Below are 56,342 nucleotides of genomic sequence, written 5' to 3'. Positions count from 1 at the left end.
TTCGACCTTTCGCTGGACCGCGTCACGGGGCTTCTCGAGCGCCTCGGCAATCCGCAGGATCGGCTGCCGCCGGTCATCCACATCGCCGGCACCAACGGCAAGGGCTCCTGCGCCGCCTTCGCGCGCGCGCTGCTGGAGGCCGCCGGCCACCTTGTCCACGTCCACACCTCGCCGCATCTGGTGAACTGGCATGAGCGCTACCGGCTGGCGGCCGAAGGCGGCGGCAAGCTCGTCGAGGACGATATTTTCGCCGAGGCCATCGCGCGTGTCGCCGAGGCCAATGGCGGCCAGAAGATCACCGTCTTCGAGATCCTCACCGCCGTCACTTTCATCCTGTTTTCGGAGCATCCGGCGGAGGCGGCGATCATCGAGGTCGGCCTCGGCGGCCGCTTCGACGCCACCAATGTGATCAAGCAGCCGGCGGTTTCGGTGATCATGCCGATATCGATGGACCACGAAGCCTATCTCGGCGACCGCGTCGAGCTGATCGCCGCCGAGAAGGCCGGCATCATGAAGCGCGGCTGCCCGGTGGTGATCGGCGCCCAGGAAAGCGACACCGCGCTTCAGGTGCTGATCGAGTCGGCCGAGCGGCTGGATTGCCCGACCGTGATCTATGGCCAGGATTTCCTCGCCTTCGAGGAAAACGGCCGCATGGTCTATCAGGACGGGGACGGGCTGATGGACCTGCCTTCGCCGCGCCTGCCGGGGCGCCATCAATACGCCAATGCCGCGGCTGCGATCGCCGCCGTCAAGGCGGCCGGCTTCGAGATCGGCCACCGCGCCGCCGAGCGGGCGATGACCCATGTCGCCTGGCCGGCACGTATGCAGAAGCTGACCCAAGGCAAATTGGTTGACCTGGCGCCGAAGGGCGCCGAGATCTGGCTGGACGGCGGCCACAACCCCGGCGCCGGCATCGTCATCGCCGAGGCGCTGGCCGAGCAGGAGGAAAAGAACCCGAGGCCACTGGTCCTGATCTCCGGCATGATCAACACCAAGGACCAGACCGGCTATTTCAGTGCCTTCAAGGGGCTTGCCCGCCACGTCTATACCGTGCCGGTGACCAGCAGCGACGCCGGCGTTCCCAACGACGAGCTGGCTTTGCGTGCCGAAGAGGCCGGCCTGTCGGCCGAGCCGGTCAGCTCCGTCGCCAATGCGCTGATGCTGTTGCGCGACTCTTGGGACGGCCCGGCGCCGCGCATCCTGATCGGCGGCTCGCTCTATTTCGCCGGCGCCGTGCTGGCCGAAAACGGCACGCCGCCGACCTGAGGCAAAACCGGGACGGCATTGCGGATTTCGGCGGGGGCCGAAAGGAACCGGCCATGATCAAGGTAAAGCAGCTCGCCCATATCTGCATCTTCGCGCATGACCTGGAGGTGACGCGCTCCTTCTACCGCGACGTGCTTGGCATGGACACAAGGTTCAATTTCCTGCGCGACGGCAGGATTTTCGGTTTCTACCTCGATTGCGGCGGCCGCAGCCATGTCGAGGTCTTTGAAAAGAACGAGGCCAGCTACAGCGAGGCGAACCAGATCAACCATTTCTGCCTGGAGGTGGAAGATATCGAGGCTGCGATCGCCCATATCCGGACGCAAGGTGTCGACGTCACACCGAAGAAGCTCGCCTGCGACGACACATACCAAGCCTGGATCGCCGACCCCAACGGCGTGAAGATCGAGCTGTTTGAATACACCGCCAAAAGCGCGCAATTCACCGGCGGCGACCGTGTCGCCGACTGGTAAATTGGAGCGACACGTCGCCCGCATGAGCAGTTGAAGTTAGACGGCAAGGTGCATCGCGGCAGGAAGCGCCAGCGAGAGCCCTGACAGGAAAAGCAGAACAAAGACGATCTTTCGCATTGTCCCTTGCGACAATGACGGTGGCCAGCGGCGTGCCGCATAGGTCATCAGCATTACGGCCGGTATGGCGACGACGAGCGCGACAGGCGACATGGTCGGCAGGTTGCCGCTTGCCACGACGATCGCAATCCGCACCACCTGCGCGGCTCCGAAGGCGGCGACCAGCGTTTCGCGAATGCGTTCGTGCGGGAAGGGCTGCCGGAAGAGATGATAGACGAGCGGCGGGCCGCCGGTCGCAAACACCCCACTCATCAGGCCCGAAACGACACCGAAGCCGACGAAACTCGCGTCTGACGACCGTTTTTCCAAGCCGGCAGGCCTGATGGCCAGTTGCAGGCTGGACATCATGATGACCAGACCGAGTCCGATTTTCAGCAGGTCGGCCCGTGTGTCCGCCAGCCATTCCAGCAGGGCATACCCCAAGAGCAGCGAAGGCAGGCTTGCGACCAGGATAAGCCGCAGCTCCCGGCGCGCAATCTCGCGCCAGCCGCCTTGGATCAGCATCTGCGTGGCATTGACCAGGGTCAGCATGCCGACCATCGCGGCTGCGTCGGGCAGCGGCAGCAAGCCGACAAGCGCAATCGCGCCCATCATCACCAGGCCGAAGGCGAAGCCCGTCAGGGTCTGGACATAAGCGGCCACCGCCGCAAAACCGGCAAAGGCGAGGACAGGCGTTAGACCCACGACATCCCGCACGAGGCCGGAAAGGAAACGTGCAAGCCGGCAATCACGGCCGGCCTACTTCAGCTCGATTTCGATGAAGGCGTATTCGCCGTCATTGGCATTGATGACGTCGTGCTCGACGCCTTCCCGGCGGAAATAGGGCGCGCCTTGCTTCATCTCGGCGAAGGATTCGCCGTCCTTGGTCACCAGCTTCACCTTGCCGTCCATCAGCGGCACGACGACATAGTCGTGGCCATGGCGGTGCCAGCCGGTGTTGGCGCCCGGCGCGAAGCGGTATTCGGTGACGATGACGCGCTCATTGTCGACGTGAACTATGGCCTTGGCGGTTCCGGTCATGGAGCTCTCCCTTTCCTGCGAACAGAGAACACGGAGTGCCCGCAGGCGAGAGCCAGAGCGCGACGAGCCATGACGCCAAAGAAAAGCCCGGCGCGATGGCCGGGCTTGGATCTTGAAAACTTCAGATTGGCTCAGGCGAGGCTGCCGTTGATCCAGTGCGACAGCGCGGTCTTCGGCGCGGCGCCCACTTTCATGTCGGCCACTTCGCCGCCCTTGAAAATCATCAGCGTCGGGATCGAGCGCACGCCGTACTGCGCGGCAAGCTCCGGGTTCTCGTCGATGTTGAGCTTGGCCACCTTGATCTTCGCGCCGAGTTCGTTGGCGATGTCTTCCAGCGCCGGAGCGATCATCTTGCACGGGCCGCACCATTCCGCCCAGAAATCCACCACGACCGGCTCCTTGGCGTTGAGCACATCGGCCTGGAAATTGCCCTTGTCGACCTTGACGGTGGCCATGCTGAAATCCTTTCGAAAATTCGGGTTGCACCAAATGTGGTGGTTGTGGCGGCGATGTTCAAGCAGTTCTTGTGTCACGCTGCCGTGAGTCGGGCAAGGGCGTCATCCATGGCGGGGGCGGGCAGCTCGATCAGTCGCGGCGCCTCGGTGAACAGCAGCGCCGCCGTCACCTCGCGGCCCGGATAGAGCGGCTGGAGCAGAGCGCGGTAGAGCGCAAGCTGCAGCACATAGGCCGGCGGCACCTCCGCCAGGTCTTTGGGGGCCGGCCGGTTGGTCTTGTAGTCGATGATCGACACCTTTTCGGGCGTGACCGCCAGCCGGTCGATCTTGCCGGAGATCGAGCGCAGCCTGCCCTTCACCTCGAGGCTGCCCATGGCGGCGACCTCCGCTCGGGAGGATGGCGAGAACAGCGCGCCGAAGCGGGTGTCGGACAGGATGGAGAGCACGGCGTCCAGCACCCTGTCGCGCTCGCCATCCGGCCAATCCGCGCCGGCGCGCGCCAGGTAGCGCTCGGCGGCGCCCCGCCTTTCCTCCTCCGCGATGCCGGGCAGCATCTGCAGCAATTTGTGCAGGGCAAGGCCGCGCATGATCGCAAAGCCGGGTTCGGCGGCGGCGTCGAGCACCGGCGAGCGCGTGTCGGGGACGGCTTCTTTCGCCTCGTCGATCAACGCCGAAGCGCCGGAAGGCGAAAGCGGCCGCGGCAGCTCCTCATAGGGCGGGAGCGGCCGGAACAGGTTTTCAGGCAGCGGCGCTACGTGCTCGAACGGCCCTGCCCCGTCGACGCTGGTCAGCGCCACCGGCGGCAATTTCGTCATGTGGAACCGGTGCACGGCCACCTCGGCAGTCGCCGGATGCCGCCGCTCCGAACTATCCGGCGCACCGAGCAACGCCCGGCTGACGATCGAATGCCAGGTGCCGGTGCTGGGCTGCCGCTTGCCGTGATAGCCGCAGACGACCAGCCGGTCCTCGGCACGCGTCATGCCGACATAGAGCAGCCGCCGGTATTCGTCGTCGGCCAGTTCGCGCGCCCGGACCGAGGCCGCCTTCGAGACGCCATTGGCGACATCGCTGGCCGAGCGCCACAGATAGCCCTTGCCTTTCCATTGCGCGCCCGAGCTCTCGAACGGCATCAGCCGCGGCAGATGCTGGTCGCTGAACGGCGCCGAGCCGCCATCGACCAGGAAGACCACCGGCGCCTCCAGGCCCTTGGCGGCATGCACGGTCATGACGCGCACCTCGTCGCGCGTCTGGTCCATCTCGCGCTTGATCTCGGGACCGGCATTTTCCAGCGTCGACAGGAACGATTCCAGCCCCGGCAGGCCGGTCCGTTCCTCGGCCAGGCAAAAGCTCAGGAATTCGTCGAGGATGTCGCCGGCTTCGGGTCCTAGCCGCGCCGTCATCTTGCGGCGCAGTCCGTCGCGCGCCAGTGCCGCGGCGTAGAATTCGAACACCGGCTTGAAGGCCACTTCGGTTGCCCAGCCGTCGAGCCGGCTAACGACAGCGGCGAGGGAAACATCCTCGGCCGCATGTTGCCTGAGCGAGGCGATCAGCGACTGGCCCTTCGGCCTTTGGCCGGCAAGCGTCAGCAATGTCTCCTCGGAGACCTCGAAGATCGGGCTGCGCAGCACCGCGGCCAGGGAAAGGTCGTCCTCCGGCTGGATCAGGAAATGTCCAAGCGCGATCAGGTCCTGCACGGCGATATGGCCGGGCAGGCTCAGCCGGTCGGCGCCGGCAACCGGGATCTGCCGGTTCTTGAGGCTGCGCGACAGCGCATGAACGAAACGATCGCGCTTGCGCACCAGGACCAGGATGTCGCCGGCGGTCAGCTTCCTGCCCTTGCCTTCGATGACCTCGCCGCTGCGCAGCCAGTTCTGAATGGTCGTTGCCACGTGCTCGGCGACGCGCACCGCGGGCGCGCTGGCATGGTTGACCGGCAAGGTCCAGTCGTCCGGCTCCTCGATCATCTCGGCGCCGACCGAAGGCCACACCTCGACATAGCCCGGCGCGTCATTGCGGATCGCCTTATGGCTCAAAGGGTCTGGATCATGGCTGATGCCGCGCCTGACGCCAGGCTCAGCAAAGACGCGGTCGACCGCGGCCAGCACGTCGTCGCTCGACCGGAACGACCAGGTGAGCTTGAGATTGGCGAAGGCGGCCTTCGCGTCGCGCACGCGGCCGGCAAACAACAGCCGGCTTTCGGCAAAGGAATCCGGCGCCGCGCCCTGGAAGGAATAGATCGACTGCTTCTCGTCGCCGACGGCAAAGACAGTTCGGCGCACCGCTTCGCGCTGGCCGAGCCCGGCAAAGAACTCTTCCGTCAGCTTCTTCACCACTTCCCATTGGTCCGGGCTGGTATCCTGCGCCTCGTCGAGCAGGATATGGTCGATGCCTTGGTCGAGCTTGAACTGCACCCACGGCCCGGCATCCGGTCGCGACAAGAGACTGACCGTGCGGGTGATGAGGTCGTTGAAGTCGAGGAAACCCCGCCCGCGCTTCAACTGCTCATAGCGCGCGATCAGCCAGCCGGCGACGGTGAGCGCTGCCGCTGTCCCTTCCAGCATGCGGAACAGCGCCAGCCGGTCGGTTACGTCGAGGATTGCCTTCGCCACCACGAAATAGCGGTCCGGCAGGTCGGGCAGGCGGTCGACAAGCGCCTTCCTGAAGATTTTGGGCGGATCGTAGGGGTCGCCGTCCGCACGCAGGAATGCTTTGGCGAGCAGGCGCAGCCGCCGGATCGGATCGGCCTCGGCAAAGGCGCTCTGCGCATAGGGCAGCACGTTGTTCAACACCTGCTTGGCGTCGGCGGCCTCGGCGGCACGGGTAAATTCAGCGAGCTGGCCAGGCGAAAAGCCAGGCAGCGGCCACAGCGAAGCAGCGATGTCCTCGGCCGTCTGTCCAGGCCTGAAGCCGAATTCGGCGAACAGCGGCCGGAAGTCCCGATCTTCGCCGAGCTTGGCGATGAAACCGCGCAGTTCGTCGCGCTTGCCGACGATCTCGGCAAGCAGCGTATCGAGCCCGAACTCGCCGCCGCGTTCCAGCACGGTGGCAAAGGCTTCCGCCAGCCCTTCGACGCCGGCGCCTGCGCCGGAGATCATGTCGCGGCGGGCATCGGCGAACAGCGAGGCCTCCATCTGCGGATCGAGCATCTCGAAATGCGCCGGGATATTGGCTTCGAGCGGGAACTGGTGCAGCACGGATTCGCAGAAGGCATGAATGGTCTGGATTTTCAGTCCGCCCGGCGTCTCGAGCGCCTCGGCAAACAGCCGGCGTGCGCGCCGCATCAGGTCGCGGTCGGCGCCGCGGCCGTCCAGCGCCGCGATCCTGATCGCCAGTTCCGCATCGGGCAGCGCCGTCCATTCCGACAGGGTCGAGAACACGCGGTTCGACATGTTGGCGGCGGCAGCCCGCGTGTAGGTGAGGCACAGGATCTTCGACGGGTCGGTGCCGTTGAGCAGGAGCCGGATGACGCGCTGCGCCAGCACATGCGTCTTGCCCGAACCGGCATTGGCCGACACCCAGGCCGAATAGGCGGGATCGGAGGCGCGCGCCTGGCTGGCGGCGGTATCGGAGGGGATCGGATATTTCATCCCTCCGCCTCGTCCTCGCTGGCGCCGCCGGCCGACCATTCGAGCACCCGCGCCAGATGGTCGTAGTCGCCTTCGGCCTCACCCTCGCGGAATGGCAGGGCGCGCGACAGATAGCCGGTGGTCGGGTCGGCATAATGGAAGAGCAGCCGTTCCAGCCGCGCCCAGGCCTCCTCGGAAAGGTCGTTGGCGGTGCGGAACTTGCGGTTGTAGTCGAGAATTGATTCCTCGAATACCTCGCCATTCGGCTTCAGCCGCACGAAGGCGAGCTGCGAGGGTTCGCGGATGCCGAGGTCCTTGAAGGCGCCGCGCCTGAGCAACGCGCCCTCCAGCGCGAGCTGTGGCGATAGCAGCGTGTGCGCCTGCGCTTTCGAGGGCGAGGATCCTGTCTTGTAGTCGAGAATGTCGGCCATGCCGCCGGCAAGCAGGTCGATGCGGTCGGCATAGCCGGAGAGCGTCACGCCGGTGCGGCCGACCACCGTCTTCTCGGCGCGCTCCTCGGCATAGCGCCTCGCGACCGCATCGGCGCGGCCATGCTCCCATTCGATGATGTTTTCGGCGAGCTTTTCGAAACGCGGCCACCAGATAGCCTCGATATCAGGCGGAAGCTTTGCGTCGGCAAAGCAGGTACGGCCCGATTCAATGAGGCTGGCCAGCGCGTTCGGCGCCCTCGGATCCTCGACCCGCCGCGAGAACAGATGCAGGATCTCGTGGAACAAAGTGCCGCGTTCGGCCGCGCCCGGATCGCGGATCAACGGCTCGAGCGGCATCAGGCCGAGGATGCGCCGCGCATAGACCGCGTAGGGGTCGCGGCGCAGCGTCTCGATCTCGGTGACCGAGAAATGCTGCGGGCGCAGGCTGAGCGGCGGCTTCGGCTGCGGGCGGGAGGCAAAATCCTTCTTCTCGCCGGCATCGAGCGCGCGCGCCCAGGCAAGCAGCGCGTCGCCGCGGCCGCGAAGTGCTGACGCCGGCTCCTTGCCGAGGAAGGTCAGGATGCGCTGCAGCCAGCGCGACGGAACCGCCGGCGCGTCGCCGGAGCGCGCCGAACGCGTCAGCACGACCTCTTGTGTGCCCATCGCCATCTGGAAGTCATGCGCGGCAAGGCCGATGCGCCGCTCCGGCGGCTCGAGGTCGATGCCGGTCTTCATCAGCCGCGACATGAAGCGGTCGCTCTCGGGCTTGCGCGGCCAAACCCCTTCATTGAGCCCGCCGATGACCAGCATGTCGACATGCTGCAGCCGAGCCTCCAGCGCGCCCCAGATGGCGATGTTGCGATCGGTGCCTTGCGCCGGCTTGACCGTCTCCGGCACGATCAGCGCCTCCATCACGTCGGGCCACTCCAAAGCGGCGAAGGTGAAGGGCGACGACGCCGCCACCAGCCCGCGCAGCAGGTCGGCGAGTTTCTCGCCCGCATCGCCGGCATAGAGCTCCGCCAGGTCGCCGTCGACGGCGCGACCGAGACTTTCCAGCGCGACCACGCTCGCGCGCGTCAGCGTCGCAATATCGGCGCCTTTCTCGTCGCGCATCGCGGTGAGCGGCAACAGCGACTTGGTAAGGCGGCTAAGCATATCTTGGGCCTGCTCGATGCCGCGCACGGTCAAGCGCGAGAACCAGAAAGGCTGCCTTGTGTCGCCGCTCAGTTCCGCCAGCCGTGTCTCGAACAGCGCGCCGAGCGATGCGACATCGGGCCGGCCCGTGCCGCCGCGCAGCGCCACCAGCTCGACGAGCTCGGCAGCCTTGCGCATGGCCTGGCGTTCGAGACCGAGCGCGAGCAGCGGATGCTTGAGCAAGGCAAGCAGGCCTACGGGGTCGCCGGGTCGGAACGCAGCGCTCAGCGCGAGCCTGAGCAGGCTGGCGGCCGGTGTATTGATTAAAGGCGCGCCGCCGGAATCGTCGGCGACGACGCCGAAACGCAAAAGCTCGGCCGAAACCCGCCGGGCCAGCGCGCGGTCACCGGTGACGAGCGCCGCGCGCTTGCCTGGGGCCTCCACGGCGCGCTTCAGCGCGATGGCGATTGCCGCCGCCTCGTCGCGTTCGTTCGCCGCTTCCACCAGCGTCACGCCGGCCAGCGCATGTTCGATGTCGAGTGCCGTGAAGCGCGGCCGTGTCTCGGTCCAGTATTCGGTGGTTTCGGCCGGCCGCAGCGCCTCGCCTATCAGGGCCGCGCGCAACGCGAGCGGCGATGGCGCCGCAACAAGGTCCTCGACATCGCGGCGCGGAATGCCGATGCCGCCGATCAGCTTGGCGAGGCCGTATTGCGGGTGGCCGAGCGTTGCCGGGCGCGCGCCGGGCGCCGTGATCGCCGCGAAGGACGCGTCGTCCAGGTTGCGGTCGAGCCCGGGCAGCACGACGGCGCCGTTGGGCAGGCCGGCGATCACGCCAAGCAGTTCCGCCGTGGCGGGGATGGAGCCGGTCGAACCGGCGGCAATCACCGGCCCGGCCGGCGGATTGCGCTTCAGCCGCGCTGCTTCGAGCCGGATCAGCGCGCTGCGATGCGCGGCCGGATTGGAGCGGTCGCGCTCCTTGAGCAGTTCGGGCCAATTGTCGGTGACGATGCCGAGGAAATCCAGCGTCACCTGCCACCAGCCGGCGAGATTGCCGGTAACCAGGGTCGCGAGCTTTGCCCAATCCGTGCCTTCGGTCTCGATCTCATCCATCAGCCGGGCAAGGTCGCGCGCCAGCCAGATGGCGTCGGCGGCCGAGGCCGGCACGACGAATTCCTCGTTGAACCGAGCCCTGACATGCGCCGGCAGGCTTTCCTTCCAGGCGCGCACCAGCGGCGCCAGCAAAAGCAACCGCTCCTGCGCCGCGATCGGCGGCACGAGGTCTATCGCCGGCGCCGCCTCGGTGTCGAAGGCGGCCTCGTCCTCGTCGAACTCGCCGAGCGGCCGCACCGTCGGGAGGATGGCGGAGCGTTTTCCTAAAACGTCGACGAAGGCGCCGCGCAGCGCCCGCGCCGCGCGGCGCGTCGGCACATAGATGGTGGCGTCGGCGAGCGCCAGCGGGTCGCCGTCGAAGCGGAAGCCGGGGATCAGGCGCCCGTCGAGCAACGCCCCCGCCAGCGTCGGCAGGAACGGCGCTCCGGGCGGAATGGAAAAGACGCGGCGCGTGCCGCTCATACCGCCTTCGCTAGGGCACCGGCCACGGCTGCCTCGGCCGCCGAAATGGCGTCCGGAGTGCCGACGGTGATCCAGCGTCCGTTCATCTTCATGCCGAACAGGCGCCCTGCGGCGATCGCCTTGTCGAAATAGACATTGAGCGAATGCGAGCCCATGGGCGCGTCCTTGAAGATGCGCGGATGGATGATGGCGGCGCCGGCATAGATCAGGCCCGCCGGATCGCCCTTCGAGCGCCGTAGGGCTCCATCAGGGGCAACAAGGAAATCGGTGCCGACGCAATGCCCGGTCGCTGAGTCAAGATCGGTAAGCATCAGCAGAATATCCATTCTCGCGGCGTCCCATGCAAGGGCAAGACGCTCGAGGCTGGGCTGGCCGCTGTCGATCCAGAAGGTGTCGGCATTGATGATGTAGAAGGGCTCGCCACCCAGAAGCGGCAGCGCCTTGACGATGCCGCCAGCCGATTCCAGCAGCGCCTCGCGCTCGTCGGAGATGACGATCTTCGGTGCGCGCCTATGGGCAACATGCGCGACGATCTGCTCGGGCAGATAGTGCACGTTGACGACGGCCTTGGCGACACCGGCGGCTTCCAGGCTGTCCAGCCCCCAATCGAGCAAGGTCTTGCCGGCGACCTTCACCAGCGGCTTGGGCATCGTGTCGGTGATCGGCCGCATGCGCTTGCCGAGCCCGGCCGCCAGCACCATCGCAGTCGTCGGCTTCATGGGACCCGTTCCTCGAGCAGGCCGTGGGCCATGTAGAATTCCTTCAGGCCGGCCAGCGCTGGATGCGCCAGCGCCCGCCTCAGATAGTCGCGGATGCGCGGCAGGTGTTTCAGATAGTAAGGCTTGCCGTCGCGCTTTTCGAGCCGCACGAAGATGCCGAGGATCTTCGAATTGCGCTGCGCGGCCATGATCGCATAGGCCTCGGCGAAGCCGGCCTCGTCGAAAGCGCCGGCGGCGCGCCGCGCCGCGACATAAGCCGCGACGGTGCGCCGCTCGATCTCGGGCGAGACGGTAACGCGCGCATCCATGGCCAAGGAAGCGACGTCATAGGCGGCAGGCCCGATCAGCGCGTCCTGCACATCGACGATGCCCAGCCGGTCGAGGCCGGCGCGCTCGGCCCGCCAGATGATGTTGGGCGAATGGAAGTCGCGCAGCATCAGCGTGTATTCGCTGCCTGCCAGGTGATCGAGAAGTGCGTTCCATGCCTTGTGGTAGCCTTCCCGCAACGCGTCGTTTGCCGGTTCGCCGGTAATCCAAGGGACATACCAGTCGACCAGAAGGTCGGCCTCGATCAGCATGGCTTCCCGGTCGAAAGGCGGCACGTCGTGAAATACGCCGGGCGCCGCTTCCAAGCGCGTAGGCCAAGTCTTGCCATGCATCATGGCCAGCAGCTCGGCCGCCGCCTCGTAGCGTTTGGCGATGGGCTGGCCGTCGCGACCGTGGAAACCTTCCGAGCCGAGATGCTCGATGAGCAGAAAGCCCTGGTCGAGATCCTGGGCATGGATCGCCGGCACGCTGACGCCGGCGGCATAGAGCGCCCGGTCGATGGCGACGAAGGCGGCGACGGATTGCGCCGTGTGGGCGATCACCGCATAGGGCTTGCCGTCGCGAACCGGCGGCCCGAGCACCAGGCGCGGCGAATTCATCAGCACGCGCGGCGCTTGGCCGGGCAGCGAGACGATCTCATAGGAGCGGGCGGAGGCGTCGCCGACGAAATGACGGCGGCTGGCTTCGCCCCATCCGGCAGAGGCCAGAAAATCGCGCATCGCCAGCGATCGCGCCACGCGATCATAGATCGGTCCCTGCCCGGAAAGCCGCGCCGCGCGGCCTTCGCCCTGTTCGGCAAGATCGACCCACAGCGCCGTTTCCGGCAAGCGGTCTGCGGCCCGTTCCGGCCATTCGATGAGCGCCGCGCCTTGGCTTAGCGCGTCATCGAGGCCGAGTTCGTCGAGCTCGTCCGGCGCGGACAGCCGATAGAGGTCGAAATGATGCACCGGAACGCGCGTCTCGTAGCTCTGCACCAGGGTGAAGGTCGGGCTCGGCACTTCGAGATTGGCGTTGTCGGCAAGCGCACGGATCAGCGCACGGGCCAACGTCGACTTGCCGGCGCCGAGATCGCCTTTCAGCGCGATCGCGTCGCCCGCGCGCAACGCCATGGCAAGGTCCTCGCCAAGCCTTGCCGTAGCCGCCTCGTCGGCGAGAAAACGTTCCAACACTGGTCCAGCCATATAGTCCGCGCTACTCGGCCGCGTCGCGGATGCCCGCCGGCGTGTCCGGGATTCCGGAAGGCTTGTCCGGGAAGGTGCAGATTACCGTGGTGCCCCTGTCCTGGCCGGTCTCGATGCGCACGGTTCCGCCATGCAGTTCGACGAAGCTCTTGACGATCGAGAGCCCCAGCCCGGCGCCGCGCCGCCGCCCGCCATTGGCGCGCGGCTCGAAGCGGCGGAAGACCGATTCCAGCACGTCCGGCGGCATGCCAGGGCCATCATCATGCACCGAGAACTCGACCCCGTCGGCCAGCCGGCGGCAGGTAAGCCGGATCGTGCTTGCCTCCGGCGCATAATTCGCCGCGTTGCTGAGCAGGTTGTAGAGGATCTGGCGGATGCGGGTCTCGTCGCCATGGAAGCTCGCCGGCGCCTCCGCCGCATCGATCTCGAGCGTGATTTGATGCTCGTCCAGCCGGTCGGCGACCAGCTCGGCGGCCGCGGCGATCGTCCGGTCGATGTTCATTTCGGAGATGTCGAGCTGCATGATGCCGGCATCGACGGTCGCCAGGTCGAGGATATCGTTGACTATGGTGAGCAGCACCGACGACGACGAGCCGACATGCTCGACATATTCGCGCTGCTTGGGCGTCAGCGGCCCGGTCGCGGGCAGCGACAGAAGCTCGGTGAAGCCGATAATGTTGGTCAGCGGCGAGCGCAGCTCATAGGACACATGCTGCACGAATTCGTTCTTCAGCTGGTCGGATTTCTCCAACGCCTCGTTCCTGTCCTTCAGCGCCCGCTCGACATTGACGGTGTCGGTGACGTCGACGAAGGTGATCATCACCTGGCCGTTGGGCAGATGGATCACCGCGTAGCTCAGCACCGTCCCGTCGACGAGCTCGATCTGGCCGCGGCGGTCGCGGCGCTCGTCGTCGAAGCCGGTGACTGCGGCGACGAAGCCGCCCCACGGGCTGTTCGCCGCACGCTGGTCGCACAGGTCGCGGATCGCCGAAACATGGACGTTCGGCTTGACCGCTTCCACCGTCAGCCCCCACAGCGCGACGAAGGCCGGATTGGACAGGCGCAGCCGCCCGTCCGGACCGAACACGACCACGCCTTCGGCGAGATTGTCCAGCGTCTCGCCCTGCACCCGCACGGCGGTCTGGTAGCGGCTTTCGAGGTCCATCTTTTCGGTCAGGTTCTCGAACACCCAGGTGACGCCGCCCTTCGGCTGCGGGTTCGCCACGACGCGGATCGTCTTGCCGTCCGGCAGGTGCCACCAGTGTTCCTGCGATTCGACGGCGCGATAGGCACTGAGCAGGTTTTCCTTCCAGCGCCGCCATTCCGGCTGCTCGGCGATCCTGCCTTCGCTGCGCAGCCTGTCGAGCAGCAGCGTGTTGGAGGGAGCGCTGAGCAGGAAGCCCGAGTCGAGACCCCACAGCTTCTGGAAGGCCTGGTTGAAGAAGCGCAGCTTTTCCTCGGTGTCGAAGATCGCCACGGCGGTGTTCAACTGGTCGAGCGTGTCGGCATGGCTGCGCACGGTCCGCTCATATTCGGCGCGGATCGTCTCGGCCGCGCTGGTGTCGCAGGCGAGCCCCGCCGAACCGTCGGCGCCGGCGAAGTCGGTGACCGCGAACATGCGGCGATCGCCTTCGATCACGGTGGATAGCGTCTGTTCGAAGACCGGGTGCGACTTATGCTGCTCGGCGATTTGATCGCGCGCCTGGCCGCCAAGGAATTCCGTCGCGTCGCGCACGGCCGCGGCGGCGCTTCCTGCTTCCACGGCCTCCGCATAGGCGCGGTTGACCCATTGCAATCGCCCGTCCGCGCCGCGCAGCCATGCCGGCATCTTCAACGCGTCGAGCAGGCCGATCAAGGTGTCGTAGTCGGCGCTGAGCCGCTGGTTCTCGATCTTCAGCCTGGCCTGGTTGCGCAACGTCTCCGACAGCGAGACGAAACGCACCAGCACATGCGCCGCGCTCTTGCGGCCATGCACCTCCAGCGGCACGCCGGCCTGCGTTTCGATGACCAGGTCGAAGGTCTTCGCCTGTTCGCGCAAGGCGGCAACCGCGTGCTCCAATGCCGCCGCCGAGCGCGGCATCAGCCAACGGCCGAAAGCGAGGAAGGCGGACCTGTCGTCAGGCGCGCCGCTTTCCAGCGGCAGGCTGCCGATGAGCTCGGGTTTCTTGTTGTCCGTGGTCCACACGATCAGGCGCTGGTCGCGCAGATTGAGCAGCGCCTCGGAACGCTGCAGCGCAGCGTTGACGTCCGCGATGCGGGCCCTGAGCTGCAGGTTCTGCGAGGCGGTGCGTGCGCGCTCGCGGATAAGGAAGATGGCCGAAACCAGCGCCGCGCCCATGACGCCCACGAACATGGCGAGCTGCATGACCTCGAGCGTGCTGACCGGCGCCGCGGCCTTTGCCGGAATGCCCGTCTCGGCGTGAGCCGCAAAGGCGAGGAGCGGGCCGGCAAGCGTCGAGGTCGCAAGCAGCAAGGCCAGCCGCGAGCCGGCGCGAAAACCGCCGCGGCTCACGCCGGGGCCGGCACCGTTCGAATCCTCATGGCCGCCGGAAACGGCCTTTCCCGCGCGTGGCGGGTAATCCCCCGGCATGTCTTGGTCCTCTTCGCCGCTTGAATGCAAGACCGCCCTGATGCGTCCCCGGCCCAACATGTCCCCGGACCGCGAATCACAACAATAACGCTTGCTGGAATCGGCGTGAAGAATCATTGGCGCAAAAAATAAAGCCGGATGGAAAGTCAACCACCCGGCTTCAATATATGGTAGATAACTTCGCTTTGGTTAATAGCGGTAGTGTTCAGGCTTGTACGGACCCTGCGGCGTCACGCCGATATAGGCGGCCTGTTCGCCGGACAGCTCCGTCAGCTTGGCGCCGAGCTTGTCGAGATGCAGCCGCGCCACCTTCTCGTCGAGGTGCTTGGGCAGCACATAGACCTGGTTCTCGTACTGGCCGTGCTTGCTGAAAAGCTCGATCTGCGCCAGCACCTGGTTCGTGAACGAGGCCGACATGACAAAGCTCGGATGACCGGTGGCGTTGCCGAGGTTGAGCAGGCGGCCCTCGGACAGAAGGATCATACGCTTGCCGTCCGGGAAGGTGATCAAATCCACCTGCGGCTTGATGTTGGTCCATTTCAGGTTGCGCAGCGCCGCCACCTGGATCTCGTTGTCGAAGTGGCCGATATTGCCGACGATCACCATGTCCTTCATCGACCGCATATGGTCGAGAGTGACGACGTCCTTGTTGCCGGTGGTGGTGATGACGATGTCGGCGGTCGGGGCGGCGTCTTCCAGCGTCACCACCTCATAGCCGTCCATCGCCGCCTGCAGCGCGCAGATCGGGTCGACCTCGGTGACTTTCACACGCGCGCCGGCGCCGCGCAGCGAGGCCGACGAGCCCTTGCCGACATCGCCATAGCCGCAGACCACCGCGACCTTGCCGGCCATCATGGTATCGGTGCCGCGGCGGATGCCGTCGACCAGCGATTCCTTGCAGCCGTATTTGTTGTCGAATTTCGACTTGGTGACGGAATCGTTGACGTTGATCGCCGGGAAGGGCAGCAGGCCCTTCTTCTGCAGCTGGTAGAGGCGGTTGACACCGGTGGTGGTCTCCTCGGTGACGCCGCGGATCGCTTCCCGCTGCTTGGTGAAGAAGCCTGGCGAAGCCTTCAGGCGCTTCTTGATCTGAGCGAACAGGATCTCTTCCTCCTCGCTGCCGGGATTGGACAGCACGTCTTCGCCGGCCTCGGCGCGCGCGCCGAGCAGGATGTACATGGTGGCGTCGCCGCCATCGTCCAGGATCATGTTGGAGGTACCGCCATCGGTCCACTGGAAGATCCGGTCGGTGTAGTCCCAATAGTCTTCCAGCGACTCGCCCTTGATGGCGAAAACCGGAATGCCGGCCTCGGCGATGGCTGCGGCCGCGTGGTCCTGGGTCGAGAAGATGTTGCAGGAGGCCCAGCGGATGTCGGCGCCCAGCGCCTTCAGCGTCTCGATCAGCACCGCCGTCTGGATGGTCATGTGCAGCGAGCCGGTGATGCGCGCGCCCTTCAGCGGCTTCTTGGCGCCGAACTCCTCGCGGCAGGCCATCAGGCCCGGCATTTCGGTTTCGGCGATCTCGATCTCCTTGCGGCCCCAGCCGGCAAGCGAGATGTCGGCGACCACATAGTCCTTGCTACCCGTCATGGCAGTGCTCCGGTGTGATTTTTTCTCAAGGCGCGCCGACGCCGGGAGGCGCGTGGGAGGGCGCGGTTGCCGGCTTGACTACCAGATCGGTCGCCGCACGACAATGGGACATAAAGAAATCTTTATGCGCGCATGTCTTCGGAAAAGCGAGATGTTCCGTGAAGTCGGCGCAAACGCCGGGGATTGGTTGAAGCCGCCGCGACGACGCGATGGGCGTTTCGGCCAATCTCCAAGGCATGCCGCCTGCCAACGCAAACAGAGCCGACCGGTAAAAATCCCTGTGCTGAGGAACTAGATTTCCTCGCCGAAACGTGAGGCGATCAGCTGCTCCAACGCGTCCATGGCCGGCAAGGCTTCCGGGCCGCTGGCGATGACGCGGATCGAATAGCCTGGGCTCGCCGCCAGCATCATCAGGCCCATGATCGAGGTGCCGCCGACTTTCACGCCGTCCTTCTCGACATGGATGATGGCGTCGAAGCCGCTGGCGACCTGGACGAACTTGGCCGAAGCGCGCGCGTGCAGGCCGCGCTGATTGATGATCGGGAACTCCCGCACCACCTCATCCGTCCGCGGCGCCGATGCGTTCATTTGCTGCTCAGGAGCTGGCTGGCGACGTTGATGTATTTACGGCCCGCCGCTTGCGCTTCGTCGAGTGCGGCTGCCATGTTGTCGCCCTTGCGGATCGAGGAGAGCTTGATCAGCATCGGCAGGTTCATGCCGGCGATGACCTCCGTGCGGCCGGATTCCATCACCGAGATGGCGAGGTTGGAAGGCGTGCCGCCGAACATGTCGGTGAGCACGATGACGCCTGCGCCGGTGTCGACGCGCGCGACTGCGTCGACGATGTCGGCCCGGCGCTGCTCCATGTCGTCGTCGGCGCCGATCGCCACGGTTTCGAAATTGTCTTGCGGCCCGACGACATGCTCTACGGCATGTCGGAACTCGGTAGCGAGTTGACCGTGCGTCACGAGCACGAGTCCGATCATTCTCTGGTGGCTCCCGTCATCGCCGCTTCACAGGCGTATCTTATGTTCGCCAGCCATTCCAGGCGGCGGGAGCGCTATCTTGTCGACGCACGGCCGGTTGACAAGCCCAAAATTGCGGCGGCCCGGGCCATTTTGACGCATCGCAGCAAAAAACCCGGGCCGGATCATGAAAAAGGCTGGATCGACAGCCGCGCCATCAGCATGGGCAACGCGGCGGTGACATTTTGCCGGGCGATGTCGACGCGGGGCAGCCGGCATCCGCCGATCGTCTCCGTGGTCTCGTCCTGCAGACGCGCCATGTCCGCCGGTTCGACAAGCTGCACCACGAGATCGATCACGGCGGCCGGTTCGAAAGCCAGCGGCCGCGGCCCGATGCCGTGCACCTCAGCGAGGCCGGCGATGCTCGCCGGCGCGCGGCAAACCAGCCGGCCGCCATGCGCGGCCGCAAGCAACTGGTCGTCGCCGACCAGCCGGGCAAAAAGGCCCTGCGCGCGGCAATGATCGACAAGCGCCAGCGCCAGCGTCGTCTTGCCGGCGCCGGACGGCCCGGTGATCAGCACGCCGCGCTCGCCGACCAGTATGGCCGTCCCATGAATGTTGCGGGGCTTTGCGGCGGCGCCTGGCATGTCGGTTCGGCGATCAGCCTTCCGCCGGCAGCGTCACCACGAAACGCGCGCCCTTGATCTCGCCGGGCTTGGTGCCGGGGATGTTCTCGGCCGTCAGCGTGCCGCCATGTGCCTCGACGATCTGGCGGCTGATCGACAGCCCGAGGCCGGAGTTCTGGCCGAACGCCTCGCCGGCCGGCCGGTCGGTATAGAAGCGCTCGAAGATGCGGTCGATCTTCTCGGCCCGGATACCCGGGCCGTTGTCGTCGACGGTGATGATGTTGAACTTGCCGGCGCGCGCCAACGAGATCGCTATGTGGCCATGCTCGTCGGGTACGAAGGAACGCGCGTTCTCGATCAGATTGGTGATGACCTGGCCGATCCTGAGGTCATGGCCGACGACGAAATAGCCTTTGGCGCCGGCCGGCAGCTTGGCGACCTTGAGGTCGATCTCGACGGCCTTCTTGTTGCGCGTCGTCTCGCGCGAGACGGCGATGAGGTCGGTGATGAACTTCTTCAGGTCGACGGTCGCGGCATCGTCGCGCGCCAGCTCGGCATCGAGGCGGGACGCATCCGAGATATCGGTGATCAAGCGGTCGAGCCGCCTCACATCATGCTGGATGATCTCCATCAGGCGTGCGCGAGAAGCATCGTTTTTCGCCAAAGGTAGCGTTTCCACGGCGCTGCGCAGCGACGTCAGCGGGTTCTTCAACTCATGCGACACGTCGGCGGCGAAACTTTCGATCGCCTCGATTCTCGCATACAGCGCATTCGTCATATCGCGCACGGCAATGGACAAATTGCCGATCTCGTCCTGACGATCGGAAAAGTCGGGGATTTCCTCGCGGCTCTTGACGCCGCGCCGCACCCTGACGGCGGCGGCTGAAAGCCGGCGCAGCGGATTGGCGATGGTGGAGGCGAGCAGCATCGACAGGATCGCGGTGACGAGCGCCGCCACCCCGAACACGCGCAGGATCGCCTTGCGCTCGGCCGCGACGATCTTGTCGATGTCGCCGCCTTCGGTGGACAGCATCAAGACGCCGAGCACGGCGCGGAAGCGCTGGATCGGCACCGCGACGGAGACGATCTGTTCGCCCTGCTCGCTCACCCGCACGATTGTCGAAGGGCTGCCGGTCAGCGCCTTGACCACTTCGGGAAAGGCCGCGCCGTTGCCGCCGGGCTGCTCGTGGTAGACCGGCAGGTCCTTGTTGCGGAAGAAGTCGAAGATGAACTTCTCCACTCGCTCCACGACGCCCGGCTGCTCCTCGTCGACGGGCGGCAGGTCGTAGCGCAGGATCTGGCCGCGCGAATAAAGATGCCGCGAATCGAGCAGCAGGTTGGCGTCGCGATCATAGATGCGGGCGCGGGTGCGCGTCGGCGAGATCAAGCGTCGCAGCACCGGCGCGACGCGCTCGGGATTGATCGGGAAATCGAGGTTGTCGAGCTGGTCCGACCCCGGCCCCAGGCTTTCGCCCGCCTGCAGCTCCAGCAGCTTTTCTGGATCGATGCTGATCGAATCGGTCTCGACGGTCGCCGAAGCGGCGATGGCACCGGCGATGATCTCGCCCTGCGTCATCAGGCTTTCGACGCGCGCGTCGATCAGCCCGTCGCGAAAGGTGTTCAGGTAAAGGATGCCGGTGACGAGCACGGCGAGGCCGGCCAGGTTGAGGAACAGGATGCGCCGCGTCAGGCTGGAGAAGATGTGATGGCCGAGAAACCGGCGCATCGGCACCGTGATTTTCGAAACGAAGGCGGGCACGATCCGCGGCGGACGCCTTGCCGCGCCCGCCCGTCTGCCTCGCTCTACTTCCACTGCCATCGAATAGCAGGCCCTGTTTAGTTAGTGAGTAGTGAATAGGCAGTAGGGAAGTGGTTGGCTGACTTCGGCTATGGGTGGCCGCCCGCATCATTCAAAACTGACTACTGACTCTTCCCTACTGCCTATCTCAAGCTTCGCGGAACCGGTACCCGACTCCGTAAAGGGTTTCGATCATCTCAAAGTCGTCGTCGACGGCCTTGAACTTCTTGCGCAGCCGCTTGATGTGGCTGTCGATGGTGCGGTCGTCGACATAGACCTGTTCATCATAGGCTGAATCCATCAGCGCATCACGGCTTTTTACCACACCGGGGCGCTGCGCCAGCGAATGCAGGATGAGGAATTCGGTCACCGTCAGCGTCACCGGCTCGCCCTTCCAGGTGCAGGTGTGCCGCTCCTGGTCCATCACCAGCTGGCCGCGTTCGAGCGAGCGGGCCTGCTGGCTGGGCGCCTTGGCCGCCGCCTCGCGGGCGCTGGTGCGGCGCAGCACTGCGCGCACGCGCTCGACAAGCAGGCGCTGCGAGAACGGTTTGCGGATGAAGTCGTCGGCGCCCATCTTGAGGCCGAACAACTCGTCGATCTCGTCGTCCTTCGACGTCAGGAAGATGACCGGGAGATCCGACTTCTGGCGCATGCGGCGCAACAGCTCCATGCCGTCCATGCGCGGCATCTTGATGTCGAGGATGGCGAGGTTCGGCGGCCGTGCCGCCAGGCCTTCCAGCGCCGACGCGCCATCGGTGTAGGTTTCGACCCGATAGCCTTCGGATTCGAGCGCGATCGACACCGAGGTCAGAATGTTGCGGTCGTCGTCGACAAGCGCGATTGTTGCCATTTCAAGCGGCTCCCTCATGAGCTGTCCCTTCTGTCGTCGAGAAGGGGCTTTTGCAGGACAAATTGGGTACAAAATGTGGCACGGGCCTTGTCCGAAGTCACGGGCGGCCTGCCGTCACACGCCATCGCACCCATAGTGGGATTGGACGAACCGAGCCTGCCAATCCTTTGGGCAACCTCTACGGTTTTTTGCACATATAAACGATTTAAACAACTTTCAAATTTTTTAAATCGATTAATGATTTGATATCATTCGGCTTTTCTGGTTCTGAACCTGACGGCCCCAGCGCGGGCTCCGGGAAGTAACCCGTCAGATGCGGCCAAATCCAGAGAGGAAATTTGATGTCGGAAGCCGGCAAACGCAACCCCGACTGCGCCATCGACGCGATCGGCCTGAAGACAATGAGCATGGTACGCTATAATTTTGGCGCGGCCGAACTCTACGAGGAAGCGATCCGGCGCGGCGAGGCGAGGTTGACCGCGCAGGGCGCGCTGGTCGCCGAGACCGGCCAGCACACCGGGCGTTCGCCGAAGGATAAATTCGTCGTGCGCGACGAGGCGACCGGCGGCCAGGTCTGGTGGGACAACAACAAGGCGATCTCGCCGGGTGAGTTCGAAGCGCTGCTGGCGGATTTCAAGGCACATGCAGCCGGCAAGGACCTCTACGTGCAGGACCTCGTCGGCGGCGCCGACGCCAATCTGAAGCTGCCGACCCGGGTCATCACCGAATTCGCCTGGCACTCGCTGTTCATCCGCAATCTTTTGATCCGTCCCGAAGCCGCGGAGATCGAGCGTTTCGTGCCGCAGCTTACGATCATCGACCTGCCCTCCTTCCGCGCCGATCCGGCCCGTCACGGCACCCGCACCGAAACGGTGATCGCGGTCGACCTCACCCGCAAGATCGTTCTGATCGGCGGCACCTCCTATGCCGGCGAGATGAAGAAGTCGGTTTTCACCATGCTGAACTATCTGCTGCCGGCAAGGGGCGTGATGCCGATGCACTGTTCCGCCAATGAAGGTGCGGACGGCGACGCAGCCGTCTTCTTCGGCCTGTCCGGCACCGGCAAGACGACGCTGTCGGCCGACCCGTCGCGCACGCTGATCGGCGACGACGAGCATGGCTGGGGCCCGCACGGCATCTTCAATTTCGAGGGCGGCTGCTACGCCAAGACGATCAGGCTGTCGGCGGAGGCCGAACCGGAGATCTTCGCCACCACGCAGCGCTTCGGCACGGTGCTGGAGAATGTGGTGCTCGACGCCGGCCGCGTTCCGGATTTCAACGATGGCAGCCTGACCGAGAACACGCGCTGCGCCTATCCGCTGGATTTCATCCCCAATGCCTCGAAGACCGGCCGCGCCGGGCATCCGAAGAACATCATCATGCTGACCGCAGACGCCTTCGGCGTCATGCCGCCGATCGCCAGGCTGACGCCGGCGCAGGCGATGTACCACTTCCTGTCGGGCTATACCGCCAAGGTTGCCGGCACGGAAAAGGGCGTCACCGAGCCGGAGGCGACGTTCTCGACCTGCTTCGGCGCCCCGTTCATGCCGCGCCATCCATCCGAATACGGCAATCTGCTGCGCGAGCTGATCGCCGGCCATGGCGTCGACTGCTGGCTGGTCAACACCGGCTGGACCGGCGGCGCCTACGGCACCGGCCGCCGCATGCCGATCAAGGTGACGCGCGCGTTGCTGGGCGCCGCGCTCGACGGTTCGCTGAAGTCGGCCGAGTTCCGCACCGACGCCAATTTCGGCTTTGAGGTGCCGGTGGCGGTCCCGGGTGTCGACGGCGCCATTCTCGACCCCCGCTCGACCTGGGCGGACAAGGCCGGTTACGACCGCCAGGCCGCGAAGCTGGTCAACATGTTCGCCGTCAATTTCGAGAAGTTCGAACGCCATGTCGACGCGACCATCCTCGGCGCGGCGCCGCGGATGCAGGAAGCGGCTGAATAGCAGTCACTGCCAATGTCTTCCTCCAGGGCCTGGCTCGCGCCGGGCCTTTTCTTTTTGCCGCCGTCGCGTCATGAGTGCGTGCATGGCAAGCGACGACGATATCATCATCTCCGGCGAAGCGGTCATCCATCCTGGCGACCTGCATGAGGACTTCATCCGCTCGTCCGGTCCGGGCGGCCAGAACGTCAACAAGGTGGCCACCGCCGTGCAGCTGCGCTTCGACGCGGCGAACGCGTCCGGCCTGTCCGAGCGCGTGCGCGAGCGCGCCATCAAGCTGGCCGGCCAGCGCGCCACCAAGGACGGCGTCATCGTCATCGAGGCAGGCCGCTTTCGCACCCAGGAGCAGAACCGCGCCGACGCGCGGGCGCGGCTGACTGCATTGATCGCCAAGGCGGCCGAGCCGCCGCCTCCGCCGCGCAAGAAGACCAGGCCGTCCAAAGGCGCCGTGGAGCGCCGCCTGAAAAGCAAGGCAGGCCGGTCGACGGTGAAGAAGCTGCGCGGTCGGGTGGAAAGCGACTGATCCGGCCAAAGCCGCTGGTTTCGGGTCGCCGCCTTCTTTGAAGGATGGCATGGCTTGGAGCATGATGCCGACCAGTGTGAAGCGGTTTTCGGGACATCATGCCCTATCTCTCTGATTTAGAGACGGATTCAGATTTCATGTCGAACAGACCCGAAACCATCCGGCTCTAGGGAGCAACGGATCGATCCATGCTCGTTCTGCCCAAAGGCGTCCGCCATATGCCGGGCTACCTCGCGCGCCCGGCCCAGGAAGCGCTGGTCGAGGAGATCAGGCGCGTCGTGCAGGCCGCACCCCTCTACGTGCCGGCCATGCCGCGCACCGGCAAGGAGATGAGCGTGCGCATGACCAATTGCGGCGCGCTTGGCTGGGTGACCGACAAGGAGCGCGGCTATCGCTATCAGCCGACGCATCCGGTGACCGGCGAGCCCTGGCCGGCGATCCCGGAAGCCCTGCTGGAATTATGGCGCGAGGTCTCGGCCTATCAGCATCCGCCCGAGGCATGCCTGGTCAACTTCTATTCGGCGGATGCCAAAATGGGCCTGCATCAGGACCGCGACGAACAGAATTTCGCCGCGCCCGTGGTGTCGGTCTCACTGGGCGACGACTGCCTGTTCCGGGTCGGCCAGGACAGGCGCGATGGCGGCACCAAGTCGTTCAGGCTGAAGAGCGGCGACGTCGTCGTGCTTGGCGGCGAAGGCCGCCTCGCCTTCCACGGTGTCGACCGCATCTATCCGGCGACATCGGCGTTGCTGAAGAACGGCGGCCGCATCAATCTGACGCTGCGGCGGGTGACGGTGCCTGGCTGAGCATATTGGGGCAAGACGATCTTAAGGACACCTGGGCTACAATCGCGGTTGCTATAACCGAGATCGCCATGCAACCGGATTGGATCAGGACCAGGAGCCTTTTGGACGTGGCCATTGTCACGGTCGTGTCGATCATCGCCGCATGGATGACTTGGTTCTACCTGAGCTTTCTGTGGACCTTGGACAGCCGAGGCTTTTCCGCGCTGTCGCACAGGCTCCCCTACTGGGATTTCACCAACCTCTGGGCAGGTTCGCGCATGGCCATCGAGGGCCACGTTGCCGTTCTCTTCGACGTGGAGGCCTACCGCGCGGCGCTGCGCGCGATGTTCTCACCCGACCTTCCAAATCAGGAATGGAGCTATCCGCCGAACATCCTCCTGCTCGGCGTTCCGCTTGCCACCTTGCCGATCCTGCCTGCCTATCTGATCTGGACGGTCGGGACCGTGCTGTGCCTGTGGCTGGCTGTCCGGCCGCTGAAGCTCGGAGCGGCGCTGGAACTGGCGATTGTCTTGAGCCCGGCGGTTATCTGGAACTCCTTGTTCGGCCAGAACGGCGCGCTGACCGCCGCGCTGTTGATCGGAGGCCTCGCCGTGGCGCCAAGGCGTCCGCTGCTGGCCGGAATCCTGTTCGGCCTGCTGACGATCAAACCGCATCTCGGCATTCTCGTGCCCTTCTGCCTGCTCGCCAGCGGCAACTGGCGCGCCATTCTCGCGGCGATCGGCACCAGCGTCGTGATCGCCCTCGCCACTGGCCTGTTCTTTGGCTTCGATGTCTGGCGCCTGTTCCTGACCGAAACCCGCCCCTTGATGACGGCGATCATGGAGGCGCCTTATCCGCAGCCCTATCAGTACAACGCGATAACGGTGTTCTTCACGGCGAGAGCTTTCGGCGCCGGGGTGACCTCCGCCTATGGCGTGCAGGCGGTCGCGACCATCGCTTCCATCGCCGCGGCGATCTGGCTCTGGCGGCCGGGCCGCGTGGTCTCGCATCAGGAACGCGTGGTGCTTACTGCTGTCCTTGCGATCCTGGCCACGCCCTATGGCTACACCTACGACACGATCGGTGTGGCCGTAGCGGTGGCGATGCTCGCCGCGATGGTTTCCAGGCCGCCTCGGCTGATCCTGGCGATTTGCTGGCTCGCGCCTTTCGTCGTGAATTTTTTCACCTGGGGCGGATATTGCGTCGCTGTCCTGATCCCGCTGTTTCTTGCCGCGTGGATGCTGCATTCGATATGGACGAGAGGCCGGAAGGCTGAACTCTCGGGAGAACCGTCCCTAGCCTGAAGCAATTCCAAGATACGTGCGCAGCGATAGGCTCGGCGGCTTGCCGCAGCCTTCCGTTCGCCGCAGGAAGTATGAAGAATGACGGCCATGTCAATTTGAGGCGGTCGCGGGTCGTCGTGCCTGGCTAATTCCTGCGTTGCGCTGTCGCACCCGTACCTCGCCCCGCGCGCACCACGACATCAATGACATCAGCGGCAGGAAAAGCGCGACGCCGATATGCTCACGCTCGCTGAAACATTGCCGGGAAACAGCACCGGCATCGCATAGGCGGCGGGGGCAAGCGCGAGAAGCGCCGGTCCTTCCCTGAAACGGGCGGCGCACCCCCGCGCCGGCCAGCATCAGTCCCGCCAGGGCAGCCAGAAAGGAGACATCGTTTAAGCGCCAATTGATCTCGATTAGCCAGTGCCGCCCTAATTGCGTTCGGCGATATCGCTGCGGATGAACAGGGTTACGGAGGCGTTCTGATAGAGCAGACGATAGTCCTGCAAAGCCTTTGCGATCAAAGGGCTGTCACGCAACGGCGCCGTTGCGTGCGGCTGCGTCAGATGGAGCTTTATCGGTACGTCCGGTCCTGCGGTTCCGTCATCGGCAACGATATCGGGCCGTTTCGTGGCCAACTCACTGGCGATCGCCTGCGTGTAATCCGCGCGCAAGGCTTCGAGCCTGAGGCGGGTCGCGATATCCGGCCCAGACTCGACCAGGACCTGGGCATCATTGACCATCCAGCCGGACGGGTGGCGCCCAACCATGCGAGCGCCGGTCATCCGGACGAGCGGATTGCCGATCTGCAGCGCCGAGCCGATCGATATAAAGGTCGGGTGATCGGCGATCCGGTTGATGACGGCCGTCGCCGCGTCGAGATCGCCACGCGGTTCGACGAATGCCAGGCCTTGCCGTGGCGCGACGGTCGTTACGAGCAAAAGCAGACCGAACCCGACACCCGCCCTTGCCAGCACAGGCAGGTCGCGCTGTGGCCGCAACCGGATCAACTGGAGCACAAAGGCCAACATGCCGAGCGTCAGGAACGGCATCGCCTGATAGGTCCAGCCTTTGCCCAAGACGACAAACCCAGGGACATAGCCAACACCTGCCAGCAGCAGAATCTTCGCATCGCGATCGGGCCGGTCAGGGTAAGCCATGGCCAACGTTGCCGCGGCCATGGCCACGAAAATCTTCACCGGCAAGAGCATCAACATGTCGACGACCGGCAAGCGCATCGGCAAATAGACCTCGCGCAGCAAAGGCAGGACATCGGTGAAGAAGGGCTGCATGAAAACCACAAGCACGACCAGATAGGCGACGGTCAAAACAGCGCCGAAGACATTCTCGGTCGTCAGCAGAGGCCGCGCCGAGCGTCGCTGCGCGGCAAGGACCAGCACCGGCGCAGCCAGCGCCAGCACGCTGAAGGGCGGTTTGATCATCACGAAAATCGCGGCGCCAATCCCGGCGGCAAGCCGCTCGGGCGTGCTGCCGGCGCGGAAATCCGCTGTCCGGTCGCGTGCCGCAAGCAGCGCCAGCCAAGGCAAAAGGCAGATGACTGCGATTTGTTCGCGCTGGCCGAAATCCGCCGGCGACAGCGCAAGCAGAAGAAACACCAAGGCCGGAACTGCCCAGACGAATCGCGTCAGCGTTTGGTCGGCACATACAAGGATTCGAGCTGAAAGCCAGACCGAACCGATTGCCAGCACTACCATGCCGAGCCCCACCCAGAGCTCCGCCGAAAGCCCGGTCAACCGCTCAAGAATTAGGAATGGCAGATAGAGCCAAGTCGAAAAGGGCGGATTGGCCTCGGCGACGTCGACATAGAGGCGTTCGCCGCTCAGCACGCGGTCGCCGACGGTCAGCAGCCACGATACGTCGACATTGCCCGGCAAGAGGCGCGAGACGACGATCGCATAGAGGGCGATCAACAATGTTGCGGCAGCCGGCAGGCCAAGGCGAAATGCAGTTCCGGCCTGACGGGGCCGCAGATCGGCCTGCTCGCCTGAAGCAACCAATGGCGCATCCATGCCGGGAGCCTCAATAGCAGTACAGCGTTTGTGGCTTAGTTTCTAACGGACCGGCAGTTAAGCGCGCTTTAACCGGCAGCCGTCGTTCAAAAGTTCGTCGCGACCTCTCCCGAAAGGACGGCTGCGGATCACTCTGCCTGGGCAGTTCCTGTATTGCGCAGCAACACCTGCACTTCGTCATCCTCGGCAATTTGCTGATAGCGTCGCAGGAAGTTGGTGTAGTCTTGCCACTGGGCAAGCTCCGCATTCCAGTCCCTGTCCTTTTTCTCGACGATTATCATGGCAGGCTTCTGGGTCTCGAGTTCGGCGATCTTGCTCTCGATGTAGCGATCGGCGATCTGCCGGTAGTGGGACGCCGCCTCCTGGTCGCCGTTCCGGCTTGCGATGCCTGAAAGATAACGCGCCGATTCACCCAGCCAGTCGTTGCAATGGCGTGAAATCCATGTCCCGCCGAGCATGCGGGTAAGAGGATGGCCTCCCGAGATGTCGGCGCCGACTAGCGCGACGGTCGGCTGAGGAGCAGCGGCTTTAAGCTTGGCGACAAACTCTGCACTGAGCTTCTGTGTCTGCATGAACGGAATGGCGGCGGCGGCAATGATGACAGCCAGCAGCACCTTGAGCACCAGTTCCATTGCCGTGCCCGGCGACTTGTATGTCGCCGGGGCAGCTTGCGCCATCCTCAGCAGGAGGGCCGCCAGAATCAGACTGAAGGCCGGAAACGCGTGATAGGGCCAGCCTTTTGCCTGGTAGATCAGCGGCACGGTCGCAGCCAGCGAAGCAAGCGTGAACACGGTGACCAGTGGCGACAAAGGCAATCCCGGTCTAAGAAGATGTAGCGCGGCAAGAGCGACCACATAGATCGGCACATAGATCTCCAGCAGCGCCTGCATCTTCTGCATCCGCATATAGGTGTCGGCCAGCATCGGATAGACGACGCTCAGGAATTCCGGATAGAAATACTGGACGGCAACGACATAGGCGACGCAGACCAGGCCGATCGCCCAGTTCTCGACGGCGAAAAGCATCCGGATCGACCGGCGGCTCCAGGCCGCGTAGAACGCCGGAACGAGCACGACCAGTGCATAATAGGGCTTCACCAGAACCAGCACGCTGCCGCTAAGCCCGGCAAGAACCGCCGTCAGGATACTCGGCACGCGTCCTTCGATAGGCGCCGCGCGCCACGCCGTCAGCACCAGCATCGGCAAAAACAACGCGATCCCCAGTTGCTCCCGTTCGGTGAAAGCATTGCCCGGGAAGATGACAAGCAGGGCCAGGAACAGCGGCAACATTTGAAACAGCGCGCGGTTCTCGGCAAGACCGGCCTGTCTGGCGATCAGCCCGGCAAACCCCAATCCTGCCAGGCAAATCGCATAGCTGTAGGCATGAACCGCCACCTCCGGCGACATGCCGACCTTGTGCGCCAGTGCCACGACCGGCATGAACATCCAAGGCGTGAAAGGCGGATTGACTTCGAACACGTCGACATAGAGCCGTGATCCGGCAAGCATCTTCTCGCACAGGGTGATCACCCAACTCGTGTCTGGTATGACGCCCCATCGCATCTGCCATGGAATGGCGGCCGCCAGGACCAGCAGGCAAAGTATCACGGTCCATGCCCACATGCTGCGCGCTTCGCCGATAGGCGCGTCTGCTGTCGGTCTGTCGAGCACGGCGGTCATCGGCTCTCTCCTTCGGGGCAGAGGGGGCCGTTGGCGCCCATGGGAGCGCCGAAGACAAACTTGCGTAAGACTGCGAAGTTCAGAACCGGCGCTAGAATGGAAGAAGCCAGCGCCACCGGCGCCGACGACAGGTATCCGGCGAGATCGGTGAGAATTGCGGCCAGCCCAACGGAGAGGAGGAATCCGGCCCCGGTTGCACAGGCGAAGCGGAAGATTTCGACGCCAAGCGCACCGTCAGGCATGAAGGTCACGCAGCGATGCCCGCAATAGGAAAACGCTGCTCCGGCGCTGGCGTCGAGCTTGTCGAGTTAGGCTCATCCCGCCGGACAAATAGCGGCAGCGCCGCCTCTGCATTGAAGCCCGAAATGACCAGTGAATAGACCGGGGCTCGCGTCCCGCGGCATTGCCCGCATTGATCACCGGTTGCCTCCCGACACCCGCTGGAGTTTGGCTGGCAACGCTAGTCGGGATTGCCTAAGGCGCCGTTAAGGGGTTCACAATTTCCTTAACGCCACTTCCTCGATCAGGTGGTTGGTGCCCTTGCGCAGGATGAGGTCGGCCCGCGCCCTGGTCGGCAGAATGTTCTCGCGCAGGTTCTTCAGGTTGATGTTGGCCCACAGCCCCTCGGCGATGGCCCGCGCGGCATCCTCGGAGAGCTGCGAATAGCGGTGGAAGAAGGAATCCGGATTGCGGAAGGCGGTTTCGCGCAGCCGCATGAAACGCTGGATGTACCATTGATGGATCAGCTTCTCGTCGGCATCGATATAGATGGCGAAATCGAAGAAGTCGGACAGGAACGGCACGATCTTGCCGTCCTTCGGCAGCTTGCCCGGCTGCAGGACGTTGATGCCTTCGAAGATCAGTATGTCCGGCCGGTCGATGGTGACGAACTCGCCGGGAATCACGTCGTAGGTCAGGTGCGAATAGACCGGCGCCCGGACGCTGCTTTGTGCCGACTTGATGCCTGACAGGAACCTGAGCAGCGCGCCGACGTCGTAGCTCTCGGGGAACCCCTTGCGCTCCATGAGATTCTCGCGGCGCAGGATCTCGTTGGGCAACAGGAAGCCGTCGGTGGTGATGAGGTCGACTTTCGGGCTCGACGGCCAGCGCGCCAGAAGCTCCTTCAGCACGCGCGCCGTGGTCGACTTGCCGACCGCGACCGAGCCGGCAATGCCGATGATGAAGGGTGTCTTGACGACGTCCTGCGCGTTGAAAAAGGCCTGGCGCTGCCGAAACAGCAGCTGGCTTGCCTCGACATGGGCCGAAAGCAGCCGGGACAGCGAGAGGTAGATGCGCTTGACCTCTTCGAGGTCGACCGGGTCGTTGAGCGAGCGCAGCCGGTCGATCTCGTCCCCGGTCAGCGTCAGCGGCGTGTCGGCGCGAAACTGCGACCATTGCTCGGCGGAGAAGAATCGATAGGGGGAATACTTCTCGGTCGGAGCCAGCTGGTCCATCGGGTTTCCTGCCCTCCTAGAGCGTGCCGCCGAAAAGTGCGAAGCCGTTTTCGGGCGACATCATGCTCTCTCTTTCGATCAGCCCTGGGGCCGGGACGCCTTTTCGGCGGTACCCGAGCGGCTGGTTCGGCCCTCAAGCTCCTTCAGCACGTCGTCAAGCGGAATGCCCGCGATGCCAAGGACGACCAGCCAATGATATATAAGATCGGCGCTTTCCGAAACGACGGCTTTCTTGTCCCCCTTGACGGCGGCAATCACCGTCTCGACGGCTTCCTCGCCGAGCTTCTGCGCCGCCTTGTCGATGCCTTTGGCGAACAGCTTCGCCGTCCATGAGTCGGCGTCGCCGGAATGGGCGCGCTGATGGATGATCGTTTCCAGCTCGGCGAGTGAAAATTGAGCCATAGCAGCGGTTTAAGTCCGATGGGCGGCCGAGTCCAGCCGCATCGGCAGGCCGGCCCTGGCCATATGCGTCTTGGCTTCGGCGATGGTGTAGGTGCCGAAATGGAAGATCGAGGCGGCGAGCACCGCGCCCGCATGGCCGTCGCGGATACCCTCGACCAGGTGATCGAGTGTTCCGACGCCGCCGGAAGCGATCACCGGCACACGCACGGCGTCGGCAATCGCGCGGGTGAGCGCGATATCGTAACCGGCCTTGGTGCCGTCGCGGTCCATCGAAGTCAAAAGGATCTCGCCGGCGCCGCGCTCGACCATGCGTTGCGCGAATTCGACCGCGTCGATGCCGGTTTTCTCGCGTCCGCCATGGGTAAAGATCTCCCAGCGGTCGGTCTCGCCTTGCGCTGATACCTTCTTGGCGTCGATCGCCACGACGATGCACTGGTTGCCGAATTTATCGGCGGCTTCCGCGACGAAATCCGGGTTCTTCACCGCCGCCGTGTTGATCGACACCTTGTCGGCGCCGGCCAGGAGCAGCTTGCGGATGTCGGCCACCTGGCGCACGCCGCCGCCGACGGTGAGCGGCATGAAGCACTGCTCGGCAGTTCGGGCAACCACGTCGAATATCGTCTCGCGATTGTCGGACGAGGCGGTGATGTCGAGGAAGCAGAGCTCGTCGGCGCCTGCGGCATCATAAGCCTTGGCGGCCTCGACCGGGTCGCCGGCATCGACGAGGTCGACGAAATTGACGCCCTTGACCACGCGGCCGTTCTTGACGTCGAGGCAAGGGATGACGCGGGCCTTGAGCATCACTTGCGCTCCAGCGTCGAGAGCAGGTCGACCACCAGCGCGCCGACCAGCGGCGGCACGTCGCCCTTGGGATCGAAGGCCGGATCGTAGGCGGAGATGGTGAGCCCGGCGATGGCGAGCGGCCCGGCGAGGCCGCACATGGCGGTGCGCAGCTGCTCGGGAGCCGGACCCCCGGGCGTGGTGTAGCGATTGGCCTGCAGCTTCTCGGGGTCATGCACGTCAAGGTCGACATGCATGTGAACCTGGCGCGCGCCGTCGGCCTTCAGCCTTTGCGCCGCGCTCTTCCAGTCCGGGCATTCGGTCCGGATGATCGGCAGCTTTTCCAGCAGTTCCTTTTCCGCGCTGTCGAGGTCGCGCGCGTTGACCAGAACGCAGCGCGACGGATCGATCGGCTTGAAGCCCGGGATCTGCGCCGCTATCGATCGCCAGCACAGGCCCAGCACGGTGGCCAGCGCCATGCCGTCGAGAAAGCCCGTTGTGGTAGTTTCCGGCGTGTTGAGGTCGCCATGCTGGTCGGCCCAGATGATGGCGTCGGCGCCGGCACCTGCCACGGCGCCGGCGGCGGTCAGGCAGTTGCCGGCCAGCACGATTGGAAACCGCTTCCTGTCCAGCGCCATGCGGACTTCGCCCGAAACGGCATTGCAGACCGCAAATCCGGTGCCGATCTCGCGCTCGGCTTCGTCCTCGACCACCTTGCCGATGTCGCTCACCTCGACATCGTGCCCGGCGAGCTTCAGCGCCTCGGCCAGCCCGCCCGAAATCAGCGCGTCCGGGCCCTGGCCGCAGCCGCCGTGGAAATGGCCGCTGTCATAGGAGGCCAGAATGATCGAAATGTTCACGCTGTTGCCCCCGTCCGCTCGCCGCGCAGGATCGCCAGCGCCTCGGCCGGGTCGATACGTCCGTCATACAGGGCGCGGCCGGAGATCGCGCCTTCGAGTTTTTGCGCGTCGGGCATGGTCATGCGCACGATGTCGGCGATCGAGGCGAGGCCGCCGGAGGCGATCACCGGAATCGACACGGCCTCGGCGAGGTCGATGGTCGAATCCCAGTTGATGCCGGAAAGCACGCCGTCGCGGTCGATGTCGGTGTAGATGATGGCGGCGACGCCGGCGCCCTCGAATTTCTTCGCCAGCTCGATGACGCCGAGCTCGGAGGCCTCGGCCCAGCCTTCGACCGCGACCTTGCCGCCCTTGGCGTCGATGCCGACGGCTATTTTCCCGGGAAAGGCCTTGCAGGCCTCCTTGACCAGGTCGGGTTCGCGCACCGCCACGGTGCCGAGGATAACGCGCGTCAGGCCGCGATCCAGCCAATCCTCGATCTGCGGCAAGGTGCGGATGCCGCCGCCGAGCTGCACGGGATTCTTCGTCGCCTTCAGAATGGCGCCGACCGCCGCCGAATTGACGCTTTGGCCCTTGAAGGCGCCGTTGAGGTCGACGACATGCAGCCACTCGAAACCCTGGTCCTCGAAGGCCTTGGCCTGTGCGGCGGGGTCGTCGTTGTAGATGGTGGCGGTGGCCATGTCGCCATGCTTCAGGCGCACGCACTTTCCGTCCTTGAGGTCGATGGCGGGAAACAGGATCATCGGTCAGGCGCCCTCGACAATGACGAAATGGCCGGTCGAAGCGGCGAGCCGGAACTTCGAGGCATGCTGATATTCAGGCGAATGGTAGCATTCGATCGCCTTGTCGTAGGACTCGAACTCCACCAGCACGTGACGGTTGCCGGTCGGCCCTTCCGGACTCTCGTAGCGTCCCGCGCGGACCGGGAACTTTGCGCCGTATTTCGCGAAAGCGACGGCATTCGCGTCGATATACTGCTTGTAGACATCCGGATCGCGGACATCGATCATTGCCATCCAATAGCCCTTCTTGCTCATTGTCAGGGCCTCCACTTCAGGAAATTGGTGATCAGGGCCAGGCCGAGCGCTTGGCTCTTCTCGGGGTGGAACTGCGTGCCGGCAAGGTTGTCGCGGGCGACGGCCGCCGTCACCGCGCCGCCATAATCGGTCGTCGCCAGCACTTCGCCCGAATTCTTCGCGTCCAGATGATAGGAATGGACGAAATAGGCGTGCAGCCCCTTCGGGCCGGTCTCGATGCCGGAAAACAGTGGGTGCTTGCGTTGGAGTTCGATCGTGTTCCAGCCGATCTGCGGGATCTTCAGCGCCGGATCGGACGGCGTGATCTCCTTAACGTCGCCGGCGATCCAGCCGAGCCCATTGGTGACGGTCTTCTCCAACCCGCGTTGCGACATCAGCTGCATGCCGACGCAGATACCGAGGAAAGGCCGCCCCTTACGAAGCGCGACCTCTTCCACCGCCTCCCACATGCCTGCCACCGCATTCAGGCCGGCGGCGCAGTCGGCATAGGCGCCGACGCCCGGCAGCACGATGCGGTCGGCGGAACGCACGCGCTCGGCGTCGGCCGTCAGCTCGATCGTCGCGGCAAGGCCTGCCTCATGCGCGGCGCGCTCGAAGGCCTTGGTGGCCGAGCGCAGATTGCCCGAGCCGTAGTCGATGATTGCCACCCGCATGTCAGGGCCTTCCAGGCGTATGAGTCAGGCCGAGCGCCATGCCTGTCTGCGGCGGACGTGCCTGCGATGCATCCGGCACGATGCGCGGCAGAGGCTGCTCCTCGCTCTCCTCGCCGGTTTCCAGCGCATGGCGCGTCTCGGCATCGGCGAGATTGCCGGCCTCGATCACGCCCCATTCGCGCCAGCCGCGCCGCCGCAGCGAGGCGATCCTCAGGCCCTGGCCTTCGAAGCCGACATAGAGCGAGACCAGCAGCGACAGCAGCGATCCGGCCCCCTCAAGCCCGAGCCTCTCGCCGGCCACCGACAGGATCGCCATGACGATGAAGGTCAGAGCCGCCTCGATCCACATCCGGTGCCAGGCGAGCCAGAGCGGCGCGACCAGGAAACCCAGCCAGGTGAAGCTGTCGCGCACGAAAATTGCGTCCTCGGCTTTGTTGCCGGCCGGCGGCGCCATCACGACATAGATCGCCATAGGGCTATCCTTTCAGGGATCCCTTGGTGGAAGGCACCGCGTCGGGCTGGCGCGGATCGGGCTCTAGCGCCGCGCGCAACGCCCGCGCCACCGCCTTGAAGCACGTTTCGGCGATATGATGGTTGTTGGCGCCGTAATGGTTGGCCACATGCAGCGTGACGCCGGCATTCTGCGTCAGCGCCTGAAAGAACTCGCGCACCAGCTCAGTGTCGAACGTGCCGATCTTCGGCGACGAGAAGCCCACATTCCAGACCAGGAAGGGCCGGCCCGACACGTCGATCGCCGCCCTGGTCAGCGTCTCGTCCATGGCAAGGTCGATCGAGGCATAGCGCATGATGCCGCGCCGTTCGCCCAGCGCCTTGCTCAGCGCCTGGCCGATCGCGATGCCGGTGTCCTCGACCGTGTGGTGGTCGTCGATATGCAGGTCGCCCTTGGCCTTGACCGTCATGTCGATCAGCGAATGCCGCGACAGCTGGTCGAGCATATGGTCGAAGAAGCCGACGCCGGTCGAAATGTCGGATTTTCCCTTGCCGTCGACATCGACGGAGACCGAAATCTCGGTTTCCTTGGTCTTGCGGCTGACTTCGGCCGAACGCGTCATCGCTTTGTCCTTGTTGCCCTGCTTGGAGGCGCCAGGGCTTGAAAACGAAAGCCTTCTATCAGCATGATCCGGCGATTGCCAGTTGCCATTCCGGCCGCTATCGGCTCGGCCTGAGGTGGTTTGCAATCGTTGGCCCTATGCATACATATGGCCGATCAAACTCACTCGTACCGCGCCAATCGCCTTTTCAAGGGATAGCGCGCATCGGAGCTCAAATGTCGAATGAACTCACCATGCACGCCACGACCATCATCAGCGTGCGCAAGGGCAACAAGGTCGTGATCGCCGGCGACGGCCAGGTCAGCCTCGGCCAGACGATCATGAAGGGCAACGCCCGCAAGGTGCGCCGCATTGGCAAGGGCGGCAGCGTCATTGCCGGCTTCGCCGGCGCTACCGCCGACGCCTTCACCCTGCTCGAGCGGCTCGAAGCCAAGCTCGAGCAATATCCGGACCAGCTGACGCGCGCCTGCGTCGAGCTCGCCAAGGATTGGCGCACCGATCGCTATCTGCGCCGGCTGGAAGCCATGATGCTGGTCGCCGACAAGTCGGTCTCGCTGGCGCTGACCGGCAATGGCGACGTGCTGGAGCCCGAACATGGCGTCATGGCCATCGGCTCCGGCGGCAATTACGCGCTGGCCGCGGCACGCGCGCTGATCGACACCGACAAGGATGCCGAGGAGATCGCCCGCAAGGCCATGCAGATCGCGTCCGACATCTGCGTCTACACCAACAACAATTTTGTCGTCGAAACGCTCGATGCCGCTTGAACGACCATGATCCCGAAGGGTGGCCGCCGGTTTTCGGATAAGATCATGGTCGAACAGGAAGATAGCTATGATTTTCGGCCGGTCACGGAAAAAGACCTGCCGATGATCGCCGGCTGGCTGCGCGAGCCGCATGTCGCCGCATGGTGGGACGATCCGGAAAAGGAAATCGCCGAGATCCGCGAGCATATCGATTCGGTTTCGGTGGAGCCGCTGATCGTCGAGCTCGACGGCAGGCCGATCGCCTATCTGCAGAGCTATGATCCGCATATGGAGGACGACCATCCCTATGCCGACCAGCCCTTCGGCACGCTGGGCATCGACCTCACGATCGGCCCGCCGGAACTGGTCGGCATCGGCCATGGCTCGGCCATCCTGCGCCAGTTCGTCGAGGAGCTTTTGGAGGAAGGCGCGCCGCGCGTCATCATCGATCCGCATCCCGACAATGGCCGCGCCATCCGCGCCTATGAGAAGGCCGGCTTCAGGCCGATCGGCCGCAGGCATTCGCAATATGGGGACGTCGTGCTGATGGCCGTCGATTCGGCCAACGACGATGAACATCTGGGGGACTGATTGAATGACCGCATCCGGAGGGGACAAGACGCTTTCGGCCTATGAAGACAGCTGGCGCATGGGCCTGCTGCTCGTGCTTGCTTTGATAACCTTCCAGGCAGGCGCCTTGTACGGCATGGGCCATCCGCCGATCTGCACCTGCGGCTACGTCAAGCTCTGGCACGGCGTGGTCAACAGTTCGGAGAACTCCCAGCACATCGCCGACTGGTACACATTCTCGCACATCATCCACGGCTTCCTGTTCTATGCGCTGGCCTGGGCGCTGTTCCCGCGCTCGCCGGTGGGCTTAAGGCTCGCCTTCGCCGTACTCATCGAAGCCGGCTGGGAGATCCTGGAAAACAGCCCCTTCATCATTGACCGCTACCGTGCCGGCACCATCTCGCTCAACTATTACGGCGACTCGATCATCAACTCGGTGTCCGACACGCTGTTCATGGCGCTGGGATTTGTGATGGCGCGAAAGCTACCTATATGGGTGGTCGTGGCCCTGGCGCTCATCTTCGAGTTCGGCACGGGTTACATCATCCGGGACAATCTGACGCTCAACGTGATCATGCTGCTGCATCCGTTCGAGTTTATCAGGCAGTGGCAAAGTGGAATTTGAGTAATATGAGCACCTTTTCTCCCCGCGAAATCGTTTCGGAACTCGATCGCTTCATCATCGGCCAGAAGGACGCCAAGCGCGCCGTGGCCATTGCCTTGCGCAACCGCTGGCGCCGCCAGCAGCTGGAAGGCCAGATGCGCGAAGAGGTGATGCCGAAGAACATCCTGATGATCGGCCCGACCGGGGTCGGCAAGACCGAGATCTCGCGGCGTCTGGCGCGGCTCGCCGGCGCGCCCTTCGTCAAGGTCGAGGCCACGAAATTCACCGAGGTCGGTTATGTCGGCCGCGATGTCGAGCAGATCGTGCGCGATCTCGTCGAGGTCGCCATCGGCCTGACGCGCGAGAAGATGCGCGAGGACGTCGCCGCGCGCGCCCAGATCAACGCCGAGGAACGCGTGCTGGAAGCGCTGGTCGGCAAGACGGCGAGCCCGGCGACCCGCGACTCCTTCCGCAAGAAGCTGCGCGATGGCGAGCTCGACGACAAGGAGATCGAGATCGAGGTGGCCGACACCGGCACCGGCGGCATGCCCGGCTTTGAGATTCCCGGCATGCCGGGCGCCAACGTCGGCGTGCTCAACATCAACGACATGCTTTCGAAGGCCATGGGCGGCCGCAGGACGAAGACCCGCAAGACCACGGTGCGCGATTCCTATGCGCTGTTGGTCAACGACGAGTCCGACAAGCTGCTCGACCAGGACGAGGTGGTGCGCAGGGCGCTGGAATCGGCCGAGAATGACGGCATCGTCTTCCTCGACGAGATCGACAAGATCGCCGCAAGAAGCGACATTTCGGGCGGCCCGTCGCGCGAAGGCGTGCAGCGCGACCTGCTGCCGCTGGTCGAAGGCACCACGGTCGCGACCAAATATGGGCCGATCAAGACCGACCATATATTGTTCATCGCTTCGGGCGCCTTCCATGTCTCCAAACCGTCCGACCTGCTGCCCGAGCTGCAGGGCCGCCTGCCGATCCGTGTCGAGCTGCGCGCGCTGGAGAAGGCGGATTTCATCCGCATCCTCACCGAGACTGAGGCGAGCCTCATCAAGCAGTATATCGCGTTGATGAAGACCGAAGGCGTCGAGCTGACCTTCACCGACGACGCCATCGATTCGCTTGCCGGCATCGCCGTCGATCTCAACGCCAGCGTCGAGAACATCGGCGCCCGGCGCCTGCAGACGGTGATGGAGCGTGTGCTGGACGAGATTTCCTACGACGCGCCCGACCGCCACGGCACGGCGGTCACCATCGACGCCGCCTATGTCGAGAAGCATGTCGGCGACCTGTCGCGCAACACCGACCTGTCGCGGTTTATTCTTTAAGCTCTATCTGGGTTTTGGGCTGGCCTTCGAGCCGGCCTGAAACGCCCGCCCAATGCCCCGATTTCGGGCCGGCTCAGGCCGGCCTGAAACGCCCTTCCAATCCAAAGTGTGGCCAAATGGAAGCATCTGGCCACCATTTTCGCGCACGGCTCGAAGCCTTCTCTCGACTCTGCCATGCGCTTTACCTAGTTTGCCGCGCATTCGAAGGCGGCGGCGTATGAAGAAACTTATCCTGCTTTTTCTCGGCATGGCCCTGGCGGCGGCGGTGGCAACCGCCGATGCCGCGACCATCGTGCCCCCGGGCAACCGCAACAGCGTGCAGCCGGATATTCCAGGCGCCTCCAGCCGGCGCACCCAGGCCACCAACACCACCTTCCAGGCCAAGTACCGCAAGGTCTACGCGCTGTTGCAGAACGATGCCGAGCTGCGCGGCAAGATCAGGAAGGCGGCAGCAGCCTACGGTATCGATCCCATGCATATCGTCGGCGCCATCGTCGGCGAGCATACCTACAATGTCGACGCTTATGACCGCCTGCAGACCTATTACGTGAAGGCGATCTCCTATTTGTCGAGCAAGCTCTCTTTCGCCTATCACGGCGAGGACGTCTCGGATTTCATCCAGCGGCCGGAATTCGAGAAATGCGCCGGCATGGACGACAGCTACGACCTTTGGGAATGCCGCGAGCAGGTGTGGAACCGCGCCTTCCGCGGCAAGAGCGTCGGCGGCGAGGATTTCCCCAACGATCGCTTCGGCGCCACCTTCTTTCAGCCTTATTATGCCGGCCAGACCTTCGGCCTCGGCCAGTTGAACCCGCTGACTGCGTTGCAGATGAGCGACCTCGTGCACAAGGTCTCGGGCCTGCCCAGGCTCGACGTCGGCGATCCTAATGCCGTCTATAAGACCATCATGGACCCGGACCTGACGCTGCCTTATGTCGCCGCGACCATCAGGAAGTCCATCGACGCCTACCGCGGCATCGCCGGCTTCGACATCTCGAAAAATCCGGGCCTCACCGCCACGCTCTACAATGTCGGCAACCCCGAAGAGCGCGCTTATGCTCTGAAGGCCGAGAACGACAAGCGCCGCGCCGCCGGCGAACCGGAAAAGCTGCCCGAGGAAAACTATTACGGCTGGTTGGTCAACGACAAGCTGGATGAGCTGAAGGCGCTGTTTTAGGCGCGTCACATTCGCGCTGCCCCTCAAGACCCGCGACCCCATCCTTTCGTCATTCTAGGGTCTGCGCGCGTCGCTTCGCTCCTTGCTCCGCCCTAGAATGACGAAGGATATGCCGGCAGGCAGATGAGGGGCGGCGCCGCGATCAACAATTGGCGCGCCAGTTCACGCAGCCAGCAGCGACTTCAGCTTGACCGCTTGCGAGCCGAGCGCTTCCGGCGCCGGGCTCGCCCGCTTGGCGATCAGCATTTCCGCCAGCCGGATGTCGCGCGCCACCGCATTGCCGGGGCCGATGCCGCTGGCGGCGACCAGCCTGCCATCCTCGGCCAGGTGGAACAGGATGAAGGCGCCGTCGTCGAGGTCGCGCCGCACGGTGCTCTTGCCTTCGTCGGACAGCCCGGCGATCTGCAGGGTCAGCCCATACTGATCCGACCAGAACCACGGCACGGCGGCATGCGCCTCGCCGGCGCCCAGCATGTTCTTCGCGGCCAAGGCGCCCTGTTCCTGGGCGTTGCGCCAGGCTTCGAGACGCACGCGCCGTCCGCCATAGACGGCAAGCGGGAACGAGCAGCAATCGCCCGCGGCGAAGATATCCGGATCGGCGGTGCGCAACTGCTCGTCGACCGCGATGCCGTTGTCGATGGCCAGCCCCGCCTCGGCGGCAAGCGCCGTCACCGGCACGGCGCCGATGCCGATCACCGCGAGATCGGCGACGATGGCCTGCCCGTCGGCCAGCGTGATGCTGACCTCCGCGCCGTCATCGGCGATCGCCGCTATCCCCTGGCCGGTGCGGATCGCAACGCCCTCGGCCTGATGCGCCTTGTGGATGATCTCGGCGATTTCGGCCGGCACGCCGCGCATCAGGATGCGCGGCTGCGCCTCGATGACGGCGACGATCGCGCCTAGCTTGCGCGCCGCGGCGGCAAGCTCGAGGCCAATGAAGCCGCCGCCGATGATGGCGACGCGGTTGCCGGCGCTGAGATGAGCGCGAATGGCCAAAGCATCGTTGAACGTCCTGAGATAGACGCAACGCTCCCCGAGACCCGGCATCGGCAGCGTGCGCGGCACGGATCCGGTCGCCAGCAAAAGCTTTTGATATGGCAGGGAGGATCCGTCCGACAGTTGCACGACATGCGCGGCACGATCGACCGCGACGGCCCGAACAGAATGGATGTGGCGGATCGAGCGTTCGGCGAACAGCGCGTCGGTGGCGATCACTTTGATGGCCGGCGCCTCGCCGGTCATCGCTTCCTTCGACAGCGGCGGCCGCTCATATGGCAGATGCGGCTCGTCGCCGACCAGCGTCACCGGCCCCTCGAAGCCGAGATCGCGCAGGGCGAGCGCGGCGCGCCCGCCGCATTCGCCGGCTCCGATGACCACCATTCCTCCCGTCATCAGCGTCACCCGACCTGAACAAGAACTTTGCCGGCGTCGACCTTGACCGGATAGGTCCTGAGGCTGACGCAGACCGGCGCGCCGCGCGCGTTACCGGTCTTGTAGTTGAAGCGGCCATTGTGCTTCGGGCATTCGATGATGTCGTCCATCACCAGCCCGTCGGCCAGATGCACCTTTTCATGCGTGCACAGCCCGTCGGTCGCGAAATATTCGTCGTCCGGGCTGCGGTAGATGGCGAAGGTGCGTCCGGCATGGTCGAACCGCATCACGTCCTCCTCATCGATGTCCCCGGCCGCGCAGGCCTCGACCCAGTCGCTCATCTCGTCCTCCGCGAAATCGGTTGGTTACGCTATTCGGCCGCGGCCGCCACCGGGTTGTCGTTGTGCAGCTCTTCCCGGTAGGGCTTCGCCGTCGGCGGCAGCGCGCGCTTGAGGAAATAATCCTCATTGCGCAGCTGGCGCAGGAAGGCCGGGATCATCTCGCGATAGCCGGCCAGGATCGACGGCGTCGGCGCCGGCAGATCGTGCTTGATCATCTCATGCAGCTTCGGCAGCGCGTGGTAGGGCACCATCGGGAACATGTGGTGCTCCACATGGTAATTCATGTTCCAATAGACGAAGCGGCTGACCGGGTTCATGTAGACGGTGCGGCTGTTCAGCCGGTGATCGATGACGTTCTCGGCCAGCCCGCCATGCTGCAGCAGGCCGGTCATGACGTGATGCCAGGCGCCGTAGAGGCGGGGCAGGCCGATCAGCAGCAGCGGCAGCCAGGAATGCAGATAGAGCGCCAGGGCGATGGTCGCCATATAGATGGCGAGCCATATGCGGGCGACGCGGATGGCCTTCGGCTGTTCCTGTTCGGGGATGAAGGTCTTTTCCGCCGCGCTGATGACGCCGGCGGCGTTGCGCAGCATGTCGGTCATGGCATGCCATGCGTCGAGAATGCCGAAGAAGTTCAAGACAACGCGCAGCAGATCCGGCGGCCGCATGACGGCGATTTCGGGATCGCGGCCGACGATGATGGTGTCGGTATGGTGGCGTGTATGGCTCCAGCGCCATGTCACCGGATTGCGCATGATCATGAAGCAGGCGAGCTGGTAGACGGCGTCGTTCATCCACTGGGTGCGGAAGGCCGTGCCATGGCCGCATTCGTGCCAGCGGGAATCGGTCGAGGAGCCATAGAGCGTGCCATAGACGAAGAAGAATGGCACGCACCACCAGCTGCCCCAGAACCAGGCGCCGCCCGCGCCGCTGAGGATAAGCGCGCCGAGCCAGATGATAGTGTCGCGCATCGCCGGCTGGTCGGAGCGCTGCATCAGCTCCTTCATCTGCTTGCGCGGGATCTCGGTATGGTACCACTCGGCCGCCGCCAGCCCGTTCTCGACCGCGAGCTTGGCGTCGCGGCCGGTCAGGCTGTAGTCGCGTGGCGACGCCGACGAAGACGTCATGGCCGTCATTGAGGTTCCTCCAACAGCGCCTGGCGAACGGTTTTAGCAGGTCTGGGCTCGTTCATGGCCGGCTTCCACTTCACCATACCGCCGGCTCATGATAGTCTCAACATCAGGAAGATAGTTTCTATCATTTCCTATCAGAGTGAGATATCCTAAGTCGGACAAGCAATGGAGCATTCATGGCAAAGCGGCCGACCATTAGCGATCTCGCGCGCGTCTCGGGCGTCAGTGTCGCCACCGTCGACAGGGTGCTGAACAGCCGCCTGCCGGTGCGCGAGGAGACGGCGCGCCGGGTGTATGAGGCCGCCACCGAGATCGGCTACCACGCGGCGGGGCTGATCAAGCAGCGCATGCGCCAGGAATTGCCGGAATACCGGCTCGGCTTCCTGCTGCTGAGGGGCAATGACGTCTTCTATGGCGATTTTGCCAGGGAGCTCGAGCTGGCGGTTTCGCAGTCGCAACGTTTCCGCGGCACTGCCGCGATCGACTTCGCCACGTCGCTGGCGCCCGATGAGATTGCGGGCCAGATGCGCAGGCTGGCGGCCAAGTCGAGAGCCATCGCCGTTGTCGGCCCGGATCACCCGACGCTGACGGCGGTGGTGGAGGCACTGAAGGCGAGGGGGCAGCCGGTCTTCTCCCTGCTGTCCGATTTTGCCGCCGGCATCCGCGAGGGCTATGTCGGTCTCGACAACCGCAAGGTCGGACGCAGCGCCGCATGGATGATCGCCAAGGCCGCCAGGAAGCCGGGCAAGGTGGCGCTCTTCGTCGGCAGCCACCGCTTCCATGGCCACGAGCTGCGCGAGATCGGCTTCCGCTCCTATTTCCGCGAGCACGCGCCGGATTTCACCGTGATGGAGACGCTGGTCAACCTGGAGGCGAATGACGTGACGCATGACGCCATGCTCGATCTTCTGGCGCGCCATCCCGATCTTGCCGGTTGCTATGTCGCCGGCGGCGGCATGGAAGGCGCCGTCTCGGCGCTGAGAACGGCAAACCCAGCGGTTATGCCGGTCGTCATCTGCAACGAGATCAACGCCGTCTCGCGCGCAGCACTTGCCGACAACATCCTCACCATGGTGATCTCGACGCCGCTCGCCGCGCTCTGCCGGGAACTCCTGGGGCTGATGGCCCATGCCATCGAAAGCGGCGCCGCCAATGCGCCGGGGCAGACCTTCCTGCCCTTCGATATCTATCTGCCGGAAAACATCTAGAAGCTCCAGCGCAGGAATTGTGATCGGTCGCCCGTTTGCGTTGGCAGGCGGCACGCGTTGGAGATTGGTCGAAACGCCCATCGCGTCGATTCGCTCCTCGCTTCGCCATAGAATGACGAGTTTGGGGCGGCTTCAGCCAATTCCCGGCGTTTGCGATGGTCGATGTGCAAGAATCCATCAGGCTGATGGATTCTTTCATGACGATTTGCTTCGATTCGGGCTCTGGTTTCGACGATCGGGACCGAAAAACCGGCCAATCTCGTCGGAATCGCCCTTGACGTTTCCAAAACGAAATGGAATAAATATTTCACTAACTAGGCTTTTTGGTTCTTTCGTTCCGGAACGCCTGTGCGAACGGAGGAAGAGGCGTTCCAGTCGAGTTGGGACGCCGCATGGCCGCAGGGAGAGATTCCCCGGGCAAACCGGGGATTCCGGTTCAATGGGTGCAGCCGGACACCAAGTGGAGGAGAATAAAATGAAGAAACTGCTTTTGGGCGTCGCGCTTTCGGCGCTGATGTGTTCATCCGCCTTCGCCGCCAAGATCGGCGTTTCGATGGCCAAGTTCGACGACAACTTCCTGACCGTGCTGCGCAACGGCATGATCGCGCAGGCCAAGGGCATGAGCGGTGTCGAATTGCAGGTTGAGGACGCGCAGAACGACGTGGCCAAGCAGCTCGACCAGATCAAGAACTTCGCCGCCTCGGGCGTCGACGCCATCATCGTCAATCCGGTCGATACCTCGGCCACCCAGGCAATGTCGGACGCGGCCGCCGCGGCCAAGATCCCGCTGGTCTATGTCAACCGCCAGCCGGTCAATGTCGACCAGCTGCCGGACAACCAGGCTTTCGTCGCGTCGAACGAGGCGGAATCCGGCACGCTCGAGACCAAGGAAGCCTGCCGCCTGTTCAAGGAAGCCGGCAAGAAGGAAGCCAATGTCTACGTGATCATGGGCGAGCTCTCGAACCAGGCCGCGGTGCAGCGCACCAAGGACATCGAGGAAGTCATCGCCACGCCGGACTGCAGCTTCATCAAGATCATCGACAAGCAGACCTCGAACTGGGATCGTGACCAGGCGCAGAACCTGATGACCAACTGGCTGTCGTCGGGCAAGGCGTTCGACGGCGTTATTGCCAACAACGACGAAAGCGCCATCGGCGCCATCCAGGCGATGAAGGCCGCCAACATCGACATGAAGTCGGTGGTCGTCGGCGGCGTCGACGCCACCCAGGATGCGTTGGCCGCGATGCAGGCAGGCGATCTCGACGTGACGGTCTTCCAGGACGCTGCCGGCCAAGGCGCCGGTGCGCTCGACGCCGCGCTGAAGCTCGCCAAGGGCGAAAAGGTGGAACACAAAGTCTATATCCCGTTCCAGCTCGTCACTCCGGCGAACATCGACAAGTTCTTGAAGAAGAACTGAGGCACGCCGGCGCAATTCCAGGAACGGTTTTCGGTACGGAATTGCGTGAAGACAAACCGCGGGGTGGTGCCGCGACGCATCGGACTGGCTGAAATCGGCTGCTGGCGAAGCGGCGCCGCTCTGTTCCTCTCCCGCCCGACAGGGCGGGAGAACGGGGCGCGGTCATTCGGAGGAAGAAGACGTGTCACAGACATCGCATGGCATTGGCGGTTTGAGCTATGACGCCAAGAAGCGTCCATGGCCGGCCGAGTTCAACGTGTTCCTGGCACTGGTCATCCTCGTCGTCGCCTTCGAGTTGATAGGCCGCGTCTTCCTCGGCGACAGCTTCCTGTTCAACACGCGCGAGAATGTGTCGGGCCTCTTCAACGAGCAGCGCCTGCAGATCATCATCCTGCAGGTCTCGATCGTCGGCATCATCGCTATCGGCGTCACCCAGGTGATCATCTGCGGCGGAATCGACCTGTCCTCGGGCTCCATTGTCGGCGCGACCGCCATGATCGCCATGAGCTTCGCCCAGGTCGCGACCGTCAACGGCAATCCCAATCCCAAGGCGATGTTCATCGATTATGGCTGGACCGACCTGCCGGTCATCGTGCCGGTGCTGGTCGCGATCGGCTGCGGACTGATCGCCGGCCTGATCAACGGCCTGTTGATCGCCTATACCCGCATTCCGCCGTTCATCGCCACGCTCGGCATGATGGTCACCGCCCGCGGCATCGCAAAATGGTGGTCGAAGGGCCAGCCGATCTCGTTCCCGACCGACAGCTTCGCGGCCATCGGCAAGGGCCTGATGCCTGTCGTCATCTTCATCTCGCTGGCGCTCCTGTTCCAGCTTATCCTGAGCTATACGAAATACGGCAAGCATTGCTATGCGATCGGCTCCAACGAGGATGCCGCGCGCATGTCGGGCATCAAGATCGCCAACCACAAGGTACTGGTCTACGCCATCGCCGGTATCCTCGCTTCGCTTGCCGCCGTGGTGCTCTGCTCCAAGAACCTCACCGCCCAGGCCGGCATGGGCGTCATGTACGAGCTCGATGCCATCGCCATGGCGGTCATCGGCGGCGTTTCGCTGTCGGGCGGCCGCGGCTCCATCATCGGCACCGTGATCGGCTCGCTGATCTTCGGCGTCATCATTTCCGGCTTCACCTTCCTGCGCCTCGACGCCTACTATCAAGAGATGGTCAAGGGCGTGATCATCGTCGGCGCGGTCGTTCTCGATCAATGGCGCCAGCGCCGCCGCGCGATAGGAGCTTGACCATGTCGGACATCGTTCTGAAGACCGAAAACCTCACCAAGCATTATGGCGGCGTGCACGCCTTGCAGGAGGCGAATTTCGAGCTGCGCAAGGGCGAGCATGTCGCCATCATGGGCGACAACGGCGCCGGCAAGTCGACCTTCGTGCGCCAGATCACCGGCGTCGAGCAGCGCACCGACGGCAAGATCTGGTTCGACGGCAAGGAAGTGAACTTCGCCGGCCCGATCGAGGCGCGCGAGGCGGGCATCGAGACCGTATTCCAGAACCTCGCTCTGGCCGACGATCTCGACGTGCCGTCGAACCTGTTCCTCGGCCGCGAGAAGGTGCTCTTCAATCTCGGACCCTTCTCGATCCTCGACCGCAAGGCGATGCGCAAGGCGACCGAGGCGGCGCTGATCCGCACGGCGGTGAAGATCCCCAACCTCTCCAGCACCATCCGCCATATGTCCGGCGGCCAGCGCCAATGCGTCGCGATCGCCCGGACCGCGACCTTCGCCTCCAAGCTGATCATTATGGACGAGCCGACGGCAGCGCTCGGCGTGCAGGAAACCGCGCAGGTCGAAAACATCATCCGTACGCTGAAGGAAAACGGCGAGCCACTGATCCTGGTCAGCCACAACATGCGCCAGGTGTTCGACCTGGTCGACCGCATCGTCGTCTTTCGCCGCGGCCGCATCGTCGCCAATTTGCGCAAGCAGGACACCGACGGCAACGACATCGTCGCCTACATCACCGGCGCGAAGACCGGACAGGCGGAACTGCAGGCCGCCTGACGGACGCCGCGACGGGATCAACCAATCATCCGCGCCGGCGGCGCGGACAGCTTTCTGAACCATCTCGAAGGATATTCCATGACTCTCCGCTTCGCTCTTCTCGGCGCCGGTCGTATCGGCAAGGTGCATGCCCGCGCCGTCGGCTCAAATCCGCAGGCAAAACTGGTTGCCGTCGCGGATGCCTTCGAGAAAGCGGCGACTGAGCTCGCCTCCGCCTACGGCGCCGAAGTCCGCACGATCGATGCCATCGAGCAGGCCAAGGACATCGACGCCGTCATCATCTGCACCCCGACCGACACCCATGCCGATCTGATCGAGCGCTTCGCCAAGGCCGGCAAGGCGATCTTCTGCGAGAAGCCGATCGATCTCTCCGTCGAGCGGGTCGAGCAGTGCCTTGCCGTTGTCGAGAAGACTAAGGCCACGCTGATGGTCGGCTTCAACCGCCGCTTCGACCCGCATTTCGCCGCCGTGCGCAAGGCGATCGACGACGGCGCCATCGGCACGGTCGAGATGGTCACCATCACCTCGCGCGATCCGGGCGCCCCGCCGCTCGACTACATCGCCCGCTCCGGCGGCATTTTTCGCGACATGACCATCCATGATTTCGACATGGCGCGCTTCCTGCTCGGCGAGGAGCCGGTGGCGGTCAGCGCGCACGCTTCGGTGCTGGTCGACAAGAAGATTGGCGAAGCCGGCGATTTCGATTCGGTCAGCGTCATCCTCGAGACCGCCTCCGGCAAGCAGGCCGTCATTTCCAATTCGCGCCGCGCCACCTATGGCTACGACCAGCGCATCGAGGTGCATGGCTCCAAGGGCATGGTCGCGGCCGAGAACCAGCGGCCGGTGTCGATCGAGCTCGCCAACGACAAGGGCTACACCCGCCCGCCGCTGCACGACTTCTTCATGACCCGCTACATCGACGCCTATGCCAACGAGATCGCCTCCTTCATCGCCGCGGCAACTGCCGGCAAGAAGGCGGCGCCGAGCGGCAAGGACGGGCTGATCGCGCTGAAGCTGGCCGACGCGGCCTTGCAGTCGGCCAAGACGGGCAAGACCATCCGCGTCGATTGAAATTTGAATACGGATTGAGGAGCACAGCGATGAACGGTTTGGCCGGTCGCAATTCACAAACGCGCGCCATCGTCACCGGCGGCGCGCAGGGCATCGGCTTCGCGGTTGCGGAAGCGCTTGCCGATGAGGGCTGCCGCGCGCTGGCCCTGATCGGCCGCTCGCAGGAAAAGGGCGACAGAGCGGTCGCGGCGCTGAAGAAGAACGGCGTCGACGCCATCTTCATCAGCGCCGATGTCGCCAAGGTCGCCGACTGCAAGCGCGCCGTCGAGACAGCGATCAAGCATTTCGGAACACTGGACGCGCTGGTCAACGCCGCCGCTACTTCCGCGCGGGGGTCGCTGGTGGAGACCACTGAAGAACTCTTCGACCAGATCTTCGACACCAATGTCCGCGGCCCCTTCTTCCTGATGCAGGGCCTCGTCGCGCATCTGCTCGAACGCAAGGCGCCGGGCTCGATCGTCAACGTGCTGTCGATGTCGGCGCATGCCGGCCAGTCCTTCCTGACGCCCTATTCGACCAGCAAGGGCGCGCTGATGACGCTGACCAAGAATGTCGCGAGCGCTTACCGGCGGAACCGCATCCGCTGCAATGCGGTGCTGCCCGGATGGATGGACACCGAGGGCGAGGCGATCGTCCAGAAAAAATGGCACGGAGCGTCGGATGACTGGTTGGAGAAGGCCGAGGCCGCGCAGCCCATGGGCCAGCTGGTCAAGCCCGCGCAGCTTGCCCGGCTGATCACCTACATGCTGAGCCCGCAGGCGGGCGTCATGACCGGCTCGCTGGTCGACTATGATCAGAATATTGCCGGGGTGATCGGGGAGTAGTCGCAGGGGAGCCTGGCGGCGACGCAGGTCACTTCGTCATCCACGGGCGGAGCAAGGAGCGAAGCGACGCGGCGCAGACCCGAGGATCCATGCCGCGACTCCGGAGCGTTGCTGCGGTCCAGAATTATGCATCGCCGCGCTCTTCGGCCAAGGTAACGGCATGGATTCCAGGGTCTTCGCGACGGAGCTTCGCTCCTGCTTCGCCCTGGAATGACGAAATCGCGAAGGGTCGGCCCCACCCGAAATTGCCAGCCTCAACAGGCGCGTGACAAGCGCTTCGACATCGACTATATGAACCGCATGATCCACCTGACCGCCTCGTTTTGGTACTTTTATTTCAGCTCGCTGGCGGCGGGAGGATTGCGCTCGATCTGAAAACTCTAGATCGAAAATCCGACAAGCCGCCAGACCTGGCGGCTTTTTTTGTTTCAGCCGGCAGGTCTCCTAAACCAGGAGCAGAAAGCCGTGTTGACCACCACAGACGACCTTCGGGTCACCGAAATCAGAGCCTTGAGCACGCCGGACGAGGTGATGCGCGAGATACCGCGCTCGCTCACCGCGACGCGCACCGTCGCCGCCTCGCGCAACGCCATCCATTCGATCCTCTCGGGGGCCGACGATCGACTGCTTGTCATCGTCGGCCCATGTTCAATCCACGATCCGGTCGCGGCCGTTGACTATGCCAGCCGTCTGGCGGCGCTGCGCGAGGCCCTGGCCGACCGGCTCGAGATCGTCATGCGCGTCTATTTTGAAAAGCCGCGCACCACGGTCGGCTGGAAGGGCCTGATCAACGATCCCGACCTCGACGGCAGCTTCAACATCGAAAAGGGGCTGCGCATGGCGCGCAACGTTCTGTCGGCCGTCAACAATCTCGGCCTGCCGGCGGCGACCGAGTTCCTCGACATGACCATCCCGCAATACATCGCCGACCTCGTCGCCTGGGGCGCCATCGGCGCCCGCACCGCCGAAAGCCAGATCCACCGCGAGCTGGCCTCGGGCCTGTCCTGCCCGGTCGGCTTCAAGAACGGCACCGACGGCAATCTCAGGATCGCCGGCGAGGCGGTGAAGTCCGCCGCCCAGCCGCATCATTTCATGGCGGTGACCAAGGGCGGCCGCAGCGCCATCGCAGCGACCACCGGCAACGAGGATTGCCATGTCATCCTGCGTGGCGGCGTCGCGCCGAACTATGATGCCGCAAGCGTCGAGGCCGCCGCGGCCGAGCTCGTCCGCATCGGCATCGCGCCGCGGCTGATGATCGACGTCAGCCATGCCAACAGCGCCAAGAAGCCGGAGAACCAGCCGAAGGTCGCGCATGACGTTGCGGGCCAGGTTGCCGCGGGCGACGAGCGCATCATCGGCGTCATGATCGAGAGCAATCTCGTCGCCGGCCGGCAGGACGTCGTGCCCGGCAAGCCGCTGGTCTACGGCCAGAGCATCACCGACGGCTGCATCGACTGGGCTATCACGGAAACGGTGCTGCACGGCCTCGCCGGCGCGGTCGAATGGCGGCGGTCGGTGAAGCGGGAGATGCTTGCCAGCCGGCAGGGCGCGGCTTAAGGGAAATGCAGAGGGCGGCGATCACGCCGCCCTCAAACCTTCCCACGCCGTGAATATCGAGACCACGAACAGCAGCAGCCCTGCCATGCGCCCGGCGAGAACGGTCGCGCGGGGATTGGCCACAAGCATCTGCCTGCTGCGCCCCGCCGTGACGGCGAGCCCGCCATAGATCGCGGCCTGCGTGGCGACCGTCAGCAACCCCATGATCGTCGCCTGCATCCAGATCGGACCGTAAGCCGGCTTCAAGAATTGCGGATAGACGGCAAGGATGAAGAGATAGGCCTTCGGATTGATCAGGCAGGTGACCAGGCCTTGGCGAAACGCCTTCCAGGCCGAGCGGCTCCCCGTTGGTCCGTTGTCGCCGACGGTGATCGAGCTGCGCATCAGCGAAATGCCGATATAGGCCATGTAGGCGGCGCCGGCGATCAGCAGCGGCGTGAACAGGATCGGCACGAAATGCATGAGCAGCCCGACGCCGATCGCGCCGTTCAGCGTATGCACTGCGCCGCCCAGCATGATGCCGGCGGTGGCGGCTAGGCCCCTGTTGCTGCCGCCGGTCAGCGCATTGGCCAGCACGAACAGCATGTCCATGCCCGGAACGGCGATGATGCCGAACAGAAGCACGAAGAACAGCCAGAGATTTTCGCCATAGCTCATGTCAGTTGCCTGTCGCATTATCCGCCTGCACGCAAAGGAATCTGTTGATTTTCAAGCGGGTAGGCGGCCTTATAGGGCATTCCAACTGACGGGGATGTGTCAGTTGCATTTCAGCCGGGTGAGAAAATGCGCAAGGCCTCGCGCCTGTTCGAGATCATCCAGATCCTGCGGCTGGCCAGGAAGCCGGTAACGGCGGCGACGATCGCCGAGCGGCTGGAAGTGACTGCACGCTCGGTCTATCGCGACATCGCGGCCCTGCAGGCAATGCGCGTGCCCATCGAGGGCGGACGCGGCATCGGCTACATCCTGCGACCAGGCTTCGACCTGCCGCCGCTGATGTTTTCCATCGAGGAGATGGAAGCGATCGTCCTGTCGTTGGCGTTGCTGGAGCGCACAGGCGACGACGAACTCAAGCAGGCTGCGAAACGCGTCGGCGCCAAGATCGCCGGCGCCGTGCCGCCGCCTTTGCGGCAGACGCTCGACGCCAATGCGCTCCATGCCTGGGGCTTTGCCGCGCCCTCAGCGTCGGCCGTCGACCTCGCTTTGGTCCGCCGCGCCATCCGCGACGAGGAGAAACTCGACCTCTCCTATCGCGACGAGGCGGGACGTCCGACCGGCCGCATCATTCGCCCGGTCGCCCTGATCTACTATGCCGAGACGGCCAACATCGTCGCCTGGTGCGAGTTGCGCCAGGCCATCCGCAATTTCCGCAGCGACCGCATCGAGGATTGCCGGGCGGCCGGCCAATGGTTCAAGGGCGAAGGCGACCGGCTGCGGCAGGTGTGGGTCGACGGCTGGGAGATCAATGTCACGGTGGCCGCCGGCAACTGACGCATTGCCGGCTTATGTCTCAGGGAACGATGCCGCGGCAGGCCCAGGCGACATTGGCGAAGGATCGCGGGCCATCCGGCCGGCCGGCTTGATAGGCATCGCGGACGGCGGCCTCGACACGCTCCCGCTCGGCTGCATCCAATGTGGTCATGTATTTGCCGAGCGGGCCTTCGCCGGCGCCGATCGGCACCCAGAAGTCGTCGAAATTCGCGTAGTCCATTCGGATCATCAGCTCGGCCTCGGTGACACCGACGAGACCCTGCTCGACAAAGGTCCGCTTCATCTCGCCCGGCTGCATCATTGGCTGGAAGCAATAGCGGTTGCGCAGCTGACGCCCGCTTTCGCTGAGCGCCGCAACTGTGTCGATCATCATGCGCATGCCGGTCATGCCGCCGTAATGGTCCCAGACCACGGCCGCGACCACACCGCCCGGCCGCGTCACCCGGCGCATCTCGGCCACCGCCTTGCCGGCCTCCGGCACGAAGTGCAGCACCAGCAGCGCCAGCGCGCGGTCGAACGCATCATCGGCGAACGGCAAGGCGGTGGCATCCGCCTGCTGGATGGTGACGCGCGGATCGGTGTTCCTCTCCTTCGCCGCCGCGACGAAGACCGGCGAGAAGTCGATGGCCTGGATCTCGGTGAGATCGCCTGACTTCGCCAGCTCGAAGGTCAGGCTGCCGGTGCCGCAACCCACGTCGAGGACTTTTTCGCCGCCGGCCAGACCGGCGAAATCGATGAACTTGGGCGCGAGCCTGCGGCTCCAGCGCCCCATCAGTTGCTCATAGCCCGACGCCGCGTGAACGGTGAAACTTGATGTCATCCCGCCCTCCCTTCGTTGAAGTCAACCTAGACTTCCACGGAAGCCATGCCAAGCAGCCAAAGCAGCGGATCGTTCCGTGACCGCACACAAGCGGTGGGCGCTGGCGGCCCGGCACGTTGCCGGGACTGTGTGCAGAAGCTAATATAGCGCCGGACCCTCGCGGATATTGGGGGACGGGGTGAGCAAGATCCTGATTTGCGGTGGAGGCGTAATCGGGTTGTGCACGGCGGCCATGCTTGGCCGCGACGGTCATGACGTGACGGTCCTCGAGGCCGATCCGGCGGACCGACCTTCGAGTTCCAGTCAAGGATGGGACTGGGAGCGCCCCGGCGTTGCGCAGTTCAGGCAGCCTCACAACCTCAGCTCGCGTTTCCGGATGGTCGCCGATCAGGAGTTGCCGGGGCTGACGGATATTTTGCTGCGCGCCGGCTGCGTCTGGATGGATTTCTTCGACCCTCGATTGTTGCCGCCGACGATAACGGACAGGGCGCCCCGCCCGGGTGACGAAGCCATGCGCTTCGTCACCGGCCGGCGGCCGGTGATCGAATGGGCCACGGCCGAGATGGCGCAAGCGGCGCCCAATGTGACGGTCCGGCGGGGGATCAAGGTTCGCGAGCTTATCACAGGCGCCTCAGCCATTCCCGGCGTGCCGCATATTGCGGGCGTTCGCACCACGTCCGGCGAAGAGATTCGCGCCGACCTGGTGATCGATGCGATGGGGCGGCGAAGCCCTGCCTGCACATGGATCGTTGCCGCCGGAGGCCGCAGTCCGAGCGAGGAAGCCGAGGACAGCAATTTCGTCTATTTCACTCGCTATTTCACGGGCAAGCAGCGGCCGCGCCGAAAGGGCCGCCTGCTCACTCCGATGGGGCTGTTCTCGATTCTCACACTGGATGGCGACAACGACACCTGGTCGGTCACCCTGTTCACCTCCGCGAGAAACAAGGCCATGCGCGCTTTGCGCGACACCGCCACCTTCCACCGTGTCGTAACGGCATGTCCGACGCAAGCCCATTGGCTTGACGGCGAGCCGATCACGCACGTCCTGCTGATGGCAGGCGTTCTCGACCGCTACCGGCGGTTTGTCGTCGACGGCCAGCCTGTCGTCACCGGGTTTGCGGCTGTGGCCGATGCCTGGGCCTGCACCAATCCGTCCGCCGGGCGGGGGTTGAGCGTCGGCCTTCTGCACGCGCAGGTGCTCAGGAATATCGCTCGCCGGCACATCGGCGACCCTGCCGAATTCTCGCGGGAATACGATGTCGAGACCGAGCGCCAGGTCGGCCCGTTCTATCGCAACCAGATCGCCGCCGACCGTGCCCGGATCGCGGAGATGAATGCCTTGGCCGACGGCCTTCCTGTTCCGCCGCCCAATCCGGTCATGGCCCGGCTTTTCGCTGCCGCAAGCGAGGATGCCGACGTGTTTCGCGGCGTGATCGAGATCGCCATGTGCGTTTCGCTGCCGCAGGATGTCGTCGCCAGACCGCATGTCGCGGCAAAACTGGCCGAACTGGACGGTCGCCCCTTGCCGCCGAATCCCAACATCATCGATCGCGACCGTATGGCATCGCTACTTGCCGGCTGATCTTTTCGCAATCCAGAGTCGACTGGCGGGTTAAAAGCTTATCGGGGACGTCGACGACGAAGACTTCGCTCACGCAGGCGTCGTTTTGCCGGTCGAGAGAGCGTCGAACACTTCGCCCGTTTCGGCCACGAGCGTTCGCACCAGTTGTCCGGCCGGAAGCTCCCTGTTCAGCGCCGCCGCCTGCCCATAGAGATGGAAGGCGAAATCCTTGTCGCCGCCGAGCGGAGCGCTGAGCGCGACCATTTGCGGGAAGTCCGGAAGGGGCACCCTGCTCTCCTCCATTTCCAGGGCGTAGCGGGTGCGTCTGGCCCGCGCCGCGCGGCCGGTGAAGGCATCGGTGACCATCGTGCCCATGTCGGTCGCCGTGCGGATCAGGGCGCGGCGAGGTGCGTCCGTGCCGGCTTCGTCGCAGGACAGGAAGCCGGTGCCGATCTGCACACCGCTGGCGCCAAGCGCGAAAGCGGCCGCTATGCCGCGGCCGTCGGCGATGCCTCCCGCGGCAATGACCGGGAGTTCGACGGCATCGACGACCTGGGGAACCAGTGCCATCGTTCCAACGCCGTCGCCAGGACCATTGGGAGCATGCGAACCGCGGTGACCTCCCGCCTCCCAGCCCTGGGCTATGACCGCGTCGGCTCCACCGTCGGCGAGCTTGCGCGCCTCGGCGACATTGGTCGCGGTGCCGATGATTGCGATCCCGGCCTGCTTCAGCCTGCCGATGGCAGCCGCATCCGGAATGCCGAAATGAAAGCTCACGACCGGCGGCTGGATCTCGAGCAGCAGTTCAAGCTTTTCTTCGTCGAAACCTGGTCCGATCGGCGGAAGCCTCCGCGAGGGTTCGCCGAGCGACAGCTCCTCGTAGTAGGGCCGCAACCTGTCGATGACCTGGGTCAGCACGGTGTCGCCGGTGTCGGGTCTGGGAAAAACAAAGAAGTTGAGGTTGAAGGGACGCACGGTCAAGGCGCGCATCTGGCGCGCAACGTTGCGCAGGCCATCCGGCAGCATCGATGCGCATCCGAGCGACCCCAGCCCACCGGCATTGCTCACCGCGGCGGCGAGTTCCGGCGTCGCCGAGCCCGCCATTGGCGCCTGGATGATCGGATGCTCGATCTTGAAAAGATCGCATAAACGGCGGTTCGGCCACATGAGCGTTTTTCCTGTTGGGAAGGAACACACGCTCACTCATCATAGGCCGGTCTCGGGGCCGGGTCATCGGAATTGTGCGGGTACACTCCCCGCGCTGTCCCGTTCCACCAGCGGGCACTCCAGCTTGGTGATGGGATAGCGGCCGCGGCCAGGCGTCGGCGGCGTTTCGAGCTGCTCGATCGCCCATTGGCCCATCGCCAGATGCGGCAAGGTCGTCAGCGGCGGGAAGTGATGGCGGGCGATCTCCTCGTCATGCAACTCGCCTCAAGTTTTCGAGAACAGCGCCTGTATCGTCTCGATCGGCATCAGCATGACGCGCTCGCCCAGCGGAGAAATAGTGAAGCCGTGACGCTGGTAGAAACCAACGGCGTCGTCGTCGATGGCGTGCGCCACCACGGCACGAACCCCGGCAATGTCCGAAACCGCGAGGCAACGCCGGAGCGCATCGGAAAGCAGGTCGCCCCCGAGGCCCATTCCCTGGAACGCCTGATCGATCGCCAGACGGCCTATCAGCAGCAAAGGAACCTGTTCAGGCATGCCCCGGCGTAGCTTGGCGCTTGGCAGCGCGACCCGTTCTTCCATCGCCGTGGAGATCGCGTAGTAACCGACGACACGATTTTTCGTGCCCGCGTCGCAGACGACATAGGTTCGGGCAGACAATCCCTCGCCGGCGAGGGCACGGTTTCGCAGCCAGTCATCAAGGGTGGGATGCCTGCCGTTGCGAAATTCTG

52 protein-coding genes and 2 pseudogenes (2 of these 54 running past the window's edge) are annotated in these 56,342 nt (G+C 64.5%); 20 read left to right on the top strand and 34 right to left on the bottom strand.

Translation table 11 applies throughout. The features are described 5' to 3' along the window. A protein-coding gene (locus LB529_RS07960) for a bifunctional folylpolyglutamate synthase/dihydrofolate synthase (RefSeq protein ID WP_224710752.1) crosses the window boundary here: on the top strand, positions 1-1,266 show its 3' portion. 60 nt of this gene lie to the left of the window's left edge; the window shows 1,266 of its 1,326 coding nt (coding positions 61-1,326); its start codon lies off the left edge, out of view; it ends in the stop codon at positions 1,264-1,266. Between the two features lie 53 nt (positions 1,267-1,319). After that, a complete protein-coding gene (locus tag LB529_RS07955; RefSeq protein WP_224710751.1) occupies positions 1,320-1,739 on the top strand; it encodes a VOC family protein in 420 nt (139 codons plus the stop codon). 36 nt (positions 1,740-1,775) lie between these two features. Here the strand turns inward: LB529_RS07955 and LB529_RS07950 are convergent, their stop codons facing one another. The 14 genes from LB529_RS07950 to LB529_RS07885 all read right to left on the bottom strand — a co-directional run bounded on the left by LB529_RS07950 (position 1,776) and on the right by LB529_RS07885 (position 20,680). Beyond that, positions 1,776-2,540: a TSUP family transporter gene (locus LB529_RS07950; RefSeq protein WP_224710750.1), complete on the bottom strand. Its 765-nt coding sequence runs from the start codon at positions 2,538-2,540 to the stop codon at positions 1,776-1,778. Positions 2,541-2,594: 54 nt separating this feature from the next. After that, on the bottom strand, positions 2,595-2,876 hold the full coding sequence (locus LB529_RS07945) for a cupin domain-containing protein (RefSeq protein WP_140546375.1): 282 nt from the start codon (positions 2,874-2,876) through the stop codon (positions 2,595-2,597). A 131-nt stretch (positions 2,877-3,007) separates the two neighbouring features. Beyond that, positions 3,008-3,331: a thioredoxin gene (gene trxA, locus LB529_RS07940; RefSeq protein WP_095767992.1), complete on the bottom strand. Its 324-nt coding sequence runs from the start codon at positions 3,329-3,331 to the stop codon at positions 3,008-3,010. A gap of 74 nt (positions 3,332-3,405) precedes the next feature. Further along, on the bottom strand, positions 3,406-6,918 hold the full coding sequence (gene addA, locus LB529_RS07935) for a double-strand break repair helicase AddA (RefSeq protein WP_224710749.1): 3,513 nt from the start codon (positions 6,916-6,918) through the stop codon (positions 3,406-3,408). Then, positions 6,915-10,034: a double-strand break repair protein AddB gene (gene addB / locus LB529_RS07930; protein WP_224710748.1), complete on the bottom strand. Its 3,120-nt coding sequence runs from the start codon at positions 10,032-10,034 to the stop codon at positions 6,915-6,917. The genes addA and addB overlap by 4 nt, the downstream gene beginning before the upstream one ends. Beyond that, positions 10,031-10,753, bottom strand: coding sequence for a nucleotidyltransferase family protein (locus tag LB529_RS07925; RefSeq protein ID WP_224710747.1), 723 nt, complete (start codon positions 10,751-10,753; stop codon positions 10,031-10,033). The genes addB and LB529_RS07925 overlap by 4 nt, the downstream gene beginning before the upstream one ends. Further along, positions 10,750-12,261 (bottom strand): tRNA (adenosine(37)-N6)-threonylcarbamoyltransferase complex ATPase subunit type 1 TsaE, encoded by a 1,512-nt coding sequence (gene tsaE / locus LB529_RS07920; RefSeq protein WP_224710746.1) that lies wholly within the window; start codon positions 12,259-12,261, stop codon positions 10,750-10,752. Before tsaE ends, LB529_RS07925 begins: the two co-directional genes overlap by 4 nt. Before the next feature lie 10 nt (positions 12,262-12,271). Beyond that, entirely contained in the window at positions 12,272-14,851 is a 2,580-nt protein-coding gene (locus LB529_RS07915) for a sensor histidine kinase (RefSeq protein WP_224710745.1), read from the bottom strand. Between the two features lie 189 nt (positions 14,852-15,040). Further along, positions 15,041-16,441 (bottom strand): adenosylhomocysteinase, encoded by a 1,401-nt coding sequence (gene ahcY / locus LB529_RS07910; RefSeq protein WP_095767996.1) that lies wholly within the window; start codon positions 16,439-16,441, stop codon positions 15,041-15,043. A 291-nt stretch (positions 16,442-16,732) separates the two neighbouring features. Next, on the bottom strand, positions 16,733-17,029 hold the full coding sequence (locus tag LB529_RS07905) for an HPr family phosphocarrier protein (RefSeq protein ID WP_224710744.1): 297 nt from the start codon (positions 17,027-17,029) through the stop codon (positions 16,733-16,735). Continuing rightward, positions 17,026-17,427, bottom strand: coding sequence for a PTS sugar transporter subunit IIA (locus tag LB529_RS07900; protein ID WP_027166957.1), 402 nt, complete (start codon positions 17,425-17,427; stop codon positions 17,026-17,028). Before LB529_RS07900 ends, LB529_RS07905 begins: the two co-directional genes overlap by 4 nt. Before the next feature lie 164 nt (positions 17,428-17,591). Continuing rightward, a complete protein-coding gene (locus LB529_RS07895; RefSeq protein WP_224710743.1) occupies positions 17,592-18,053 on the bottom strand; it encodes an HPr kinase/phosphorylase in 462 nt (153 codons plus the stop codon). Between the two features lie 13 nt (positions 18,054-18,066). Beyond that, a complete protein-coding gene (locus LB529_RS07890; protein WP_095767999.1) occupies positions 18,067-19,851 on the bottom strand; it encodes a sensor histidine kinase in 1,785 nt (594 codons plus the stop codon). 127 nt (positions 19,852-19,978) lie between these two features. Continuing rightward, positions 19,979-20,680, bottom strand: coding sequence for a response regulator transcription factor (locus LB529_RS07885; protein ID WP_006201274.1), 702 nt, complete (start codon positions 20,678-20,680; stop codon positions 19,979-19,981). A gap of 341 nt (positions 20,681-21,021) precedes the next feature. Between LB529_RS07885 and LB529_RS07880 the strand changes: the two genes are divergently transcribed. The 4 genes from LB529_RS07880 (at position 21,022) to LB529_RS07865 (ending at position 25,241) form a co-directional block, all read left to right on the top strand. Next, positions 21,022-22,632 carry a phosphoenolpyruvate carboxykinase gene (locus LB529_RS07880; protein ID WP_224525986.1) on the top strand — a complete coding sequence of 537 codons (1,611 nt, stop codon included), beginning with the start codon at positions 21,022-21,024 and terminating at the stop codon, positions 22,630-22,632. 82 nt (positions 22,633-22,714) lie between these two features. Next, complete coding sequence (arfB, locus tag LB529_RS07875) at positions 22,715-23,152, top strand: alternative ribosome rescue aminoacyl-tRNA hydrolase ArfB (RefSeq protein WP_224525984.1); 438 nt, start codon at positions 22,715-22,717, stop codon at positions 23,150-23,152. 188 nt (positions 23,153-23,340) lie between these two features. Next, a complete protein-coding gene (locus tag LB529_RS07870) occupies positions 23,341-23,958 on the top strand; it encodes an alpha-ketoglutarate-dependent dioxygenase AlkB family protein (RefSeq protein WP_224710742.1) in 618 nt (205 codons plus the stop codon). A 107-nt stretch (positions 23,959-24,065) separates the two neighbouring features. After that, on the top strand, positions 24,066-25,241 hold the full coding sequence (locus LB529_RS07865; protein WP_224546330.1) for a glycosyltransferase family 87 protein: 1,176 nt from the start codon (positions 24,066-24,068) through the stop codon (positions 25,239-25,241). A 410-nt stretch (positions 25,242-25,651) separates the two neighbouring features. Here the strand turns inward: LB529_RS07865 and LB529_RS07860 are convergent, their stop codons facing one another. From LB529_RS07860 to hisB, 12 genes and pseudogenes are all read right to left on the bottom strand, one after another. Further along, positions 25,652-27,238, bottom strand: coding sequence for a hypothetical protein (locus tag LB529_RS07860; protein ID WP_224710741.1), 1,587 nt, complete (start codon positions 27,236-27,238; stop codon positions 25,652-25,654). 140 nt (positions 27,239-27,378) lie between these two features. Beyond that, on the bottom strand, positions 27,379-28,929 hold the full coding sequence (locus tag LB529_RS07855) for a hypothetical protein (protein ID WP_224710740.1): 1,551 nt from the start codon (positions 28,927-28,929) through the stop codon (positions 27,379-27,381). Then, positions 28,926-29,204 (bottom strand): annotated as a pseudogene (locus LB529_RS07850) (GtrA family protein); the annotation flags it as partial. The gene LB529_RS07855 and the pseudogene LB529_RS07850, both read right to left, overlap by 4 nt. Before the next feature lie 219 nt (positions 29,205-29,423). Beyond that, positions 29,424-30,383 (bottom strand): type I pantothenate kinase, encoded by a 960-nt coding sequence (coaA, locus tag LB529_RS07845; protein ID WP_140843531.1) that lies wholly within the window; start codon positions 30,381-30,383, stop codon positions 29,424-29,426. A 78-nt stretch (positions 30,384-30,461) separates the two neighbouring features. After that, positions 30,462-30,785, bottom strand: coding sequence for a phosphoribosyl-ATP diphosphatase (locus tag LB529_RS07840; RefSeq protein WP_224710738.1), 324 nt, complete (start codon positions 30,783-30,785; stop codon positions 30,462-30,464). Positions 30,786-30,794: 9 nt separating this feature from the next. Next, positions 30,795-31,586: an imidazole glycerol phosphate synthase subunit HisF gene (gene hisF / locus LB529_RS07835; RefSeq protein ID WP_224525967.1), complete on the bottom strand. Its 792-nt coding sequence runs from the start codon at positions 31,584-31,586 to the stop codon at positions 30,795-30,797. Continuing rightward, entirely contained in the window at positions 31,586-32,425 is an 840-nt protein-coding gene (locus LB529_RS07830; RefSeq protein ID WP_224710737.1) for an arginase family protein, read from the bottom strand. The genes hisF and LB529_RS07830 overlap by 1 nt, the downstream gene beginning before the upstream one ends. After that, positions 32,422-33,168 carry a 1-(5-phosphoribosyl)-5-[(5-phosphoribosylamino)methylideneamino]imidazole-4-carboxamide isomerase gene (gene hisA / locus LB529_RS07825; protein WP_224710736.1) on the bottom strand — a complete coding sequence of 249 codons (747 nt, stop codon included), beginning with the start codon at positions 33,166-33,168 and terminating at the stop codon, positions 32,422-32,424. The genes LB529_RS07830 and hisA overlap by 4 nt, the downstream gene beginning before the upstream one ends. 3 nt (positions 33,169-33,171) lie before the next feature. Continuing rightward, complete coding sequence (locus tag LB529_RS07820) at positions 33,172-33,462, bottom strand: DUF1330 domain-containing protein (RefSeq protein ID WP_095768012.1); 291 nt, start codon at positions 33,460-33,462, stop codon at positions 33,172-33,174. 2 nt (positions 33,463-33,464) lie between these two features. Next, a complete protein-coding gene (hisH, locus tag LB529_RS07815) occupies positions 33,465-34,115 on the bottom strand; it encodes an imidazole glycerol phosphate synthase subunit HisH (protein ID WP_224710735.1) in 651 nt (216 codons plus the stop codon). Between the two features lies 1 nt (position 34,116). After that, entirely contained in the window at positions 34,117-34,587 is a 471-nt protein-coding gene (locus tag LB529_RS07810) for a DUF2628 domain-containing protein (RefSeq protein ID WP_224710734.1), read from the bottom strand. A 4-nt stretch (positions 34,588-34,591) separates the two neighbouring features. Further along, positions 34,592-35,188 carry an imidazoleglycerol-phosphate dehydratase HisB gene (gene hisB / locus LB529_RS07805; protein ID WP_224710733.1) on the bottom strand — a complete coding sequence of 199 codons (597 nt, stop codon included), beginning with the start codon at positions 35,186-35,188 and terminating at the stop codon, positions 34,592-34,594. A gap of 215 nt (positions 35,189-35,403) precedes the next feature. On the opposite strand from hisB, the gene hslV reads away from it, so the two are divergent. From hslV to LB529_RS07780, 5 genes are all read left to right on the top strand, one after another. Beyond that, a complete protein-coding gene (gene hslV, locus LB529_RS07800; RefSeq protein ID WP_040986886.1) occupies positions 35,404-35,955 on the top strand; it encodes an ATP-dependent protease subunit HslV in 552 nt (183 codons plus the stop codon). Positions 35,956-36,000: 45 nt separating this feature from the next. Further along, on the top strand, positions 36,001-36,525 hold the full coding sequence (locus LB529_RS07795) for a GNAT family N-acetyltransferase (protein WP_224708667.1): 525 nt from the start codon (positions 36,001-36,003) through the stop codon (positions 36,523-36,525). 4 nt (positions 36,526-36,529) lie between these two features. Beyond that, the gene (locus tag LB529_RS07790) at positions 36,530-37,129 is read left to right on the top strand and encodes a DUF2585 domain-containing protein (protein ID WP_224710732.1); all 600 of its coding nucleotides are present in this window, start codon (positions 36,530-36,532) and stop codon (positions 37,127-37,129) included. Between the two features lie 5 nt (positions 37,130-37,134). Then, positions 37,135-38,445 (top strand): ATP-dependent protease ATPase subunit HslU, encoded by a 1,311-nt coding sequence (gene hslU / locus LB529_RS07785; protein ID WP_224546353.1) that lies wholly within the window; start codon positions 37,135-37,137, stop codon positions 38,443-38,445. Between the two features lie 217 nt (positions 38,446-38,662). Beyond that, the gene (locus LB529_RS07780; RefSeq protein ID WP_224629882.1) at positions 38,663-39,622 is read left to right on the top strand and encodes a DUF1402 family protein; all 960 of its coding nucleotides are present in this window, start codon (positions 38,663-38,665) and stop codon (positions 39,620-39,622) included. Positions 39,623-39,784: 162 nt separating this feature from the next. On the opposite strand, the gene LB529_RS07775 is transcribed toward LB529_RS07780, so the two are convergent. Genes LB529_RS07775 through LB529_RS07765 form a run of 3 tightly spaced genes read right to left on the bottom strand, consistent with a single transcriptional unit; the run spans position 39,785 to position 42,470 of the window. After that, positions 39,785-41,014, bottom strand: coding sequence for an NAD(P)/FAD-dependent oxidoreductase (locus LB529_RS07775; protein WP_224710731.1), 1,230 nt, complete (start codon positions 41,012-41,014; stop codon positions 39,785-39,787). A gap of 5 nt (positions 41,015-41,019) precedes the next feature. Continuing rightward, positions 41,020-41,334 (bottom strand): MocE family 2Fe-2S type ferredoxin, encoded by a 315-nt coding sequence (locus LB529_RS07770; protein WP_224710730.1) that lies wholly within the window; start codon positions 41,332-41,334, stop codon positions 41,020-41,022. A gap of 29 nt (positions 41,335-41,363) precedes the next feature. After that, positions 41,364-42,470 (bottom strand): fatty acid desaturase family protein, encoded by a 1,107-nt coding sequence (locus LB529_RS07765; RefSeq protein ID WP_224710729.1) that lies wholly within the window; start codon positions 42,468-42,470, stop codon positions 41,364-41,366. Positions 42,471-42,643: 173 nt separating this feature from the next. Between LB529_RS07765 and LB529_RS07760 the strand changes: the two genes are divergently transcribed. The 7 genes from LB529_RS07760 (at position 42,644) to LB529_RS07730 (ending at position 50,575) form a co-directional block, all read left to right on the top strand. After that, positions 42,644-43,675, top strand: a complete 1,032-nt coding sequence (locus LB529_RS07760) for a LacI family DNA-binding transcriptional regulator (protein WP_224514940.1) — start codon at positions 42,644-42,646, stop codon at positions 43,673-43,675. 475 nt (positions 43,676-44,150) lie between these two features. Next, a complete protein-coding gene (locus tag LB529_RS07755; protein WP_140543282.1) occupies positions 44,151-45,092 on the top strand; it encodes a sugar ABC transporter substrate-binding protein in 942 nt (313 codons plus the stop codon). Between the two features lie 181 nt (positions 45,093-45,273). After that, a complete protein-coding gene (locus LB529_RS07750; protein WP_095768206.1) occupies positions 45,274-46,350 on the top strand; it encodes an ABC transporter permease in 1,077 nt (358 codons plus the stop codon). Positions 46,351-46,352: 2 nt separating this feature from the next. After that, positions 46,353-47,123 (top strand): ATP-binding cassette domain-containing protein, encoded by a 771-nt coding sequence (locus LB529_RS07745; RefSeq protein ID WP_140858779.1) that lies wholly within the window; start codon positions 46,353-46,355, stop codon positions 47,121-47,123. Between the two features lie 78 nt (positions 47,124-47,201). Continuing rightward, the gene (gene iolG / locus LB529_RS07740; RefSeq protein WP_224710728.1) at positions 47,202-48,194 is read left to right on the top strand and encodes an inositol 2-dehydrogenase; all 993 of its coding nucleotides are present in this window, start codon (positions 47,202-47,204) and stop codon (positions 48,192-48,194) included. 29 nt (positions 48,195-48,223) lie between these two features. Beyond that, the gene (locus tag LB529_RS07735) at positions 48,224-49,018 is read left to right on the top strand and encodes an SDR family oxidoreductase (protein ID WP_224710727.1); all 795 of its coding nucleotides are present in this window, start codon (positions 48,224-48,226) and stop codon (positions 49,016-49,018) included. Positions 49,019-49,483: 465 nt separating this feature from the next. Further along, positions 49,484-50,575 (top strand): 3-deoxy-7-phosphoheptulonate synthase, encoded by a 1,092-nt coding sequence (locus LB529_RS07730; protein ID WP_224710726.1) that lies wholly within the window; start codon positions 49,484-49,486, stop codon positions 50,573-50,575. A gap of 21 nt (positions 50,576-50,596) precedes the next feature. Here LB529_RS07730 and LB529_RS07725 read toward each other — a convergent pair whose 3' ends face one another. Beyond that, complete coding sequence (locus LB529_RS07725; RefSeq protein WP_224710725.1) at positions 50,597-51,232, bottom strand: LysE family translocator; 636 nt, start codon at positions 51,230-51,232, stop codon at positions 50,597-50,599. Positions 51,233-51,358: 126 nt separating this feature from the next. Here LB529_RS07725 and LB529_RS07720 point away from each other — a divergent pair, with 126 nt between their 5' ends. Next, the gene (locus LB529_RS07720) at positions 51,359-52,063 is read left to right on the top strand and encodes a helix-turn-helix transcriptional regulator (RefSeq protein ID WP_224710724.1); all 705 of its coding nucleotides are present in this window, start codon (positions 51,359-51,361) and stop codon (positions 52,061-52,063) included. Positions 52,064-52,082: 19 nt separating this feature from the next. On the opposite strand, the gene LB529_RS07715 is transcribed toward LB529_RS07720, so the two are convergent. Then, complete coding sequence (locus LB529_RS07715; RefSeq protein ID WP_224710723.1) at positions 52,083-52,883, bottom strand: class I SAM-dependent methyltransferase; 801 nt, start codon at positions 52,881-52,883, stop codon at positions 52,083-52,085. Between the two features lie 178 nt (positions 52,884-53,061). Between LB529_RS07715 and LB529_RS07710 the strand changes: the two genes are divergently transcribed. Continuing rightward, the gene (locus tag LB529_RS07710) at positions 53,062-54,465 is read left to right on the top strand and encodes an FAD-dependent oxidoreductase (protein ID WP_224710722.1); all 1,404 of its coding nucleotides are present in this window, start codon (positions 53,062-53,064) and stop codon (positions 54,463-54,465) included. A 69-nt stretch (positions 54,466-54,534) separates the two neighbouring features. On the opposite strand, the gene LB529_RS07705 is transcribed toward LB529_RS07710, so the two are convergent. The 3 genes and pseudogenes from LB529_RS07705 to LB529_RS07695 form a co-directional block, all read right to left on the bottom strand. Then, entirely contained in the window at positions 54,535-55,611 is a 1,077-nt protein-coding gene (locus LB529_RS07705) for an NAD(P)H-dependent flavin oxidoreductase (protein ID WP_224710721.1), read from the bottom strand. A 63-nt stretch (positions 55,612-55,674) separates the two neighbouring features. Next, positions 55,675-55,863, bottom strand: a pseudogene (locus LB529_RS07700) (LacI family transcriptional regulator); the annotation flags it as partial. 12 nt (positions 55,864-55,875) lie between these two features. Further along, positions 55,876-56,342: the 3' portion of a GNAT family N-acetyltransferase gene (locus LB529_RS07695; protein ID WP_224708656.1), read on the bottom strand. 70 nt of this gene lie beyond the right edge of the window; only the last 467 of its 537 coding nucleotides appear in the window; its start codon lies beyond the right edge, outside the window; it ends in the stop codon at positions 55,876-55,878.

This window comes from Mesorhizobium sp. CA5, assembly GCF_020165105.1.
In the GTDB taxonomy this organism is placed as follows: domain Bacteria; phylum Pseudomonadota; class Alphaproteobacteria; order Rhizobiales; family Rhizobiaceae; genus Mesorhizobium.
The sequence above is the reverse complement of the archived record's forward strand: the minus strand, read 5'-3'. Positions and strand labels throughout refer to the sequence as shown.

Bases quoted from the DNA above. Each gene is read 5' to 3' on its own strand.
- LB529_RS07955 (WP_224710751.1), top strand. From the start codon at position 1,320: ATGATCAAGGTAAAGCAGCTCGCCCATATCTGCATCTTCGCGCATGAC.
- LB529_RS07945 (WP_140546375.1), bottom strand. From the start codon at position 2,876: ATGACCGGAACCGCCAAGGCCATAGTTCACGTCGACAATGAGCGCGTC.
- trxA (WP_095767992.1), bottom strand. From the start codon at position 3,331: ATGGCCACCGTCAAGGTCGACAAGGGCAATTTCCAGGCCGATGTGCTC.
- addA (WP_224710749.1), bottom strand. From the start codon at position 6,918: ATGAAATATCCGATCCCCTCCGATACCGCCGCCAGCCAGGCGCGCGCC.
- addB (WP_224710748.1), bottom strand. From the start codon at position 10,034: ATGAGCGGCACGCGCCGCGTCTTTTCCATTCCGCCCGGAGCGCCGTTC.
- LB529_RS07925 (WP_224710747.1), bottom strand. From the start codon at position 10,753: ATGAAGCCGACGACTGCGATGGTGCTGGCGGCCGGGCTCGGCAAGCGC.
- tsaE (WP_224710746.1), bottom strand. From the start codon at position 12,261: ATGGCTGGACCAGTGTTGGAACGTTTTCTCGCCGACGAGGCGGCTACG.
- LB529_RS07915 (WP_224710745.1), bottom strand. From the start codon at position 14,851: ATGCCGGGGGATTACCCGCCACGCGCGGGAAAGGCCGTTTCCGGCGGC.
- ahcY (WP_095767996.1), bottom strand. From the start codon at position 16,441: ATGACGGGTAGCAAGGACTATGTGGTCGCCGACATCTCGCTTGCCGGC.
- LB529_RS07905 (WP_224710744.1), bottom strand. From the start codon at position 17,029: ATGAACGCATCGGCGCCGCGGACGGATGAGGTGGTGCGGGAGTTCCCG.
- LB529_RS07900 (WP_027166957.1), bottom strand. From the start codon at position 17,427: ATGATCGGACTCGTGCTCGTGACGCACGGTCAACTCGCTACCGAGTTC.
- LB529_RS07895 (WP_224710743.1), bottom strand. From the start codon at position 18,053: ATGCCAGGCGCCGCCGCAAAGCCCCGCAACATTCATGGGACGGCCATA.
- LB529_RS07890 (WP_095767999.1), bottom strand. From the start codon at position 19,851: ATGGCAGTGGAAGTAGAGCGAGGCAGACGGGCGGGCGCGGCAAGGCGT.
- LB529_RS07885 (WP_006201274.1), bottom strand. From the start codon at position 20,680: ATGGCAACAATCGCGCTTGTCGACGACGACCGCAACATTCTGACCTCG.
- LB529_RS07880 (WP_224525986.1), top strand. From the start codon at position 21,022: ATGTCGGAAGCCGGCAAACGCAACCCCGACTGCGCCATCGACGCGATC.
- arfB (WP_224525984.1), top strand. From the start codon at position 22,715: ATGGCAAGCGACGACGATATCATCATCTCCGGCGAAGCGGTCATCCAT.
- LB529_RS07870 (WP_224710742.1), top strand. From the start codon at position 23,341: ATGCTCGTTCTGCCCAAAGGCGTCCGCCATATGCCGGGCTACCTCGCG.
- LB529_RS07855 (WP_224710740.1), bottom strand. From the start codon at position 28,929: ATGACCGCCGTGCTCGACAGACCGACAGCAGACGCGCCTATCGGCGAA.
- coaA (WP_140843531.1), bottom strand. From the start codon at position 30,383: ATGGACCAGCTGGCTCCGACCGAGAAGTATTCCCCCTATCGATTCTTC.
- LB529_RS07840 (WP_224710738.1), bottom strand. From the start codon at position 30,785: ATGGCTCAATTTTCACTCGCCGAGCTGGAAACGATCATCCATCAGCGC.
- hisF (WP_224525967.1), bottom strand. From the start codon at position 31,586: ATGCTCAAGGCCCGCGTCATCCCTTGCCTCGACGTCAAGAACGGCCGC.
- hisA (WP_224710736.1), bottom strand. From the start codon at position 33,168: ATGATCCTGTTTCCCGCCATCGACCTCAAGGACGGAAAGTGCGTGCGC.
- LB529_RS07820 (WP_095768012.1), bottom strand. From the start codon at position 33,462: ATGAGCAAGAAGGGCTATTGGATGGCAATGATCGATGTCCGCGATCCG.
- hisH (WP_224710735.1), bottom strand. From the start codon at position 34,115: ATGCGGGTGGCAATCATCGACTACGGCTCGGGCAATCTGCGCTCGGCC.
- LB529_RS07810 (WP_224710734.1), bottom strand. From the start codon at position 34,587: ATGGCGATCTATGTCGTGATGGCGCCGCCGGCCGGCAACAAAGCCGAG.
- hisB (WP_224710733.1), bottom strand. From the start codon at position 35,188: ATGACGCGTTCGGCCGAAGTCAGCCGCAAGACCAAGGAAACCGAGATT.
- hslV (WP_040986886.1), top strand. From the start codon at position 35,404: ATGTCGAATGAACTCACCATGCACGCCACGACCATCATCAGCGTGCGC.
- LB529_RS07795 (WP_224708667.1), top strand. From the start codon at position 36,001: ATGGTCGAACAGGAAGATAGCTATGATTTTCGGCCGGTCACGGAAAAA.
- LB529_RS07790 (WP_224710732.1), top strand. From the start codon at position 36,530: ATGACCGCATCCGGAGGGGACAAGACGCTTTCGGCCTATGAAGACAGC.
- hslU (WP_224546353.1), top strand. From the start codon at position 37,135: ATGAGCACCTTTTCTCCCCGCGAAATCGTTTCGGAACTCGATCGCTTC.
- LB529_RS07780 (WP_224629882.1), top strand. From the start codon at position 38,663: ATGAAGAAACTTATCCTGCTTTTTCTCGGCATGGCCCTGGCGGCGGCG.
- LB529_RS07775 (WP_224710731.1), bottom strand. From the start codon at position 41,014: ATGACGGGAGGAATGGTGGTCATCGGAGCCGGCGAATGCGGCGGGCGC.
- LB529_RS07770 (WP_224710730.1), bottom strand. From the start codon at position 41,334: ATGAGCGACTGGGTCGAGGCCTGCGCGGCCGGGGACATCGATGAGGAG.
- LB529_RS07765 (WP_224710729.1), bottom strand. From the start codon at position 42,470: ATGACGGCCATGACGTCTTCGTCGGCGTCGCCACGCGACTACAGCCTG.
- LB529_RS07760 (WP_224514940.1), top strand. From the start codon at position 42,644: ATGGCAAAGCGGCCGACCATTAGCGATCTCGCGCGCGTCTCGGGCGTC.
- LB529_RS07755 (WP_140543282.1), top strand. From the start codon at position 44,151: ATGAAGAAACTGCTTTTGGGCGTCGCGCTTTCGGCGCTGATGTGTTCA.
- LB529_RS07745 (WP_140858779.1), top strand. From the start codon at position 46,353: ATGTCGGACATCGTTCTGAAGACCGAAAACCTCACCAAGCATTATGGC.
- iolG (WP_224710728.1), top strand. From the start codon at position 47,202: ATGACTCTCCGCTTCGCTCTTCTCGGCGCCGGTCGTATCGGCAAGGTG.
- LB529_RS07735 (WP_224710727.1), top strand. From the start codon at position 48,224: ATGAACGGTTTGGCCGGTCGCAATTCACAAACGCGCGCCATCGTCACC.
- LB529_RS07725 (WP_224710725.1), bottom strand. From the start codon at position 51,232: ATGAGCTATGGCGAAAATCTCTGGCTGTTCTTCGTGCTTCTGTTCGGC.
- LB529_RS07720 (WP_224710724.1), top strand. From the start codon at position 51,359: ATGCGCAAGGCCTCGCGCCTGTTCGAGATCATCCAGATCCTGCGGCTG.
- LB529_RS07715 (WP_224710723.1), bottom strand. From the start codon at position 52,883: ATGACATCAAGTTTCACCGTTCACGCGGCGTCGGGCTATGAGCAACTG.
- LB529_RS07705 (WP_224710721.1), bottom strand. From the start codon at position 55,611: ATGTGGCCGAACCGCCGTTTATGCGATCTTTTCAAGATCGAGCATCCG.